This window comes from Streptomyces caeruleatus (assembly GCF_001514235.1).
In the GTDB taxonomy this organism is placed as follows: Bacteria; Actinomycetota; Actinomycetes; order Streptomycetales; family Streptomycetaceae; genus Streptomyces; species Streptomyces caeruleatus.
Genome location: NZ_KQ948937.1, coordinates 2199 through 59869, shown reverse-complemented (window position 1 = coordinate 59869; position 57671 = coordinate 2199). Strand labels below are relative to the sequence as shown.

General features: G+C 70.2%; 46 protein-coding genes and 5 pseudogenes (1 of these 51 only partly in view). 36 read left to right on the top strand and 15 right to left on the bottom strand.

The genetic code is table 11. The annotated features are described in order from the left end of the window. The 7 genes in view from AQJ67_RS34610 to AQJ67_RS34580 are tightly spaced (at most 48 nt apart) and all read left to right on the top strand, a layout consistent with a single transcriptional unit that may run on beyond the window. Nucleotides 1–17: the 3' end of an acyl carrier protein gene (locus AQJ67_RS34610; protein WP_062723306.1), read on the top strand. 247 nt of this gene lie to the left of the window's left edge; the window shows 17 of its 264 coding nt (coding positions 248–264); its start codon lies off the left edge, out of view; the stop codon is at nucleotides 15–17. Nucleotides 18–38: 21 nt separating this feature from the next. Continuing rightward, nucleotides 39–1127 (top strand): LLM class flavin-dependent oxidoreductase, encoded by a 1089-nt coding sequence (locus tag AQJ67_RS34605; RefSeq protein WP_062723305.1) that lies wholly within the window; start codon nucleotides 39–41, stop codon nucleotides 1125–1127. Beyond that, nucleotides 1124–2521 (top strand): condensation domain-containing protein, encoded by a 1398-nt coding sequence (locus AQJ67_RS34600; RefSeq protein WP_062723304.1) that lies wholly within the window; start codon nucleotides 1124–1126, stop codon nucleotides 2519–2521. The genes AQJ67_RS34605 and AQJ67_RS34600 overlap by 4 nt, the downstream gene beginning before the upstream one ends. Before the next feature lie 16 nt (nucleotides 2522–2537). Continuing rightward, the gene (locus tag AQJ67_RS34595; RefSeq protein ID WP_079056335.1) at nucleotides 2538–4469 is read left to right on the top strand and encodes a condensation domain-containing protein; all 1932 of its coding nucleotides are present in this window, start codon (nucleotides 2538–2540) and stop codon (nucleotides 4467–4469) included. A gap of 48 nt (nucleotides 4470–4517) precedes the next feature. Beyond that, a complete protein-coding gene (locus tag AQJ67_RS34590; RefSeq protein ID WP_062723396.1) occupies nucleotides 4518–5711 on the top strand; it encodes a cytochrome P450 in 1194 nt (397 codons plus the stop codon). A 23-nt stretch (nucleotides 5712–5734) separates the two neighbouring features. Further along, nucleotides 5735–5938, top strand: a complete 204-nt coding sequence (locus AQJ67_RS34585; RefSeq protein WP_062723302.1) for a ferredoxin — start codon at nucleotides 5735–5737, stop codon at nucleotides 5936–5938. Nucleotides 5939–5944: 6 nt separating this feature from the next. Beyond that, nucleotides 5945–6838, top strand: coding sequence for a beta-ketoacyl-[acyl-carrier-protein] synthase family protein (locus AQJ67_RS34580; RefSeq protein ID WP_062723301.1), 894 nt, complete (start codon nucleotides 5945–5947; stop codon nucleotides 6836–6838). A gap of 214 nt (nucleotides 6839–7052) precedes the next feature. Here the strand turns inward: AQJ67_RS34580 and AQJ67_RS34575 are convergent, their stop codons facing one another. Continuing rightward, the gene (locus AQJ67_RS34575) at nucleotides 7053–9986 is read right to left on the bottom strand and encodes an AfsR/SARP family transcriptional regulator (RefSeq protein WP_079056356.1); all 2934 of its coding nucleotides are present in this window, start codon (nucleotides 9984–9986) and stop codon (nucleotides 7053–7055) included. 282 nt (nucleotides 9987–10268) lie between these two features. Here AQJ67_RS34575 and AQJ67_RS34570 point away from each other — a divergent pair, with 282 nt between their 5' ends. The 4 genes from AQJ67_RS34570 to AQJ67_RS34555 all read left to right on the top strand — a co-directional run bounded on the left by AQJ67_RS34570 (nucleotide 10269) and on the right by AQJ67_RS34555 (nucleotide 17112). Next, the gene (locus tag AQJ67_RS34570) at nucleotides 10269–11318 is read left to right on the top strand and encodes a tryptophan dimethylallyltransferase family protein (RefSeq protein WP_244190670.1); all 1050 of its coding nucleotides are present in this window, start codon (nucleotides 10269–10271) and stop codon (nucleotides 11316–11318) included. 65 nt (nucleotides 11319–11383) lie between these two features. After that, nucleotides 11384–12751, top strand: coding sequence for a tryptophanase (locus tag AQJ67_RS34565; RefSeq protein ID WP_062723298.1), 1368 nt, complete (start codon nucleotides 11384–11386; stop codon nucleotides 12749–12751). A 207-nt stretch (nucleotides 12752–12958) separates the two neighbouring features. Then, complete coding sequence (locus tag AQJ67_RS34560) at nucleotides 12959–13522, top strand: Mu transposase domain-containing protein (protein WP_159058881.1); 564 nt, start codon at nucleotides 12959–12961, stop codon at nucleotides 13520–13522. 752 nt (nucleotides 13523–14274) lie between these two features. Beyond that, entirely contained in the window at nucleotides 14275–17112 is a 2838-nt protein-coding gene (locus tag AQJ67_RS34555; protein WP_062723296.1) for a SpoIIE family protein phosphatase, read from the top strand. Here AQJ67_RS34555 and AQJ67_RS47905 read toward each other — a convergent pair. Then, entirely contained in the window at nucleotides 17109–17273 is a 165-nt protein-coding gene (locus tag AQJ67_RS47905) for a hypothetical protein (protein ID WP_159058880.1), read from the bottom strand. The genes AQJ67_RS34555 and AQJ67_RS47905 overlap by 4 nt on opposite strands. Nucleotides 17274–17278: 5 nt before the next feature. On the opposite strand from AQJ67_RS47905, the gene AQJ67_RS34550 reads away from it, so the two are divergent. From AQJ67_RS34550 to AQJ67_RS34535, 4 genes are all read left to right on the top strand, one after another. After that, nucleotides 17279–17575, top strand: a complete 297-nt coding sequence (locus AQJ67_RS34550) for a transposase family protein (protein WP_062723295.1) — start codon at nucleotides 17279–17281, stop codon at nucleotides 17573–17575. Between the two features lie 521 nt (nucleotides 17576–18096). Beyond that, complete coding sequence (locus AQJ67_RS34545) at nucleotides 18097–18735, top strand: hypothetical protein (RefSeq protein WP_062723294.1); 639 nt, start codon at nucleotides 18097–18099, stop codon at nucleotides 18733–18735. A gap of 118 nt (nucleotides 18736–18853) precedes the next feature. After that, nucleotides 18854–19726: a glycine betaine ABC transporter substrate-binding protein gene (locus tag AQJ67_RS34540; protein ID WP_062723293.1), complete on the top strand. Its 873-nt coding sequence runs from the start codon at nucleotides 18854–18856 to the stop codon at nucleotides 19724–19726. Nucleotides 19727–19801: 75 nt separating this feature from the next. After that, entirely contained in the window at nucleotides 19802–20167 is a 366-nt protein-coding gene (locus AQJ67_RS34535; protein ID WP_062723292.1) for a hypothetical protein, read from the top strand. An 81-nt stretch (nucleotides 20168–20248) separates the two neighbouring features. On the opposite strand, the gene AQJ67_RS34530 is transcribed toward AQJ67_RS34535, so the two are convergent. Further along, complete coding sequence (locus AQJ67_RS34530; RefSeq protein WP_079056333.1) at nucleotides 20249–20992, bottom strand: response regulator transcription factor; 744 nt, start codon at nucleotides 20990–20992, stop codon at nucleotides 20249–20251. Between the two features lie 156 nt (nucleotides 20993–21148). Continuing rightward, nucleotides 21149–24937, bottom strand: a complete 3789-nt coding sequence (locus tag AQJ67_RS34525) for an nSTAND1 domain-containing NTPase (protein WP_062723291.1) — start codon at nucleotides 24935–24937, stop codon at nucleotides 21149–21151. 192 nt (nucleotides 24938–25129) lie between these two features. Between AQJ67_RS34525 and AQJ67_RS49750 the strand changes: the two are divergent. After that, a pseudogene (locus AQJ67_RS49750) lies at nucleotides 25130–25299 on the top strand (IS5 family transposase); the annotation flags it as partial. A gap of 225 nt (nucleotides 25300–25524) precedes the next feature. Here the strand turns inward: AQJ67_RS49750 and AQJ67_RS50825 are convergent. Next, nucleotides 25525–25830 (bottom strand): annotated as a pseudogene (locus AQJ67_RS50825) (IS701 family transposase); the annotation flags it as partial. Nucleotides 25831–25850: 20 nt separating this feature from the next. On the opposite strand from AQJ67_RS50825, the pseudogene AQJ67_RS34515 reads away from it, so the two are divergent. From AQJ67_RS34515 to AQJ67_RS49745, 5 genes and pseudogenes are all read left to right on the top strand, one after another. Beyond that, a pseudogene (locus AQJ67_RS34515) lies at nucleotides 25851–26624 on the top strand (IS256 family transposase); the annotation flags it as partial. A gap of 10 nt (nucleotides 26625–26634) precedes the next feature. After that, nucleotides 26635–26970, top strand: a pseudogene (locus AQJ67_RS34510) (DUF1062 domain-containing protein); the annotation flags it as partial. A gap of 333 nt (nucleotides 26971–27303) precedes the next feature. Further along, complete coding sequence (locus tag AQJ67_RS34505) at nucleotides 27304–28881, top strand: alpha/beta hydrolase domain-containing protein (RefSeq protein WP_062723289.1); 1578 nt, start codon at nucleotides 27304–27306, stop codon at nucleotides 28879–28881. 36 nt (nucleotides 28882–28917) lie between these two features. Further along, nucleotides 28918–30804 (top strand): alpha/beta hydrolase family protein, encoded by a 1887-nt coding sequence (locus tag AQJ67_RS34500; protein WP_062723288.1) that lies wholly within the window; start codon nucleotides 28918–28920, stop codon nucleotides 30802–30804. Nucleotides 30805–32031: 1227 nt separating this feature from the next. Continuing rightward, the gene (locus AQJ67_RS49745; RefSeq protein WP_244190669.1) at nucleotides 32032–32202 is read left to right on the top strand and encodes a hypothetical protein; all 171 of its coding nucleotides are present in this window, start codon (nucleotides 32032–32034) and stop codon (nucleotides 32200–32202) included. A gap of 232 nt (nucleotides 32203–32434) precedes the next feature. Here AQJ67_RS49745 and AQJ67_RS47140 read toward each other — a convergent pair whose 3' ends face one another. The 3 genes from AQJ67_RS47140 to AQJ67_RS34480 form a co-directional block, all read right to left on the bottom strand. Beyond that, nucleotides 32435–32614: a hypothetical protein gene (locus tag AQJ67_RS47140; RefSeq protein WP_107123056.1), complete on the bottom strand. Its 180-nt coding sequence runs from the start codon at nucleotides 32612–32614 to the stop codon at nucleotides 32435–32437. Between the two features lie 63 nt (nucleotides 32615–32677). Then, nucleotides 32678–33793 carry a 4-hydroxy-3-methylbut-2-enyl diphosphate reductase gene (locus tag AQJ67_RS34485; RefSeq protein ID WP_107123055.1) on the bottom strand — a complete coding sequence of 372 codons (1116 nt, stop codon included), beginning with the start codon at nucleotides 33791–33793 and terminating at the stop codon, nucleotides 32678–32680. Nucleotides 33794–33880: 87 nt separating this feature from the next. After that, nucleotides 33881–35248, bottom strand: coding sequence for a tetratricopeptide repeat protein (locus AQJ67_RS34480; protein ID WP_062723286.1), 1368 nt, complete (start codon nucleotides 35246–35248; stop codon nucleotides 33881–33883). 225 nt (nucleotides 35249–35473) lie between these two features. On the opposite strand from AQJ67_RS34480, the gene AQJ67_RS34475 reads away from it, so the two are divergent. Genes AQJ67_RS34475 through AQJ67_RS34445 form a run of 7 tightly spaced genes read left to right on the top strand, consistent with a single transcriptional unit; the run spans nucleotide 35474 to nucleotide 42925 of the window. Next, nucleotides 35474–36481 (top strand): acyltransferase domain-containing protein, encoded by a 1008-nt coding sequence (locus AQJ67_RS34475; RefSeq protein WP_062723285.1) that lies wholly within the window; start codon nucleotides 35474–35476, stop codon nucleotides 36479–36481. A 26-nt stretch (nucleotides 36482–36507) separates the two neighbouring features. Next, the gene (locus AQJ67_RS34470; protein WP_079056329.1) at nucleotides 36508–38361 is read left to right on the top strand and encodes an acyl-CoA dehydrogenase; all 1854 of its coding nucleotides are present in this window, start codon (nucleotides 36508–36510) and stop codon (nucleotides 38359–38361) included. After that, nucleotides 38358–39416, top strand: a complete 1059-nt coding sequence (locus AQJ67_RS34465) for a 3-oxoacyl-ACP synthase III family protein (RefSeq protein WP_062723284.1) — start codon at nucleotides 38358–38360, stop codon at nucleotides 39414–39416. Before AQJ67_RS34470 ends, AQJ67_RS34465 begins: the two co-directional genes overlap by 4 nt. Then, nucleotides 39413–40255, top strand: a complete 843-nt coding sequence (locus AQJ67_RS34460; RefSeq protein ID WP_062723283.1) for an SDR family NAD(P)-dependent oxidoreductase — start codon at nucleotides 39413–39415, stop codon at nucleotides 40253–40255. The genes AQJ67_RS34465 and AQJ67_RS34460 overlap by 4 nt, the downstream gene beginning before the upstream one ends. Further along, nucleotides 40252–41472, top strand: coding sequence for a beta-ketoacyl-ACP synthase 3 (locus tag AQJ67_RS34455; protein WP_079056328.1), 1221 nt, complete (start codon nucleotides 40252–40254; stop codon nucleotides 41470–41472). The genes AQJ67_RS34460 and AQJ67_RS34455 overlap by 4 nt, the downstream gene beginning before the upstream one ends. Further along, nucleotides 41445–41714 carry an acyl carrier protein gene (locus AQJ67_RS34450; protein ID WP_062723282.1) on the top strand — a complete coding sequence of 90 codons (270 nt, stop codon included), beginning with the start codon at nucleotides 41445–41447 and terminating at the stop codon, nucleotides 41712–41714. Before AQJ67_RS34455 ends, AQJ67_RS34450 begins: the two co-directional genes overlap by 28 nt. After that, entirely contained in the window at nucleotides 41711–42925 is a 1215-nt protein-coding gene (locus AQJ67_RS34445; protein WP_062723281.1) for a beta-ketoacyl-[acyl-carrier-protein] synthase family protein, read from the top strand. The genes AQJ67_RS34450 and AQJ67_RS34445 overlap by 4 nt, the downstream gene beginning before the upstream one ends. 952 nt (nucleotides 42926–43877) lie before the next feature. On the opposite strand, the gene AQJ67_RS34440 is transcribed toward AQJ67_RS34445, so the two are convergent. Then, nucleotides 43878–45302, bottom strand: a complete 1425-nt coding sequence (locus AQJ67_RS34440) for an MFS transporter (protein ID WP_062723280.1) — start codon at nucleotides 45300–45302, stop codon at nucleotides 43878–43880. Nucleotides 45303–45530: 228 nt separating this feature from the next. Here AQJ67_RS34440 and AQJ67_RS34435 point away from each other — a divergent pair, with 228 nt between their 5' ends. Next, on the top strand, nucleotides 45531–45890 hold the full coding sequence (locus AQJ67_RS34435) for an ArsR/SmtB family transcription factor (RefSeq protein ID WP_062723279.1): 360 nt from the start codon (nucleotides 45531–45533) through the stop codon (nucleotides 45888–45890). A gap of 25 nt (nucleotides 45891–45915) precedes the next feature. Here the strand turns inward: AQJ67_RS34435 and AQJ67_RS34430 are convergent, their stop codons facing one another. The 6 genes from AQJ67_RS34430 to AQJ67_RS34405 form a co-directional block, all read right to left on the bottom strand. Next, nucleotides 45916–47082 carry an NADH:flavin oxidoreductase gene (locus AQJ67_RS34430; protein ID WP_079056327.1) on the bottom strand — a complete coding sequence of 389 codons (1167 nt, stop codon included), beginning with the start codon at nucleotides 47080–47082 and terminating at the stop codon, nucleotides 45916–45918. A gap of 70 nt (nucleotides 47083–47152) precedes the next feature. Beyond that, on the bottom strand, nucleotides 47153–47812 hold the full coding sequence (locus AQJ67_RS34425) for an NADPH-dependent F420 reductase (protein ID WP_062723278.1): 660 nt from the start codon (nucleotides 47810–47812) through the stop codon (nucleotides 47153–47155). A gap of 90 nt (nucleotides 47813–47902) precedes the next feature. Next, the gene (locus tag AQJ67_RS34420; RefSeq protein WP_062723277.1) at nucleotides 47903–48622 is read right to left on the bottom strand and encodes an AAA family ATPase; all 720 of its coding nucleotides are present in this window, start codon (nucleotides 48620–48622) and stop codon (nucleotides 47903–47905) included. 345 nt (nucleotides 48623–48967) lie between these two features. Then, on the bottom strand, nucleotides 48968–49552 hold the full coding sequence (locus AQJ67_RS34415) for a TetR/AcrR family transcriptional regulator (protein ID WP_062723276.1): 585 nt from the start codon (nucleotides 49550–49552) through the stop codon (nucleotides 48968–48970). A gap of 142 nt (nucleotides 49553–49694) precedes the next feature. Then, nucleotides 49695–50813, bottom strand: coding sequence for an acyl-CoA dehydrogenase family protein (locus AQJ67_RS34410; RefSeq protein ID WP_062723275.1), 1119 nt, complete (start codon nucleotides 50811–50813; stop codon nucleotides 49695–49697). Further along, nucleotides 50810–51769, bottom strand: a complete 960-nt coding sequence (locus tag AQJ67_RS34405) for a ScbA/BarX family gamma-butyrolactone biosynthesis protein (protein ID WP_062723274.1) — start codon at nucleotides 51767–51769, stop codon at nucleotides 50810–50812. Before AQJ67_RS34405 ends, AQJ67_RS34410 begins: the two co-directional genes overlap by 4 nt. Before the next feature lie 214 nt (nucleotides 51770–51983). Between AQJ67_RS34405 and AQJ67_RS34400 the strand changes: the two genes are divergently transcribed. The 7 genes and pseudogenes from AQJ67_RS34400 to AQJ67_RS34370 form a co-directional block, all read left to right on the top strand. Then, nucleotides 51984–52658, top strand: a complete 675-nt coding sequence (locus AQJ67_RS34400) for a ScbR family autoregulator-binding transcription factor (protein ID WP_079056324.1) — start codon at nucleotides 51984–51986, stop codon at nucleotides 52656–52658. 202 nt (nucleotides 52659–52860) lie between these two features. Continuing rightward, nucleotides 52861–53553 carry an HAD family hydrolase gene (locus AQJ67_RS34395; RefSeq protein WP_079056323.1) on the top strand — a complete coding sequence of 231 codons (693 nt, stop codon included), beginning with the start codon at nucleotides 52861–52863 and terminating at the stop codon, nucleotides 53551–53553. A 167-nt stretch (nucleotides 53554–53720) separates the two neighbouring features. After that, nucleotides 53721–54929, top strand: a complete 1209-nt coding sequence (locus AQJ67_RS34390; protein ID WP_244190668.1) for a ParB/RepB/Spo0J family partition protein — start codon at nucleotides 53721–53723, stop codon at nucleotides 54927–54929. Next, on the top strand, nucleotides 54910–55746 hold the full coding sequence (locus AQJ67_RS34385; protein WP_062723272.1) for a thioesterase II family protein: 837 nt from the start codon (nucleotides 54910–54912) through the stop codon (nucleotides 55744–55746). Before AQJ67_RS34390 ends, AQJ67_RS34385 begins: the two co-directional genes overlap by 20 nt. Before the next feature lie 387 nt (nucleotides 55747–56133). After that, a complete protein-coding gene (locus tag AQJ67_RS34380; protein ID WP_062723271.1) occupies nucleotides 56134–56322 on the top strand; it encodes an acyl-CoA carboxylase epsilon subunit in 189 nt (62 codons plus the stop codon). Nucleotides 56323–56354: 32 nt separating this feature from the next. Then, entirely contained in the window at nucleotides 56355–57491 is a 1137-nt protein-coding gene (pdhA, locus tag AQJ67_RS34375) for a pyruvate dehydrogenase (acetyl-transferring) E1 component subunit alpha (RefSeq protein ID WP_079056321.1), read from the top strand. Between the two features lies 1 nt (nucleotide 57492). After that, nucleotides 57493–57671 (top strand): annotated as a pseudogene (locus AQJ67_RS34370) (alpha-ketoacid dehydrogenase subunit beta); the annotation flags it as partial.

The window sequence follows — 57671 nt, the reverse complement described above, 5'->3', positions numbered from 1 at the left end:
CGGGAGATCCGCAGTGAGCGGGCGACAACCACCCGACGGTGACCCGCAGAACGGAGATGTTCATGCACATCTACTCGGTGACCCCGCCGTCCACCGGTCCCGAAGACATGGCAGAGAGCTATCGGGCCAGGGTCACGGCCACCGCCGAGTCGTGCGAGAGCGCGGGCTGGCACGGCATCCTCGTCCCCCACAACCTGCACGAGGTGGACCCGTGGCTGATCGCGGGCCACCTCGGCTCCGTCACCAGCGACCTCGTGCCGCTGATCGCGGTGCAGCCCGCCTCGATGGCTCCGCACACGGCCGCCGCCATGGCCGCGGCGTACGCGACGCTCTACGGCCGTCCCCTGTATTTCAACCTCGTCGCGGGCGCACGCGACGACGAACTGCGCAGAACCGGGGATCTGCTGAGCCACGATCAGCGCTATGCCCGGATGCGCGAGTACGGGCGCACCCTGCGCGCCCTGCTGCGCGGTGAGCTCCTCGACGAGGAAGGCGAGTGGTACGCCTACCGGCAGTTCAGGCTGGAGCCGCGTCCCGAGGTGCTCTCCGACTGCAAGATCTTCGTCGCCGGCTCATCGGCGGCGGGCCTGAGCGTGGCCAAGGACATCGCCGACGTCGTGGTCACCCATCCCGCTCCCGTCGACGCCTGGCTGGACGACTTCCTCACCCCGCTGCGCGCCGGCGGCTACCGAGGTGACCTGGGCATCCGCATCGGCATCATCGCCAGGTCCGACAGCACCGCGGCCTGGGACGCGGCCAGGGAGCGCTTCCCCGAGTCCTGGCGGGGCCGGCAGGAGACCTTGCTCAAGACCGTGTCGCAGAACTCCTGGGCGCGGCAGCTCGCCGTCCGGGCGGTCGCCGAGGAGGAAGCGCCGGCCGACACCGCGGGGACGGACGTGTACTGGCTCGGAGCCTTCCGCAGCGGACAGGCCAGCGCCCCGTTCCTGGTGGGCAGTCACGAGGAAGTGGCGGACCGCCTCGCCGCCTACGTCGAGGCCGGCGTCGGCCATGTGCTCCTCAACGGGGAGGCAGCGGACGACCGGGGCGGCATCGAGGAGGTCTTGCGGCTGGTGCGCCGACAGGGCTGTGCACCGGACCGTCCAGGCAGCAGGGCGGCAGCACGATGACCGACGAGAAACGGACACTGGCCGGTTCGGGGAGGGAACACCGCGTGTTCGAAGCGGACAGCACCGTCGAGGCCCCGTTCACGGGAGCGCGCGGGGGCAGGGCCACCACCACCTGGGGGCAGCGCGACACCTGGCTGACGCTCGAGGCCAATCGGCCGCACACGGCCAGATTCCAGGTGCCGCTCCTGGTGGAGGTGCCGGCCGGCCGCAGCCTGAGGGACGTCCTGGGCGTCGTCAGCCAGGTCACCGAGCGCCACGAAGGGCTGCGGACGGTCTTCGTCGGCGGAGGGGACGGCGGGGTGCCGGACCAACAGGTCCTCCGGAGCGGGACGTTGCCGGTTCGAGTGGCCGAGGCCGGCCGGCCGACGGCCCCCGAGGTCACCCGCCTCGTGGCGGACCTGACCGCCCGGGCCGGGACACCGCCCGCGGACCGGGCGGTCGACTTCGCCGTACTCACCCGGGGCGGTGCCCCCGCCTGGCTCGTCGCGTCCCTCTCCCACCTCACCGTCGACGCGGTCGCGGCCGACCTCCTCGCGCAGGAGTGCGCCCACCTGCTCAAGGGCGGCGACGCGGCGGCACTGCCGCCGATCGTGAACCAGCCGCTCGACCACGCCGCGTTCGAGCAGTCCCCACGGGGCCGCGCCATCCTGGACACGGCGCTGGCCTCCTGGGAGAAGGGGCTGCGGGAAGTGCCGTGGTCGCTCTTCCGCACGCCTGTCGACGCCGAGGCCGAGGCCGACACCGAGCCCCGGTATCCCTGCGTGAGCCTGTATTCGAAGGGCACGGGCACCCGCGTGCGGAAAGCGGCGGGCGCACTCGGCGTGAGTCCGTCCGCCGTGTATCTCGCCGCTGCCGCGGCTGCCCTGGGCCGTGCCGCCGAGGTCGAGTCGTGCTCCCTCGTCATCACGTGTTCCAACCGCTGGCTGCCCCGTACGGTCGGTTACCTGGGCTGTGTGGCACAGCAAGGGCTGCTGACCCTGCCCGCACTGGGCCACTCGCTGCACGGCCTGGTGCGCGAGGTGTGGCCCCGGGTCCTGGGCCTCCCCCGTACGAGCATGTGGGACCCCGCGAGCCTGTACCGCCTGCTGTGCCCGTCGGGGCAGGGGACCCGCCCTGCGCTCGACCAGTACGTCAACGTGTTGCAGGAACCGGATCCGGTCTTCCCGGAGGACATCGCCGAGCCGGCGGACGGCGACTTCGTGTTGCGTGAGAATCCGCCCATCGCCTCGACCCTGCTCCGCTTCGGCCTCAACATCCGCACGGACGGCGGCGATGTCGCCATCAGGTTCTTCTCGGACCGCCGGTACGTCCCCGCTCACCTCCAGGAGCAGATAGTGCTGAACATCCACGCACTCCTCAGGGACTGCGCGGACCAGGACGTCCGCTCGCTGTGAAAGGAAAGACACCCTCGTGCTCCCGCCCCAGTCGGCTGTTCCGCCCGCCCGTTCACGGGTGCCCCTGCCCCTGCTCCCGGCCCAGCACTGGACATGGGTCGATCACCATGCGGAGCAATCACCGCCGTATCTCGTGAACCCGGTGTCGGCGCAGGTGCCCGAGGGCGTGACGCTCGACGACCTGTCCCGCGTGATCGCCGAACTGTCGGCCCGGCACGACGGACTGCGCATGACGTTCCACATCGGCCCCGACGGGGACCCGGTGCAGCAGGAACACCCGGACGCCCGGCCGACGGTCGCGCCGTTCGAGGCGGGCGCCGACACCCGTACCGCCATCGAGGCAGCCGAGGAGCGGCTGCTCGGCTGGCTGACGGCTCCTTTCGACCTCGGGACCCAACTGCCGGTGCGGGCAGCCGCACTGACGGTCCTGGGACAGCCCCGGCAGCTCTGGCTCGCGCTGCACCACATCATCGGTGACATCGTCGCCCTGCGCGTGGTCCGGCGGGAGGTCCAGCACTGTCTCGACCGGCTCGCCGACGGCCTTCCCCCGGCGCTGCCGCCCGTGCGGTGGAGCGTACGGGACCAGGTGGCCCACGAGACGTCGCCCGAGGGATCCGCCGCCGCCCACGCCGCTCTCGCGCACTGGCACGACGTGTTCCGCAGGCAGCCCTACGATCTGCCGCCCCGGCGGTTCGGCGACTGCCCGGCCGACGGCTTCTCCATGACGCTGCGCTCGCGTCCGCTCGCCCGCCTGGTACAGGACATCGCCACCAGCGAGGGCTCCACCCGCGCAGCCGTCGTCACCACCGCCCTCGCCCTGTGCCTCGCCAACGTCAAGGGCCGCGACACCACCCTGCTGCGACCGAACCTGGCCAACCGGTCCCACCCCCGGCTGAACGACCTGGTGTGCACGACGATCACCCAGGGCTGGCTGCTCGTCGACCTACAAGGCGATCCGGAGTTCCGCGACGTGCTCCGGGAGACCACCCGGGCCCTGTTCGTCTGCATGAAACACGGCCGCTGCGACAACGGCGCACTCTTCATGCACAAGATCGCCCGCGGAGCCGACCGCGCCATGGACGGCGCGCCCCAGATCAACCACACGGTCGGCGCCCCGGAGGAGGACGACCTCCCCTCCGGGGAACAGGAACGCCTGGAGCACCACGCGTACGACACGCTCGGCGGCTTCAAGTTCGCGGTCGAGGACCACGGCCGCTCCCTGCACCTGAACGTCCAGGCCAACCGGGGCCTGCTCGACCTCGATGAGGCCGAATCGATCGTCCGGGGCCTCACCCCGTTGCTGGAACAGGTGGCCGCCGACCCGCGAGTCCGGCGTACGCGGCTGCGGGGAGTGCCCGCGCGCTGGGTACCGCCCAATGAGCACTGGGTGGACCACCGGGGGAGCTGGATCCACCTGCCTGACCTGGTCAGGACGCTGGAGAGCTGCCCCGGCGTGCGGCTCGCCGCCGTCTTCCGGGGCGACGAGCGCGGTGCGGGCGAGGAGCTCCTCGCGGGCGTGGTAGCCGGCCCCGGGGTGAGTCCAGAAGCGCTGCGCCTGGCGCTGCTGGACGCCCGGCCGCTGCTCGGCATACCGGTCGTACCCGACTGGTTCGTGATCCGCGACGCTGCTCCCGACGTCCCGGACTCGCCCGCGGCCTGGCTCGCCCCCGGACCGGGCCTCACCGCGCAGGGCACCGGAACCGCCCTGCCGCAGCGGTCCCCCACCACGACGGCCGAGGCATCGCTGCTGAGCCGCTTCGCGGAGCTGCACCCCGACAGCCCCCCGGTCCTGGAGCGCAGCTACGCCGAGCTGGGCGGGGCCTTCGCCCGTATTCCGGCCATGCTGCGGGGCCTGCGGAAGGACGGTGTCGAGGGACTGACGATCGCCGACCTCATGAGCACCCTTCCCCTGAGCCGACTGGCCGAGCGTGTCACGGGATCCTGCTGACGCCGGTCGAACGCCCCACCGCATGTCGAGGAAGGAGATCCGATGACGATGTCGACCGAGCCCCCCGCACTGCCCACGCGACGGATGAACCCCTGGGATCCCCCCGCCGAACTCGCCGGGTTCCGGGCGAGGGAACCGATCCGCCGACTGCGCTACCCCGACGGCCATGTCGGATGGCTGGTGACCAGCCACAGCCTGGCCCGGAGCGTTCTCGCGGATCCGCGGTTCAGCGCACGGTCCGAACTGAAGCGGGCGCCGGTGGCCCGGCCCGGTGTCGACCTGTTCTTCGGGGTTCCCGCGCTGCCGGGCTGGCTCGTCGACATGGACGCGCCCGAGCACACCCGGATCCGCCGACAGCTGGCCGGCCGGTTCACGGCGCACCGGATGAGGGAACTGAAACCGCAGATCGAGCAGCTCGTCGAGGACCATCTCGCGGCCATGGCCCGGTCGAAGCCGCCGATCGATCTCGTCGAGGCGTTCGCGTTGCCGGTGCCCTCACTGACGATCTGCGAGCTGCTGGGTGTGCCCTACGGCGAGCGGGCCGACTTCCAGCGCAACAGCGCGACCCTGTTCCGTCTGGAAGCCTCCGTCGACGACGCCGCGAAGGCGATGGAGCACCTGAACGGCCTGCTGCGAGGGCTTGTCGAGCACAAGCGGGGCAGGCCGAGCGATGATCTGCTGAGCATGCTGGTCACCGACGGCACCCTGAGCACCGAGGAGATCGCCGGGGTCGGTGTCCTGCTGCTCACCGCCGGGCACGAGACGACCGCGAATTCGCTGAGTCTCGGCACCTTCGCCCTGCTGTCCCACCCTGACCAGCTGGCGAGGCTCAAGGCGGACCCGTCGCTCGTCGACAACACGGTGGAGGAACTGCTCAGGTACCTGACCATTTTCCACTTCGGGGTCCCCCGCACCCCCGTGGTGGACGTGGAGATCGCCGGGCAGCGGCTCAGGGCGGGTGAGTCGGTCACGGTGTCGCTGCCGGCGGCGAACCGGGACCCCGAGCACTTCGATGAGCCCGACCGACTGGACCTCTCCAGGAGGACCACAGGCCATCTCGCCTTCGGCTACGGAATTCACCAATGCATCGGCCAAAACCTCGCACGCATAGAAATGCGGATCGCTCTCCAGGCACTCTTCCGACGTTTCCCGGACCTGGCACTGGCCGTCCCGCCGACAGAGGTCCCGGTCTCCACCGACATGGGCATCTACGGGGTGCATCGGCTCCCCGTGACGTGGTGACCCCCAGCCGCCAGGAGGAATGCATGCGTATCGCCGTGGACGCCGAAGCCTGTGTCGGATCAGGGCTGTGTGCGCTGGCCACACCGGAGGTCTTCGACCAGGACGACACAGACGGCAGCGTCGTGCTGCTGGCCGCCGAGCCGCCCCCGGAATTCTTCGACGCCGTGCGGGACGCCATCGAGAGCTGCCCGGTGAAGGCGATCTCCATGGCCGGACACCAGGAGTAGGAAACAATGCGGGACACTTTTCTCTCGTTCATTCGATACACGTGCGGAGATCTGCGCAAGGTCTCGGAACTCGCCGGGACCACCACGGAGGACCTGTCCCCACTGGTGGCGGAGATCGTCCATTTCCGGGAGAGCTCGCAGGACATCTGGGAAATGGCGGCCGCCGCTGCCGAACAGACGCTCGCCGACGCTGCCGCCCCACCCGACTTCGTGGTCTACGTGAGCGAGAACGACCCGGACGTCGCCGGCTCGCTGGGCCGAATCCTGGACCGGCTCGGTCTGGTCTCGGTGGCACACCTGGCCGTTTCGGGTCAGGACTGCGGGAATCTGGCGCCTGCCGTGCAGGTCGCCTCCGACGCGATCCACTCGGGCCGGTGCGACCGCGTCCTGCTCGTACTGGCCGACCGCGCCGCGTCGGGACGCCGGGTCATGGCAAGCGGCCTGTCCGTGTTCAGCGACGGTGCCGCCGCGTGCGTCATCACACGCGACCCCGTGCGGGACGGCCCACAGTTCCGGGTGGTGGGTACGGGATCCCGGACGGCGATCCGCCTCGACGCCGGCGGCACGGCCGAACAGGGCATCCTCGCGACGGTCCGACTCGCCTCGGAGAGCATCGCCGACCTCCTCGGTGCACTCGGACGCGGCCGCGACGACTTCCCGTACGTCGTCATGCCCAACTACCGGCCCGACGCGCAGAAGTTCCTGATGGCGGCCATGAAGATGCCTGTGCAGAAGCTTCTGCTCGGCCCTGTCACCGATCTGGGGCACTGTTTCTCGGCGGACACCCTCATCACCCTGCACCAGCAGGCCGCTTCGGGCACCCTGACCACGGGCGACCGCCTCCTGGTCGCGACGAGCGGCCCGCACTCCTGGTCGACCATGGCGGTGGAGTGCCTGTAGCGACGTGCCCCCGGCCTCGACCGGAGAGGCAAGGAAGCAGAAATGACGTCGTCCGCGCCGCCGAGGGCCTGCATGCTGCTCGTCGTCATCCGCTTCTGGCCGTAGTGGACGAGGGGCTGAGGGAACGGACGGCCTGACACGGCCGCGTTCGATTCGAGGCGACCTTGGCATCGGCCTCGGCGTCGACGGCCTGCCTCTTCTCTCTCGGTGCCTGCTACAGCGAGTCGCCCCGAAGGGCTCCGTGATCCGGTGCGCCCAGGGCGAGCCGCACACCGTCCTGGGCGGATACACCCTGGGACCATGCCGCCTCGTATTCCCGGGTGCCCAGGGCCTGGCGTACCTGCTGTTCGGTGGCGGCGTGGGCGTCGTGGAACGGACGCAGTCCGATGAGAGCGACTCCTGTGTCCTGCCGCAGGCGATGGGCAGCGCCCAGAAGCCGTGCCGACTGTGCATGGTGGCCGGTGGCTGCCATGGCCCAAGCCAGCGTCTCGGCACCCCAGACCGGGCCCCAGCTGTCGCCGATGGCCCATTGCTGGCCCAGCGCTTCGCGCAGGTGGGCCGGGGACTGGTCTGCCGTGCCGTGTCGAAGCTCGAACAGTCCTGTGCACCACTGGGCCCAGGTGCGGGCCCACTCGGCACCGCTCTCCGCGGCCTCCACGACATACGCGTCGAGGGCCGCGCGGGCTGAGGCGCGGTCGCCGAGGAATGCCTCGGCCATGGCCCAGAGCATCGTGGCCATATGAGCGTCACCTCGCTGGCCCGCCGCGCGGAACTGGTCCCGCGCCTCGGTCAGAAGAGCGGCGGAGCACGGGTCGCCCCGGACGAGCATGGCGTGAGCGCCTTCGATGAAGGTCACCGGCGGAGCCACCGCACCGTCGGGGAGTTCGCTCGCCATGGTCCGGCATTCGATCAGAAACGCCTCGGCGGAGGGGTTGTCTCCCTGGCACAGTGCGATCCATGCCTTCATCGCCAGCCCTCCCGCGATCAGGGACTGCGGTGCGTCGGTGTTCAGGCCGAGGAGGCGCTCCAGCCAGTGCCGCCCCTCGCCCAACGTACTGTTGAAGAACCAGCACCGGGTGCGAGCGAGATTGACGGCGATCTCGAGACCCGCGTCCACGCGGTCACGGCGCGTGGTGCAGAAGTCCAGCGCGGTCCGGAAGTTGGGAAGTTCGGTCCGTAGCCGGATCAGCCAGTCAGCTTCCCTCGGTCCGCACCACTCGTCGCCGGCGCGCACGGCCATCATCCGGTAGTAGTCGCTGTGCTGGAGACGGAGCTTTGTTGCGCCGTCCTGTTCGCGGAGCCGTTGCTGACCGTACTGGCGAATGGTTTCGAGTAGGCCGTACCGGGCGCGGTCGCCCGAACTGTTCACCGCCACGATCGACTTGTTCACCAGCCCGGCAAGCAGGTTCAGCACATCCTCACGGGCGATGCCCTCTCCCCCGCACACCGCCTCGGCTGCCTCCAGATCGAAGCCGCCGGAGAACACCGACAGACGGCTCCAGAGCAACTGCTCCTGCTGTGTGCACAGGTCGTAGCTCCAGTCGACCACACCGCGCAGAGTGTGCTGGTAGCGGGTAACGGGGTGCCCGTACGGTACGGACAGCAGACGGAACCTGTCGTCGAGGCGTTCCAGGATCTCGTCGACCGTCATCGTGCTCAGACGTACCGCCGCCAGTTCGATGGCGAGCGGAATCCCGTCCAGCCGTCGGCACAACTGGGCGATCGCACCACGGTTGCGGGAGGCGATCCGGAACGCCGGGGCAGCGGCGACGGCACGATCCACGAACAGCCGGACGGCCTCGGAATGCTCCGCTGTGCCGTCCTCGACGGAGAGCGCACCGTCAGCCCTCTGGATCAGCGAGGGGGAGTCTGCGTCGGGGACGGTGAGTGAGGGCACCGTCAGGACGTGTTCGCCCGGAATCCCCAGTCGCTGTCTGCTGGTGGCCAGTACACGCAGTCCGGGGGCCACCCGTGCCATCCTCAGGACCAGGGTCGCGACGTCGTCGACCAGATGCTCACAGTTGTCGAGGACGACCAGGAGCCGCCGGTCGCGCAGGTGATCCAGGATGGTGTCCACGGCGGGCCGAGCGGAATGGTCACGCAGCCCGAGGGCTTCGGCGACGGCCCGGCCGAGAAGTTCGGGATCGGTCAGGGGCGCGAGGTCCGCGAGCCGGACACCGTCCGCAAACGCCGGCTCCAGCTCCGCCGCCGCCCGCAGCGCGAGCCGGGTCTTGCCGACGCCGCCGACACCGGTGAGTGTGACCACCCGGGCGGATGCCAGCAGGGCGCGCACCTCAGCCAGTTGTACTTCACGGCCGATGAACGTGGTCATTTCGATCGGCAGGTTCCCCGCTCCACGAGGACGCGCCACCGCGTTGTCAGGTGCTTCACTCAGATCCGGGCCGGCGGCAAGCAACCGCTGATGCAGTCTCCTGAGCTCCGTCCCCGGGGTGACCCCCAGTTCGTCGGCCAGCAGTCGGGCGACCTCGCGGTAACACTCCAGCGCTTCTCCCTGCCTCTCGCAGCGGGCGAGCGCAAGCATCCGCTGGGCCCAGAAACGTTCGCGCAGGGGGTGGGCCCCGATGAGTGCGCGCAGTTCCGGCAGGACGTCACAGGCCCGGCCCAGCACGAGGTCGGCGTCGATCCTCAGCTCCAGGGCGTCCAGACGCTGTTCATTCAACGCCGGCACGACGTCGTGGAGGAGGTCCGCGGGGAGATCGGAGAGCGGTTCGCCGCGCCACAGTGCCAGTGCCTCGCGCAACATCTGTGCCGCGCTCGCCGCCATCCCCTCCTTCAGCGCGGTGCGGCCCTGGAGGGCGAGGACGGTGAAACAGTGCAGGTCCAGTGCGTCCGGATCGACCTTGATCACATAGCCGCGAGGGTGGGTGCGCACCGGGGTGCCGTCTGCGGGGCAGTCGAGAACACGGCGCAGGCGCAGTACGTAGTTCTGGAGAGTGTTGCGGGCCCCCTTTGGAGGCTGGTCGCCCCACAGTCGGCTTGTCAGCCGTTCCACGGTGACCACTTGGTTGGCCTCGGCCAGCAACGCGGCGAGCAACAGCCGGAGTTTGGCCGCGCCGATGCCCACCGGGTGCCCGTCACGCCGGACTTCCAGCGGTCCCAGGATCTTGAATTCGTACCGTGCGCTCACTGCTCCCTCGGCGATCCATTCCCCGGGTTCCGCGAGCATACGACACGGCGTGACCAGGACGCGACTACACGTAATCGCCGCGCGACCGGGAGGTGACCGGGGCGACGGCGGAGCCTGGGAAGGTGAGGCCCGTCCCGACGGCGCAAGTCTCTGGAGCCCGCATTGTCGTCAACCGGTCCCTCACAGCTGAACTCCTCGTCCCGGGTAGCGGCCGTACTGTCTCGGCCGGCGGTCACCTTGGGCGAGCACCTGAGTCGCCAACTGTCCGGGGTGTGCGGCGCCGTGGGAATCAGCCCGCCCGACGGCGGTTCCACGCGATCACTGCTCGATCTGCTGGGCCCTTCGGCACAACGTCCGCTGGCCGCTGGCCCGCCGTCGCCGTCCTTCGTGTCCGACGACCACTCTCCGGCCGAGCTCTCCGTCTCGTTCCCCATAGGAGCCGCCCCGACCGTGCGAGTCGTGGTCGAGCCCGGGTGCGCCGCGGCCTCCTTCGCCGAGAGCGCACGCGTGGGCCGACGGGCTCTTGAGGCGATGGCCAAACGCTGGAGTTTCTCGACCGAGCCGGTGGACCGGGTGGACGACCTGTTCTTCCCAGCCAGCGCCCAGGGGCCGTTCGCCTTGTGGTGCGCGATGGATCTGCGCAAGGACCGGGCGCCCGGCATCAAGGTCTACGTCAACCCGGCGTGCCACGGCCGCGGTCTGTCCGCACAGGTCACCGAGGAGGCGTTGACCCGGTTCGGATTCGGCCGGGCCTGGCCGGCGCTGCTGGAGCATGCCACGTCCCGTGGGCCCGATAGCGACGAGCTTTTGTTCTTTGCCCTCGATGTGGGGGACTGGCAGACACGGCGGGTGAAGGTCTACATCGCCCACCACGGCTTCTCCGTGAGCGGCGCACAGGCCGTTTCCCGCCTGCTGCCAGGCGGCTGCACACAACAGTTGGGGGAGTTCTGCCGCACGGTCGGCGACACCGAGTTCTTCGACCTCCGGCCGCTGGTCTCCTGCCTGTCCTTCACGGAGTGGGACATGGAGCGTCCCAGTGGTTACACCTTGCACCTGCCGGTGCGTGACTACGCCAAGGACGACCGGGTGACCCGGAACCGGGCCGCAACCGTCCTGCGGCGCTACGGCATGGGCACCGGTGCCCTTGACCGTGCGTTGGCCGCCATGACGCACCGCAGCCCGACTGATGGGGTGGGACTGATCTCGTACGTCTCGCTCGTCCAGAGCATGCGGCTGCCGCCTCGGCTGACGGTCTATCTCTCACCCGAGGCCTACGAAGTCCGGCCACCCCACGAGCCGACGCCCCCGCTTGCCGATGCCGACCGGCGGTGACCGACCTGCCGTCGCGACACCGGATGCCTGGAACTCGCCCCGCGCCCACCAGGAGAACAGTCCTCATGGAGCCGTACAGGATCAAGGCCGTCGAGCCCCTTCCGATGACCACACGCGCACAGCGGGAAACAGCGTTGCAGCGCGTGCACTACAACCTCTTCGCCCTGCGCGCCGATGAGATCACGATCGACTTGCTCACCGACTCGGGGACAGGTGCTCTCTCAGCAGCGCAGTGGGCCGCGGGCATGGCCGGTGACGAGTCCTATGCCGGCTCACGGTCCTTCTACCGCTTCCAGGAGGTCGTGCGCGAGCTGACGTCCTATCCCCACATCCTCCCGGTCCACCAGGGCCGGGCGGCAGAACGCATCCTTTTCTCCACGCTGCTCGGCCCCGGTGGAATCACGCTCAGCAACACCCACTTCGACACCACCCGCGCGAATGTGGAATTGAGCGGCGGCCAGGCCGTGGACCTGCCCTGCTCGCAAGCGCAGGACCTCGACAGCGACGAGCCGTTCAAGGGCAACATCGACCTGCAGCGGCTCAAAGACGCCCTGTGCGGCCCGGACGCTTCCCGTATCGCCATGGTGATCATGACGCTGACGAACAACGGCGGAGGCGGCCAGCCCGTCTCCATGGACAACCTCGCCCGCGCCGCCGCGCTGTGCCGAGAACACGAAGTCCCCCTCTTCCTGGACGCCGCACGCTTTGCCGAAAACGCCTGGCTGGTCACCCGGCATGAGCCCGCTTACCAGGGGGTCAGCCCGCGCGAGGTCGCCGAAGAGGCCTTCCGTCTGGCCGACGGCTGCCTGATGAGCGCCAAGAAAGACGGAATCGTGCACATCGGCGGGTTCCTGGGCCTGCGCGACCCCGCGCTCACCGAACGATGCCGGCTGCTACTCGTCGCCACCGAGGGATTCCCCACGTACGGCGGACTTGCCGGCCGAGACCTGGACATGATCGCCCAGGGCCTGGCCGAGGTGACCGATCCCCACTACCTCCGGTCCCGAGCCGAGGCAGCCCGTCACCTCGCCTGCCTGGCCCGCAACGCAGGCATCAGCATCCTCGAACCACCCGGCCTGCACGCGATCTATCTCAACGCCGGCCGTCTCCTGCCCCACATCGCGCCGCACCGCTTTCCCGGCCACGCCCTCGCCTGCCAGCTGTACTTGGAGGGCGGCATCCGCTCCGTCGAACTGGGCTCCCTCTACCTCGGCAAGGAAGACGAGAACGGAGACCCGGTCACCACAGCCCCCTTTGAGCTCCTGCGACTGGCCCTCCCCCGCAGGACGTACACGCTCAGCCACTTGAATCATGTCGGCGAAGTCCTGGCGAGGACCGCGAAGAACAGGGACAAGATCCCCGGCTATCGCCTGGTCCGGTCGAGCCCGGTCCTCCGCCACTTCCACTCCGAACTCGAACCGTTACCCCTATGACGGCACGCCTGGAGCAGCACCGCATTGATGCGCCGGGTGTACCGGTGGCCTCCGGAGGGCCGGTGGCCGACGGAGCAAGGACCGACTCGGTCCAAGCGTCCCGCTCGCCCCCGCACGCCACCATCACGCCAAATAAGTTTCTTCCAAGGCCGCGTACGTGTCGTTGGATGCGTTACGGGCCAGAGCGGGCGCCCGCCGGTGCTGCTCGTGTCCGGTTACTCGCGGGTGATCACGGCTCGGATGCTGCCCTCACGGCAGGCGGGCGATCTGATCGACGCCCACTGTCGACTGCTGACCGCCTGGGGAGCCGTGCCGAAGACGCTTCTCGCCATCCGGGTGCACCTCTGCGGGCCCCGGGACCCGGAAGCGAAGGGCTTGGTCGAGCGCGCGAACGGCTACCTGGAGACCGGCTTCCTGCCCGGCCGTCTCTTCACCGGACCTGACGACTTCAACGCCCAGCTGACCGCCTGGCTGCAGATCGCCAACCGGCGGCATCACCGCTCGATCGACGCCCGCCCTGTCGACCGCTGGGAGAGCGACCGGGCGTCGATGCTCGCCATCCCACCCGTCGGGCCGCCCCACTGGTGGCCGCTTCGCACCCGCCTGGGCCGCGACCACTACATCCGGGTCGACGCCAACGACTACTCCGTCCACCCCCGCGCGATCGGCCACATCGTCACGGTCAACGCCGACACTGAGGAGATCACCGTGACCTGCGGCGACGACCTGGTGGCCCTCACACACACTGCTGGGCCAGGCATCAGGGCCTGACCGACCCCGAGCACGCCGCGGCGGCCCGGAAACTGCGCGGTGAGGTGATCCACCAGCAGACAGCCCGAGCGGCCGGCGCCGAAGCCGCCGCCCTGGCCCTCCGACAGCCTCGGCATCGAGGTCGAACAACGCGAGCTGGGCGCCTACGACCGCATGTTCACCCTCATCGAGGGCGGCGGCGGGAAGGAGGACACGTGATGGCCCGCACCACCGCTCCCGCCCATACGCACCCCACGGCCGACGCGGGCAAGCCCGACGGCCACAGCGCCCGCACCGGTCAGCAGACCGCCGCTGACCTGGCCGTCCTCGCCCGCGCCATGAAGGCCCCGGCCCTGCTGGACGCCGCCGAGCGCCTGGCCGAACGCGCCCGCACCGAATCATGGACCCACACCGAGTACCTGGTCGCCTGCCTGCAGCGCGAGGTCTCCGCCCGCGAAGCCCACGGCGGCGAGGGACGCATCCGCGCCGCCCGCTTCCCCGCCATCAAGACCCTCGATCGAGGAGCGCGATCTCGCTCATCTGCTTGGTCTGACGCGCCAACAACTCGCGCACCTCGGAACATTGGACTTCATAGCGGCGAAAGAGAGAACGCCCCAAATTCAGCCGTTGCCGACAGGGAGAGCTGGGCGGGGTTCTCTGCCGCGGACCACACCGCATGTCAGCCTTGCCACCCGCGCCCGGGTCCGGGTCGCACGAGACGGTGGCCTTTTCATGTGAAAGGCATCACAACTACGCGGCCGTAGAATTGTGCTATGGACAGCCGGCTGAGTCTGCTCGCAACTGTGGACAAGGGCGTCACCGAGAGTGAAACGCTGCAACTGGGACTGCACCAAGCTCTGGCTGAGCTGAGCGGCCTCGGCGGGATGGTGCACCTCTCTGTGCCGGTCTCGGCCCTGAGTCTTGTGTCGGCGGCTGGGCTGCCACCGGCTCTCACCCGGTCCTGGGAGACGCTCGACCTACAGGGGAACACGGCCCCGGCCCGCGCGGTCCGAACGAGCCGGGCGGTCTGGGGGCTCGCTGATTCCCCCGGGGAACTGTGGCCGGACACGGCCTTCGCGACTGTGCCCATTTTCAGCAGCGGCCGCGTGGTCGGCGCACTCAGCATCGTGCGGAATGCCCAGGGGGAGCCGTCCGCGGAACAGTGGGATTTCCTGAAGGCCGTGGGGGCCTGGGCCGGGGAGCGGATGGGCCAGGCACTACCGCTTGCCCAGCCGCTTGAGGAAGGCCGGCGTGGCAAGCAGCTCGACCAGGCTCTGCGAGAGGCCCAGGTCGGCTCTTGGGACTGGAACGTCCGCACCGGCGAGCTGACCTACGACGAGGCGGCCATGGCTATCTCCAGCGTGGAGGCGGCCGACTTCGTACCTCGGATCGAAAGCTGGGTGCAGGTCGTCCACCCCGACGACCTGCCGCGGACGCTGGCCGCGGCCCGCAAAGCGATCCGTGATCGGGGGGTGTACGACGCCGAATACCGGGTTCTGCGCCCGGACGGCACCTACGACTGGACGCATGCCCGCGGCGCGTGTGTGCTCGATGACGAGGGTGAGCCGGTCCGGCTGGTCGGCATGTGGTGGGACATCAGCGCGTCCGGCTCCGTCCGGGACGCGCTGATCCGCGCCCTGCGCCACATGAGCGACGGCTTTCTGTCGGTGACTGATGACTGGCGGATCGCCTTCGTCAACCTTGAAGGGGAGCGCATCCTTGGCTCCCCCGAGGAGGAGCTGATCGGGCGGGTCCTGTGGGACCTGCCCGCCGTACGACACATGCCCGGCCTCAAGGACCGCTATCAGAAGGCCGCGGCGGTGTCCGAGCCGACGGGCTTCGATATTCGGGCTCACGACACCGATCGCTGTTACCACCTCAGGGTCGTCCCGGTCCCCGACGGCACCACCTGCTATTTCACCGACGTGACCGAGAAGCGGCAGCGCGAGTCCGAAAGCCAGGCCGCCGAGCGGGCCGCTGCGGAGCGGTCCGCCCGGATGACGGATCTGACCGCGGCTCTGGCGAAGGCAGTCACCTCACGGGACGTGGTTGCCGCGGTCGCCCGGCGGGTGCTGCCGCCGTTCGGCGCCACCGGGCTGCTGGTGCAGGCCGTCAAGGGCAACCGGGCGCACATAGTCGGATCCGTCGGATATTCGCGGTCGTTCCTCGACCAGCTGGAAATGCTCCCGATCTCGGAACAGACGCCGATCGCTGAGACGCTGCTCTCGGGCACGCCTTTGTTCATCTCGTCCCCGGAGGAATACGCCGCACGCTACCCGAAGCTGGCTGACAGGCCCGCCGAAGCGGGCAAGCAGTCCTGGGCCTTCCTGCCCCTGACCATGTCCGGACGCTCGTACGGCGTCTGCGTGATCAGCTTCGACCACACCCGTCGGCTGACCGCCGAGGACCGCATCCTTCTCGACGCGGTCAGCAGTCTCGTCTCCCAGGCTCTGGACCGCGCCCGGCTCTACGACGCCGAGCACACCCGGGCCCAGGAACTGCAGCGCGGACTTCTCCCACGCGAGCTGCCCTCGCTGCCTGCGTGCACCGCCGCCGCCCGGTACCTGCCCGCCGGACAGAGCATGGACGTGGGCGGCGACTGGTACGACATCATCCCGCTCTCGGCAGGCCGGGTCGCGCTCGTCATCGGTGACGTGATGGGACATGGCCTGTCCGAGGCGGCCACCATGGGACGGTTGCGTACCGCCGTCCACACTCTCGCTGACCTCGAACTGCCCCTTGAGGAGATCTTCGGCCACCTCAACGACGTCGTTGTTTCCCTGGGCGAGGACTCGTACGCCACCTGCTTGTACGCGCTGTACGACCCCGCCACGCGCGTCTGCTCCTTCGCCCGAGCGGGGCATCCACCACCAGCCGTGATGCACCCTGACGGCACTGTGTACTTTCCTCAGCTGCCCCCGAACCCGCCGCTGGGCGTGGCCGAACCGCCCTTCGAGACGGTCGAGCTGGCAGTGCCCGACGGCAGCCTCCTGGCCCTGTTCAGCGATGGTCTTGTGGAGTCGGCTGCCCGTGACATCGACCACGGCATGGCCCAGCTCGCCCAGTTGCTTCAGACGGCCAGTGACACCGCCGAGGACACAGACCAGGAGCGGCTCTGCGACACCCTCACCGCCGGCTTGCTCCCCGCTGGACACCGGACCGATGACGATGCCGCTCTTCTGGTCGGCCGCCTGCACGCCCTGGACACCGACGCGGTCGCCGTCTGGCCGCTCCCGGCGGACCCGCAAGCCGCGGGCCTGGCCCGGGTGCACGTCCGGGAGCAGCTCTCCGCCTGGGACCTGGACGACCTTGCGATGACCACGGAACTGCTGGCCAGCGAACTGGTGGGGAATGTCGTACGTCACGCAAAGGGCCCAGCGCGGCTGCGGCTGCTACGCACCGATTGCCTGATCTGCGAAGTCTCCGATGGCAGCCAGACTACGCCCCGGATCCGCCGCGCCCTGGAAACGGACGAGGGCGGCCGGGGCCTGCAACTCGTCGCTGCTCTCTCCCAGCGATGGGGAACCCGCTACACGACGACCGGAAAAGTCATCTGGACCGAGCAGCCGCTGAACTCTTTCGGCGTGGTCACCGACGGAGTGACTGTTTAGGGCTTCCAACTGGCTGCCGGCAGCATCCATGGCCGTCCGGCGAAGAGTTCGCGTAGGGCGGTCAGGGGATTGATGCCGTGTTTGCGCACGGTGGAGATGTAGGAGCGGACCCGGGCGAAGCGCCTGGCGCCGGGCAGAGTCCGCCAGGATCCGGAGGTCATCTGTTGTGCCCGCGCTGGTCAAGAGGTTGCGGGAGGTGCCGGACCGGCGGGCGAAGCGGGGCCGACGGCATGTGCTGGCGGTGATTCTGGTGCTGACCGCGTGCGCGACGCCGGTGGTCGGCGGTGACTCGGTGGCGGCGATCTGGCAATGGGCCGCCCGCGCCCCGCAAGGCAGGCTGGCGCGGATCGGCGCCCGCCGCGACCCGCTGACCGGCAGGTTCCTGGTGCCCAGTGAGCGCACCTTCCGACGGGTCCTGGCCGACCTGGAGGCCGACGCCCTGGACACGGCGACCTGCGGGTAGGTCGCCGACGTCGCGGGTCGCATCCGTTGCGGCGCCCGAGATTCCCTGCACCCCGGGTCCGTCCGAGCGTGAACAGCGACGCCGCGGCCAGCGGGCCGCCGAGCACCCTGCCCCCGTCGGGCTGCTGCCTGCCACAGCCCTGGACGGCAAGGCCCTGCGGGTGGATGACTCTGATGCGGCTCTGATGCGGCTCTGATGGAATTCTGAAGCATTTCTGACCTGAACCCTGATGGAACATTGACCATTTGCTCCCGCGGTGTGCCGTCTAATGGGTGCAACGATTGGCGAAACGCTTCCAGAGGGAAATCTTCCTGGGTGTTACGCATATGCAGCGCTGCCCGGATTCAACGAGAGCTGAATCCGGGCAGCGCTGCTCAGCCGTTCCCAGAAACGACGGATACAGGTTAACCCTGAATTAACCTTTCAGTCTTCTTTCGGTCGTTGACCGGCGCGAGATTACCGGCCGATAGTTGCAGTCAGCACCTGGTGATTCCACCGGTCCCCTCTCGATGGAGAATTCAATGGCATTCGCCCTGCGTAAGCGGAATTCTGGAAAGCGTGTCTCCGCCCGCACCGCCGGCATGGTCGCCGCTCTTACCGTGGGCGCCTCGTTGCTGACCGCCCCCCAGGCGCTCGCGGACAGTGACCCCGGCCCCGTCAATCTCCTGAAGGCCTGCGACTGGGCCAGCCTCTGCAAGTTCCACCCGCAGAGCTACTGGACGTACACCGGCCCGAGGCACAAGGTCGGCGACGTCTTGTTCAACTGCGGGAGCCAGACCAACTCGACTGCGGTCACCTGGGAAGACACCACTTCTTCCAGCAACTCGGCCGGCATCTCGACCTCGCTGGAGTACAAGTTCCTGGATGCCTTCGAGGCCGAGATCCAGACCAGCTACAGCCACACGTGGTCGAGGTCCCACACCGACCGGCAGATGACCACGGTCAACGTCCCGCGCAGGGGCGTCGGGTGGATCGAGCGTGGCGTCGGCAAGCAGCAGGCCACGGGGTGGTGGGAAATCCAGTTCAAGAAGCGCTACTACGGTCATTTCGACTGGTACGTCTACAACTACAAGGAGTCCGGCTGGCGCTCCACGTATGGCTACATCAACACCAAGGACCGGGCAATGACCTCGGGCGAGTGGAACCAGCACTGCCGTTGAAAGTCCCAGACGTGCGGCTCGACGCGCTGAGCCACATGCCTCCAGCAGGCGGCTCAGGTCCGCGCTCAGGAAGACGCGCGGCGGGCCAACATCTCTCACAGCAAAGTGGTATCGCGTGATGTCAGGCATTCGCCGCTCGCTCAGAACCATCCTCTGCGCCGTCTGCTCGCTCGTCGTCGTTTCCGGTTGCGCGAACAAGGTGACGGGCACGTACAGCGATCACGCGGACGGGGCGGGGCCGACGGTGATCGGCAGCGACAGTTCCACGGAGAGCAGGGTCGTGGCGGCGCTCTACGGTGAGCTCCTCACGGCCGCCGGCGAAGAGGTGAAGACGGCGCCCACCGGCTACAGGTCCCCAGCCGACACCGTCCAAGCCGTGCTGGGAGGCAGAATCGACCTCACGCCCGCCTACGAGAGCACCATGCTGCGCGCACTTCCGGGCGGCCAGGTGGTGCCGGGCGACATGTCCGCGACACTGAGCATGGCGCTGCCCCCGGGGGTCGTCGCGCTACCGCCGGCCGCGGCGCAGCGGGGGGTCGTCCTCGCGGTCACCAGGGCCACCGCCCGACGCCACGAACCGAGCATCGCCGACCTCGGCGAGACCGACCGCCATCTGACCCTCGGCGGCCCTGCGTCCGGCGACCCCGACGCCCCGACGACTGCCGCCCTGAAGAAGGCGTACGGCGTCGCTCTCGCCCGGGCCGGGACATCGGGGACGGCGGATGTGCTGGTCCTGCGCAGCACCGATCCCGCCATCACCCGAAACGGCCTGGTCGTGCTGACGGATCCCCAGGTCGTGATTCCGCCCGAGCACGTGTTCCCTCTGATCAGCTCCCCCGCAGTGGACGCAACCGGCAGAGCGGCCCTGGCCCGTGTCAACACCCTGTTGACAACCGAACAACTGGCCGGGCTCACCTCGTCCGTCAAGGCGGGCCGCACACCCGCTATGGCGGCCAGGGACTGGCTGCGTTCCAAGGGGCTGCTGCGCTGAGCCCGATTCGGGCACACACAGCAGCCCGCACACAAGAACCGTTACCCGAGAAATCAGAGAATGGTGGTAGTTCACATGCGTGGTCTCACGCGCAAGGCCGTCGTGGCGGCGCTTGCAGCAGCCGCCGTGTTCGGCGGTCTGGCGGTTCCCGGCACGGCCTTCGCCGGGGACAAGAACGCCTCACTCAGGGTCTGCAGCCGGTCCACCGAGCCGGTGAGGTTCTTCCTCGTCGGCGAGAACCAGTACGGCGACTGGGTCGGCTCAAGATTCTGGGACATCCCTCCGAAGGGGTGCACCTCGGCGAAGGACTACTGGTGGCACGCCGGGCGGTCTGTGGAGTTCCACCACCGCAAGCCCAGCACCGGATGGCGGTGGGAGGCCAGGATCATCTCGGCGAACGATGTCAGGGACGGGGGCGAATACACCATCTGGATCGGCTGAGAGCTGCCCGGACACCGGCCTGAGCAGGACCGGGGCGTGACCGCGGGCCTGCTCAGGCCGACCTGCTCAGGCCTGCTTCTGTCAGCTCTCCGTGCCGTCGGCGCTCACCATGTAGCCCGCCCCGCGAACGGTGCGGATCAGCGACTGGTCGGGATCGCCCAGCTTCCGCCGCAGGTAGTAGACGTAGGTCTCCACAACCCCGGACTCGCCATGGAAGTCGTACTTCCACACGCTGTCCAGGATTCTCCCCTTGGAGATCACCTGGCCTGCGTTCTCCATGAGGACCTTCAGCAAGGCGAACTCGGTGGCCGACAGTTTCACCGGCTGCCCATGCCGCCACGCCTCCCGGGTACCCATGTCCAGTTCGACCCCGGCCACGTGCAGCCGCCGGGAGGGCGCGGGCGCGGTGTGGCCGACGCGTCGGGCGTGGCCGGTGACCTGGGAACGGCGGATCAGCGCACGGATCCGGGCGCTGACCTCGGCGATGTCGAAGGGCTTGGTGACATAGTCGTCACCCCCCATGGCCAGGGCGCGGCACTTGTCCTCCACCGCATGGCGGGCGCTGAGGAAGAGCACCGGGGTGTTGTCCCCGTCGGCACGGAGCCGCCGGCAGACTTCGGTGCCGTCCAGGTCGGGGAGCTGCGTGTTCAGCAGGACCGCGTCGGGCCGCCGCCGCTGGACGGCGCTGATCGCCTCGGCGCCCGTGGCCACGGTGAACACGTCGAAGCCGAGGAAGTCCAGAGCCGTCTGGAGCATCCCGGAGTTGCTCGCTTCGTCCTCCGCCACGAGTACGGACGGATGGTGGGGGGAACGATCTCGGATCATGTCCGACGCACCTTTGGTCAAGTGGATTCGTCAGGTTTGACAGCCGCCCGCGGCGGCTCTGCCGCCGGGCCTCGACCAAAGGCTGGCAACCAGAACGTTGTCCATACAGCCCCTTTCATCGCTCCAGACAATCCGCGCAGGGCGGTACCCAACACATCAGTGCTGGTCACAGGTGCCGCGGTAGGGCGCGTCGGGGATCTGTGTGTGCCACTGGGCACGGGTCAGTGCGGTGCCGACGCGGGCACACACCCGGGTGAGGACGGAGGGCGAGGTGATCGTGTACCGCTGCAACGGGACATGGTCGCCGGCGGCGTACAAGGTAGCGCTGTCGGGGCTGAAGGCGAGGGAGCGGATGCCATCGCCGGGGGTCGCCAGGGTGCCGCCCAGAGGCTGCAGGGTGGAGGTGTCCCAGAGCTGGATGCTCCCCGAGTCACCGGCGACGGCGAGGGTACGGCCGTCGGGGCTGAAGGCGAGGGCGCTGACAGCCTCGGAGGTGTCCGCGACCGGGCCGGGGAAGACGTCGGGAAGGGTCCCTGCACGGTGCCTGAGATCTCCGTCCCACAGGCTGACGCGGCCGGTCAGGTCGCCGGCCGCCATCCGCGAGCCGTCGGAGCTGAAGGCAAGAGCGCCGGTCTCCGTGCCCTGGCCGAGTGTGCGCCGGGTGACCCGACCCGAGGGCAGTTCGGCCGTGTGGCTGCCGCCGGCCAGCAGAAGGCCGTCGGGCCGGACGGCCAGGGTGCTGCTGTCGAAGTCCTTGAGCACGGCCGTTCTGCGGTGGCGGGAGATGTCCCAGACCTCGTTGCTGACGTCACCCGTGTCGTCGGAGTCGAGAGCGGCGGAGATGTCTGGTGTGTGGGAGGTGCCGGGAATGTCCGGGAAGCGGGCGGCCAGCAAGGTGCGTCCGCCCGGGCCGAGGGCGACCGTGAACACTGCCCCCGCGGCGGAGGACGGGGCGAGGTCCAGCGCGGTGCGTTCGCGGTTGCGGGGGAGGTCCCAGATGATCAGCTGCTGGGGGGAGGCGTCCCGGCCCGGCGTGGACACGCCGTAGGCGAAGGCCTTGCTGTCGGGGCTGAAGGCCATGAGGGGCCGGGTGTACTCCGGTACGACGGGGTCACTGCGGTCGCGGGACACCGGAAACGGCGGGGACGGCAGCTCGCGGACCCGATGCCCGTCACCTGTGTCGCGCAGCTGGAACCGGTAGTGGGTGCCGGACAGCTCGGCGGTGACGAGCGTGCGGCCGTCGGGGCTGAGCAGCGCGCCTTTCAGCGGGTGACGGCGCCACTGTGCGGTGAGGGCCGCCGTGACGTCGAGGGTGTGGACGGTGCCCCCTTCGAGATACCGCAGGACCGGCCGGCCAGGATCCCAGGCGAGGCCGCCGTAGAGGTGCTGGCCGTCCAGCGTGTAGCGGAAGACGGGGGCCTCCGGCGCCGACAGCCGCCACACCCTGATCTCGTTGTGACCCGAGGCCGCGAGGAACGCCCCGTCCTTGCTCAAGGCCGCGTACTCGACGTCCGGGAAGGAGATGTCGGCGAGCTGCCGGCCCGAGGCTGTGTCCCAGACGCGGATGCCGGTGCTGGACAAGGCCGTGAACCGGTTGCCGCCGTCGAATCCAAGCAGCTCGTAGTCGTCGTCGCAGATGTCATGCGCCTGCTCCCACGCGCCGTGAAGCGTGCGGTGGCCGACGATGTCCCGCACGGCGGGCGCATGCCCCTTGGAGCAGACGGCGACCTGGCGGTCGTCCGGGCTCGGGGCCACGTCCGCACCGCCTTCCCCCGAGGCTTCGTACAGCACTCGGTCGTCCGGGAGGGAACGCAGTCGCGTCCGGTTGCCGTCCGGGTCCTCCGCCACGTAACTGCGGCCACTGGGCCCCGGGCCGAGAAGGTATGACGGCGGCAGGGCCCGTGCAGGGCCGGTCCACTCCCCCGTGGAGACGTCCCACAGCCGCATGCCGTCGGGCACTTGAAGGACGAGGACCCGCGCGCCCTGATCCGCGGCGATCACCCTGCCCTCCGGCAACGGCCCGGACGCCGTACGGCGGTGCGTGGCGACGTTCCATCTTCGCCAGGTCCGGCCGTCCGTGCTGAGTACGGTACGACCGGAGTCGGCGAGAAAGTCCAAGGTGTCGCCGCCTGCTCCGGGCACGGTGAAAGCGTCCAGCTGTGGCTGGGTGAGAGCACCGAGCAGGGCCGAGCGTGTCTCGGTGAGCGGGGCGGTACGCCAGGCCGCGACGCTGAGCAGCATGGCGGTCCTGGGGTCGGTCCTCCGCATCGAGGCAGCGACCGAGGCCACCCGGCGGGCGGCCGTCTCGGTCTGCTCCCGCACACCGGTGCGGTGCTGCTGCCAGGCGAGCAGGCCGGTGACCAGCGACACCGCGAGGGCAATGGCGAGCGAGGTGATCAGACGACGTACCCGGCGGGTGGCCCTGGTGGCGGTCCGGTGTTCGCTCGCCCGGGCGCCCAGGGCGGCGACGAGGAAGGCTCGCTCCGACCTGTTGAGTTCGGCGGACCGCCCGGATGCGAAAAGCTCCTCGGCATGGGCCAGGCGTGTGCCCCGATAGAGCGTGCCGGTGTCACGGCCGAGCTCCTCCCAGGTACGGGCGGCCTCGGTGAGGCGCCGGTGGTGGCGCAGCCGCTCACGATCCTCCTCGACCCAGTCGCGCAGCCGGGGCCAGCTGTTGAGCAGGGCCTCGTGGGCCAGCTCCACGCACTCGGCGTCCACAGCCAGCAGCCGGGCGCGGGCCAACCGCTCGACGACCACGGGCACCTCGGGGTCGGCCGACGACTCCAGTTCGGCGCGCCGGACCGGTCGCCGGGTGTCCGAGGTCCCCTGGCCGGGTTCGATCAGACGGAGCAGCACACGCCTGGCTGTGCGGGCCTGGGCGGGCGAGAGCTGGCCGTACAGGTGCTCGGCGGTAGCGGCGATCGCGCCGCCGGCCCCGCCGACCGCCTCGTAGGCGGCCATCGTCAGTGTCCGGCCGCGGCGTCGGCGCCAGGTCTCCAGCAGGGCGTGGGAAAGCATCGGCAGTGCGCCGGGCTGGTCGCCGACCTCGTCGATGATCCTGGCGGTCAGCTCCCGCTCGACCAGGAGTCCGGCCGCCGCGGCCGGCCTGACGACGGCCTCCCGCAGCTCTGCCGCGTTCATCGGCCCGACCAGCAGATGGGCCTCGCTCAGCGCGTCCGCGAGCCCTCGGTGCCCAGCGCACCGTTCGTAGAAGTCCGCCCGCACCGCGATGACCACGCGCAGCCGGGTCTCGTCCTCCCGGGCGGCGAGCAGCAGGTCTATGAAGCGCTCCCGCTCCGCAGCGTCCCGGCACAGGGTGAAGATCTCCTCGAACTGGTCGACCACCACCCAGCTTTCCGGCTCGCCCTCCTCCGGAACGAGCAGCCGGCCGTGGGTCGCCGCCGGCGTGGCCCCCGGGGTGAGCACGCGCAGCACCGCCGCATGCCCTTCTTCCTGGATGCGCTGTTGCAGCCGGGGTATCAGCCCGGCCCGCAGCAGCGAGGACTTCCCACTGCCGGATGCTCCGAACACCACCGCCAACCGGTGCTCGCACACCAGCTCCAGCAACTCCCCGACCAGCCGGTCCCGCCCGAAGAACAGCCCGTGGTCACCCGGTTCGAACCGCATGAGTCCCCGGTAGGGCGGCTCGCCCTCCCCGGCCTCCACGGCCGGTCGCGCGGACAGTTCCTCGGCGGCGGACTTCCAGCGAGCCTCCCAGTCCGCCGGGTCGGCTCCGCATGCCTGTGCGTACGCCAGTACCACGGCCAGCGACGGCAGCCGCTCACCACTGGCGGCCTGGGCCAGCGTGGCCGGCGAGAAGTGCGCCCGATGAGCCATGGTCCGGTAGGACGGTCTGCCGCAGGAGGCGCGCAGCATACGCAACTCATGAGCAAGGCGCGGCACCGCTCCGGCCTCGGGATCCACCGGCCGTTCAGGACGTCCCATCGGACCACCGTTCGCACGCGTCGCCTTGTTCAACCATGTTTTTTTAAGGGCAAAAAGTGACGAAGAGGTTACGGCGGCGAGCTCGGCCCTCGAATTCCCGCGGACGCCGTCCTGCCGGGGCGAGCGCAGCGACGATTCCGGGGGCTGCGGGGCTGCGTACCTCCGGGGTGATCGCGGCTACAGCTTCGACGCTCCAGGGGCTTCACCCCGATCCCGAAGCGGCGCGCGGTCGAGGCGGACCTACGGCTGGCTGATGCTGCACCGGCGCCTGGCGCGCGACTACGAAACCCATCCCCACCGCTCCGAGGCACCTCATGGCCCGCCGGCTCACCGGCGAGAACACCATCTCCTGGCGCGACCCGACATCAGCACATCCGCGGTGCTCAAACCAGCTCCATTCACGCGCCACCTCCGAGTACAGCTTCGCTTCCAAACCATCGGGCATAGACAAACCGGCCCGAGCACGGCATCGCCCCGGCCGCCCGGCACCCCCCGCTCGTCCGCTCGCCACCCCTGCCGATCGACTGGACATCAAGGCCGCCGCCACTGACCACTCCAGCCGTTGTTCGTGATCTTGATGTGAGGGATGCGGTTCGCCTCCGGTAGTGACTGGTGCGTGATCGTGCCTGGTGGGCGGCCGCGCCAGTCGGACCAGGCAAGTGAGTGGGCCGTGTCGGCGGACGGGCCGGACGACGAGCGCGATGAACAAGCGGCAGATCTCGTTGCAGGACAAACGGGATCACGTCGTTCGGCGTGGGCCGGTGTGCGTGTTCGTCGGCGCGGACGACGGCGAGAAAGGCGTGGGCCGGCATCGCGAGGGTGACCCGGCGGGCCCAGGCGGGACAGCGGCGGACCTCGTGCTCATCCAGCCCGCCCGGCCCTGGTGACGACTGATGCCGCCAGACGCCGTTGTGTCTTCATCGATGCCATCCACGTGAAGATCCGCGACGGTGCGGTGGCCAACCGGCCCGTCTACGTGGCTCTGGCCGTGACCACCGAGGGCCGGCGGGAGATCTTGGGGCTGTGGGCCGGTGACGGCGGCGAAGGCGCCAAGCACTGGCTGCATGTCCTCACCGAGATCAAGAACCGCGGCGTGAGCGATGTGCTGATACTGGTCTGTGCCGGGCTCAAGGGCCTGCCCGAGGCGGTGGAGGCGGTCTGGCCGCGGACGATCGTGCAGACCTGTGTGGTGCATCTGCTGCGGAACTCCTTCCGCTATGCCGCCCGCCAGGACTGGGACAAGATCGCCGAGCTTGTGAAGCCCGTCTATACGGCGCCGACCGAGGAGGCCGCCCTGGACAGGTTCGCCGAGTTCGCCGAGTTCGCCGACGCCTGGGGCCGGAAGTATCCGGCGATCGTGAAGCAGTGGGAGAACGCGTGGGAGGAGTTCACTCCATTCCTGCGGTTCGACACCGAGATCCGCCGCATCGTCTGCACGACGAACGCGATCGAGTCGGTCAACGCCCGTATCCGCCGGGCGGTCAAGGCCCGCGGGCACTTCCCGAACGAGCAGGCCGCGTTGAAGTGCGTCTACATGGCGATCATGTCGCTCGATCCCACGGGCAAGGGCCAGTCCCGCTGGATCATGCGCTGGAAGACCGCGCTGAACGCCTTCGACATCACCTTCGACGGCCGCCTCTCCGCAGCCCGTCAGCAACCGTCAACCCCGGTTACACCGCTCGTTTGACAGACCCCCGGACCGGTCGCATGACAACGACCACGCTCTGGCAGCCGAGTTGCTCCAGGATCCGGTCGTGCGGCACCGAAATCGCATCGCCCTCGACTGGGCGGGCGCCTGGCGCCCCGGCACGGGCGGAACGGATCACCTGGACGACCGCGAGGTGATCGACATCGCGGTCCGCTTCACGGCGCGCATCCCGGTCCGGCCGGTCCGGCTGCTCGCTGAAGGCTGCCGTCTTTCACGGACCGAGGTCGAGAGGCTGATCACGGAGGGCAAGCTCGTCTCGGCGGTCCGGCTGACCGGAAAGCCCTCCGGCGACTTCACCACCGGGACCAGCCACGTCCTCAATTAACCGTCTGGTACAGGCACTGTGGCTGATGGGACCGGTCGGTCACGCCGCCCGTCAGGCGCCAACACGCCGCAAATCCACGGGTTTTCGCCACGACGGTGGGCTCGTCGACCAGCTGATCGGCTTGCCTCCGACCCCTTGACAAGGGAAGCGTGCAGGATCAGTAATTAACTAACTGGTTACATACGTGCGTGACGGTCCTCGTCGGTGTCTCCCTGGTTGTGTCTCCTTGGCCGTGATCCCGCACTCGGCCAGGGAGCGACGACGGGACGAGCGACGAAAACCGTCAACGGGCCCTCGCCCCGGCAGGGGTTCCCCTCACGGACAAGGAGCACGATGACCCGCAGACGGCTCGCATCCCCGCGTCGTGGCCGGGTTCTCCTGCTGACCCTGCTGCTGTCATCGAGCAGCGTGGCGGTCCATCAGCCCGCGGCGACCGCCTCGGCTCACACCGCGCCGCCGGCCGCGGCGAGATCCGGCCCGGCCACCCCTGCCTCGGCCACCCCTGCCCCGGCCGCACCCGGCGAACGGGCCCCGATCCCGTCGCTGACCGGTCCCGTCCCCGTCACCGCGACCTCCCGCCCGTTCGACGCGACCCCCGTGGACCTGGCCGCGCACGGCTATGTGGAGCAGGAGTTCTTCCTGAAGGGCACGGCGAACCTGTACGACTACGACGCGAACGGCAAGGTCGTGGTCACGGCGTCGAACGCGCCGTACGTGAACCGGATCATCGTGCGCCGCCCCGCCGATCCGAAGAAGTTCAGCGGCAGCGTCGTCACCGAGATCCTCAACATGTCCAGCGGCTGGGACCTGAACCGCATGTGGTTCACCTCCCACGACCAGTACATGCGCGACGGCGACGCCTACGTCGGCGTCACCAGCGCCCCCAACACCGTGGAGGCGCTGAAGCGTTACGACCCGAAGCGCTACGCCGACCTCTCCTGGGCCGACCCCCGCCCCGCCGCCGAGCGCTGCACCGGCACCGCGCTGAACTCCTCGGCGGCCACCGACGGCGGCCTGGTCTGGGACATCTTCAGCCAGGTCGGCGCCGCCCTGAAGAGCCACGGCCGCGACAACCCCCTGCGCGGCCTGGACGTCGAGAAGGTGTACGCCACCGGCTATTCGCAGTCCGGCAGCTACCTCGTGCGCTACCTCAACGCGATCCACCCGAGGGCGAAGGTCTACGACGGCTTCCTCATCGCCGCCGTCATCCCGCCGCGCCCGCTCGGCAAGTGCTCCGCCGAGATCCCGCTCGCCGACCCCCGCAACATCCCTCGGGCGACCCCGCAGCCGGTGATCCGGGTCCAGACGGAGACCGACTTCCACTGGGACGGCGGCTACTCCCGACGACCCGACGCGGACACGCGCGGGGACAGGTACCGGCTCTACGAGATCCCCGGCAGCGCGCACTCCTACTCGTACACGGCGAGCTTCCAGCCCTCACCCGAGGACCTGAAGAAGGCTGGATTCACCTCCAACTACTACAACAGCTGCACCAGCCCCGGTCTGAGCACGGACTTCCCCGAGCACTACCTCTTCAACGCCGTGCAGGTGAACCTCGACGCCTGGGCCCGCAACGGCACCCCGCCACCGCACGCTCCGCGCATCCAGGTGGACGGTGACGGCAGGACGGTCGTCGACGAGCACGGCAACGCCCTCGGCGGAGTCCGGACGCCCTGGCTGGACGTGCCGATCGCGACGTACCACCCCACCACCACCCCGGACTCCTGCCGACTGCAGGGCCACCGAGTGCCGTTCAGCATTCAGCAGTTGACCACCCTGTACCCCGACCACGGGTACTACGCCCGGGCGTTCATGCAGGAGACCCAGCGCCTCGTCCGTGAGCGATGGCTGACGCCGGAAGACGGCGACGCGGCCGTCAACACGGCGGCGAACTCCAGCATCCCCCGCTGACCTGCCGGCACATGGGCAGGCAAGGAGGCCTCCTTCATGACCCCTACCAGACGCCAAATCCTGTGCGGCGCGGCCGCGGCCGCGGCCACATCCGCGGTGGCCTTGGGCGCGGCGGCACCCGCCGCGGCCCGACCGGAACAGGCGCAGCCGCTCGACGGCCGCCCGTTCCCCGCGTACGACTACACCCGCGCCAACAAGCTCCCCCGGGAGATGACCGGTTACTGGGAGAAGACCTTCGACATCGGCGGCACACCGCGCACCGCCAAGGTCTACATCTCGCCCGAGACCCCGATCCGCTCCTACTTCACGGTGATCGCCGTCCCCGACGGCGTCGACACCGCCGAGTTCCTGCGGCGTTCGGGCTGGCGCGACACCGCCGACGAACGCGAGGAGGCCCTGTACCTCCTCGAACCGGGCGCCGGCGGCTGGTCGGACGCGGAGTCCGAACTCGCCTACGTGGAGGCCGCGATGGCCTTCTTCGAGTCCAACCGCTACTTCTCGGTCTTCGGCGAGCACTACTTCGTCGGCCACGGCAGCGGCGCCCCCGCCCTCGAAGCCTGGGCGGTCGCCCACCCCCTGCGGGTCATCGCCCAGGTGTACCTGAACTCCCGTGGCCTGCCCGGGACGTACCTGGACTCCTACGCCGGTGTCGAGTTCGACGGCACGACCGCGCCCACCTACACCCCTGTGGTCTTCCCCGAGGGCTTCCGGCTGATCCGCCACGACGAGGTGGTGCTGCCGACCTGGTACATCACCCCCGACGAGAGATCCGTCGGCGCGAGCCTGTCGTACTGGAAGCACGCGAACGACACCGTGGCCACCGGCGCGCGGGAGGGCACACTCGGCACGGTCTACCGCCAACGCCACGGCTCCGCCCGCTGGATGACCTCCCACGCGGGCCCGATCTCGAAGGTCGCCGTCCGGCAACGCCCGGTCACGACCGACCGGATCGTCGACTTCCTCACCCGCTACACCCGCTACGAGAACTTCTTCGCGTACGGCAACCAGCTCTACCACCGCGCCGACTACCGCCGCCTCGGAGTCGAGGTCCGCACGATGACGGTCGAGGGACACCTCCGCGAGTACCTCGTCCACGTCCCCCGCTGCGCCCACCGCATCTGGCACGGCAAGGCCCCCGTCGTCTTCGTCTGGCCCGGCAACAGCCAGACGGACAAGGTCTTCATGAACGCGGCCCAGTGGTGGGACGTGGCCGAACGCGAGGGCTTCGTCGTCGTCATCGTCTGCGAGCAGTACAGCAACACGTCGGTCTCGGTGAGCCATCGGGACTCCCGCACCTTCTTCCAGCAGCTCCGCGAGGTGCTGATCGCCGACTACCCCGTCGACCCCGCCCGCTTCTACTCCACCGGCCAGTCCGCCGGCAGCGCGGTGACCCAGACCTTCGCCATCGCCTTCCCGGAGTACTTCGCCGCGGTCGCCTCGACGTCGTTCACCGTGGCCCCCGGCGCGGCGGACACGGTGACCTTGGACGGAGTCGCCCATCCCGCCGGCCACGCCTCCATCCCCACCTACCAGATCTACGGCTACGGCGACCTCGCCTTCCTCGAAGGCACCCTCTGGGACGGCATCGACAATCAGCTCGGCGCCTGGGCGCGCTACCACTTGGGGGTCAACGGCCTCACCCTCGGCGACGCCGGCGACGCCGTGCTCAGCGGCTGGCACGACCGCTTCCGGACCTGGACCTGGGACGTCCCCGGCACGGACATCCCCGTCGTCAAACTCACCAAGAACATTTACCGTTCGCACAACACCACGCCCGAGGAGACGCCCCTGCTGTGGGACTTCCTCCGGCACTACAGCCGGGAGACCGGCACTGACGGCACCGTCGTGCGCTACTACAGCGAGTCGGGCTTCCGCCGCCCCGGCGACAGGATCCGGGTCCGGCCCGCGTCGCCGGGTGCGTAGCGCCGGCCCGTCCGACGGTCCGGGCCGACACGCTGTCAGTCGGAGCGGGCCGGCGTGTGCAGGACCCGGTCGCGGCCGGCCCCGCGGACCGGGCCGGTGAGGCGAAGGGTGTCGGAGGTGATGCTCCGGGCCAGCGTCCGGGCCCGTCCCCGCACTCACATGCATTGCCAGTAATGGCGGGGAGGCAGCGGCCGGCAGCCGCGCCGCTGATCTTGCCGACCTGGCTCTGATCGAGGTATTGGGTCCACTGCGGCTCCGCGCGCCCCATCGTCGACGCTTCCCTTGTCGTACGGCCACAAAGCCGAAGCCAGCCCCCAGGGGTCGTTCAACACGCCCCGGACGCCGCACTTTCGAACATTCCGGCGGCACTTCCCACAGCTCCTCCGAACCCCTTCTGCACCGATGCGCTCCCCTCGCGCACCCCACACTCGCCCGAGGCATGACGCGCCGCGAGTCAATGACTGAAGAAGATGCAGATCAGAACCTACTTTCTCACCAGCCGAGCCCTCTCCACTCCCGCCCTGTTGAACCTCAGACCTACGTATTCGAATACGTAGGTCATCAAGCTCCCAGGACCCGCATTCCCATGGCCGGAAAACGAGAAAACCGCAGGTCAGAAGGCTGACCTGCGGTTTCCCATGGAGCCGCCTTCGGGATGGTTGCGGCGGAAGGCGTCCGCCTCATTCCCCCGGCTGGCGCATGGCTGTTCCCCGTGGCGCGCGCCACGGGGAACAGCCGCTGCCTGACACCTGTGCGTCACGCGGCGGTCGGCACGGCCGACGCCGCAGGCACGCCCGGTTCTCGGCCCGTATGGCGAACCTCCGCACCTGTCTGAGCGATCAGTTTCGCGTCCTTCTCGTGGAGGCTGGCCGGCAAGGACGTCACCGGGTCTTCCAGTCGGGCTCCAGCCGTGTCCCTGGGGCACGGTCACCCAGACCGGTCCGCCCTGCGCCGTGTCGCTCACGGCATGCCCCCCAGAAGCGCTTCGCGTCGAATTCGCTCTCAAGCATCCGCACCCCGCAGTAGTCGATCAACTCCTGCAGCGACGCGACCGTCTCGGGCTGCGCGTACTCCCGCCCCAGTGCGATGAACTCGTTCAGCCTGGCGCGCAGCTCATCGGCTTCCTCGAACGTGAGCGCGACGTGCTTCGAGCCCCACAGGGGTTTCGGGGTCGGGCTCGTCCTTGGTGCGGGCGACGGGCTGGAGGTCGAGTTCCATGGTGTGCTCGTGCGTGGCGTGGAAGTGACCGACCAGACTCCCTTCGACTACGCCGTCTCCCGTGTCGACAGCGCCACGCCCACCGAGGCCATCGCCCGCCACGCCGGCAGACTCCTCGCCGCCCCGGGCGATGGCTTCGATCATCCGGTCCGCCGTGGTACGGGAAGCTGCGGACAGTAGCCCTCCTCGGCCAGCCAGGCCCTGGCCCGGCCACGCTGCCGCTCATCGCTGAGCCGGTGATACCGGCGCCAGGCACGCTCGTCACGGGCGAGGACGTCCTTGAAGCGCCGGAAGGCGCCCCGCCCACCGACGGCGATCCGCAGTCGGTCGGCGAGGGCCGCATCGTCGAGCCCTCCGATGAAAGCTCCATGTCTCGGCAGCCGGCACGGGAACCCAAAGCCGGTACATGCACCTATCGCTCGGGATCATCCACCTCCTCGACCTCGGACCCGGCGTCCAGGCCCTCGGTGAACGTCGGCCAGCAGTCTCCGGTGGACAGATCGAGCCGCCCACCGGACTCGGCCGGATCTCCCTCCAGCAGCATGGCAAGCATCTCCGGATCGACCGCCAGCGGGCGCAGGAGAGGGATCACGGCGTGTCCCGTGACTGTGCACAACCGGTCTGCCAGTTCCTCGTCGCCCTGGAAGCCGCGCTCCTAAAGGGGGTGGTAGGCAGGGTGTGAGGTTTCCTTGAACGTGTGTACCTGACGCCAGACATGGCTTGCGGGGCCCAGGCCGTCCAGGGCCCGACCCACCTCCCTGAGGGCCCGCCCGTCGACCGTCGCATCCAGGACCGTGATCGTCGCGGCGTCGACGTCGTCCGGACTCAGGTGGTCCAGCGTCGTCACGGCGCGGACTCGGAGGGCGGTGCGGGCCGCCTGGGTGATCGCCGTTCTGGTTACGGGGCTGGTGTCCTGGCCGACGACCAGGAGCCGGTCGGACTGGGCCAGTGCCGCAGCGACCGCTGTGTGCAGATCGTCCATGGTGTAGCACCACTCGCGTGGATGCTGGCCCCGCAGGCGCGGATGGCGACGGCGCAGCACCCTGAGGATGTCCGCCACCTCGGAGACGACGGCACCGGGGGCGACGACGAACGCGAGACGGTCAGGGTCCGCGACGGCGAGGGTCTCCGCCTGTCGTGGAGTGCTCACCACTCTGAGGTCCCCCTGGAGGGTCCGACCCACCCAGGCGCCTGATCCTGCGAGCGGTGTGCCCACGACGACCACCTCGTCCCCCCGTTCCAGGAACCGGTGCAGCGCACGTTCCGCGTTCTCGGCCGACGGGCACGCGGCGGCGGCAGGGCAGCCGCAGATGCGCCACCGATCGCGGAAGCCTCCAGGAGCCTGCGGCGGCACCGAGGCGCTCAACGGCCGCGGGCCAAGGGGGTCCTGTGCGGCCACGTAGAGCACTCGCCGGGTACGCAGCACGGCTCGCCAGGAGTCGATCTGCCGGCGGGCGAAGCAGAGGGCGGGGGGGTCGTCACTGCGGGCGGCGAGAGCGAGGCCGCGGTGTCCGCCTTCGGGGCGCTCGTAGGAGACAGTGAAGACGGTCGTCGGCGCCGTCGTGAGGCCGTCTCGGAGTTCCTCGTCCGGTAAGGGGCGGGAGTCGGCGGCGAGACCGGACTGCCGGGCGGGTGCGGCAAGCAGGCGATGGGCCGGACAGTCGACCGGGCCGCGCGTGGGATGCCGCCAGGACGTGGCCACCGTGAGGCTGCCGGGGGTGACATGGAGGCTGGTGGAGTGGAGCACTTCCGCGAGGACGCTTCGGTTCATGTTCCTGGTGGGGTTCGAAGGAGGGCGGGAACTGCAACGTCATCCAACAGGTCCGCGCTGCTTCGGCCCTCCCCGTGCCCGCGTTTGTCACTCCAACGGTCCCCTCCGGCGTCCGCGCGTGCGCATCCCACGTGCTCGTCCGAGGAGTGCCGCGGCAGCGGGGTTCTTGGCGTTCGGGCGGAGTAAGGCGATCAGCGTGCGAAGGCGGTCGTCGGCGCGGGCGCTGCGTATGTCCGGAAGGATGTCGAGGAACTCGTGCCAGGTCCGGCACGCCTGTTCCAGGTGGCCGGACGCCAGCTGGGTCTCGGCCAGTTCGGCGAGGCAGAGGGCACGGGAGCGGCGCTCGCCGGCGGGCCGGTCGCGCAGCGAGAGGGCGAGCGTCCGGGCGGCCGTACGGTGGTCTCCCTGGCTCTTGGCCACGGTCGCCCGCTGGAGCGCGAGTGAGCCGGAGTGGAAGGCGCCGACGGCGGAGGCGCCTTCGGTCGACCTTTCCAGGCAACGCTCGGCCGCCATGAGGTGGCGGGTGTACCGGCGGTCGCCCCGGCGGGCCTGAGTTACGGCCAACTGGCCGTGGAGGAACGCTTGTTGGTGCGGCGGTGCGTGCCGCACGCCGGTCCGTACGGCATGTTCGGCCAGGTGATCGGCCTCAGCGAAGTGCCCCAGTCCGTGGGCCTGCACGCTGAGTCCCCGCAGGGCGAGCGCGTAACCGATGATGTCGCCCGCCTCACGGGCGAGTTCGACGCTCGTGAGATAGAGACGCTGGGCCGCTGCGTGGTGGTTCATGTCGAAGTGAGCGAACGCGCAGAGATAGGTGAGCTGTGCGGCCACCGTGAACAGATCGCGCCGGACGGCGGGTTTCAAGTCGCCTCGGAGCCAGGGAAGCAACGTGGTGGACAGGTACTGGCGCAGGGGCTCGCACACCGATCCGGCTCCGAGCACGATGTCACCGCGCGAGAACACCATGAGCAGTTCCCGGGCCGAACGCACGTGCGCCAGACCGACGGAACTCGGCGGGTCCCAAGCGGCGGGCCGACCTTCTTCGGCGGCCGGCGGACCGGAGGGAATCACCAGTTCCGCCAGCGAGTAGGCGCCGACGAGGGCGATGCGGCGGCGGTCGGTGTCACGCAGTATCCGGTCGAGGCGTTCCACGGCGTTCCCTTCACCGGGCGGCGTCCCGGCGCCGTATCCCGGCAGCGTGGTGTCGAGCAGCCCAGTGTGCTGCACCAGGACCGGTCTGCTGAGACGGCGGGAGAGGGCTTCCGCCACGAGGGCGGGAACGGGCGGTCGGGGGCGACTGCCGGCCAGCCAGTGGGCGACCGTGGTGCGGTCGTAGTGCAGCGGGGTGCCGCGCTCGGCGCCGAGCGAGTTGACCTGGCGCGCTAGTTGGGCCCCGCTCCACCCGGCCTCGGCCAGGAGGAGTCGCAGGGCCTGGTTCGGCGTACGGGGCGATCGCACACTCCTCTCCCTGTCCCTCTCTTCCGGTCGCGAGCACTTCCGTTCAACGTCCGCATGTGTTCAACACGTTTGCCTCCCCGCATAGGCGGTGGAAGCGCTTTCGACGAGTCAGGCTCAGGGTGTGGCGCCCCTCTCGGCCGCAAGCAGTGCGCACTGGAGGCGCACCCGTGACGGTCGTACGCCCCTCGTGCACCGACTACCTGCCCGACAGGGCGGAAGGACGAGATGTCCACAAGTCCCTCGCGCGGACCGAAGCGTCCGGCTTCCTGGCACGGGCCCGTCCACCTGTTCCCGGGCCAGGGAGACTTCTCCGTCGGAGCCCTGACCCGCGCCGCACGCGCCGCCCATGCCGCCCGCGCCACCCGTTCCGACCGCCTGAACCCGGCCCTCCGCGAGGTCTTCGAGCAGGTCGACGAGGTCGCGGTCGAGCGCGGCCTGCGACCGCTCGGTCCCTGGCTACTGGGACGACAGCCGCCCACCGGAGGCGAGTTGGCGCAGGCGGCCACGGGCTCCTCCCAACTGGCCCTGTTCGGTGTCTCGATGGCGGTGCACCGGGCACTGAGCGCGTCCGTCGGAGCCCCCACGGCGGTCGTCGGGGTGAGCTTCGGGGAGATCGCCGCGCTGACCGCCGCCGGGGTCCTCACCGTCGGCGACGGGGCACGCGCGGCCCATGACCTCGCTGTCGTGCTGTCCTCCTGCCCCGGCGGACTGACCCTGCTCGGCTGCTCGGAGCAATCCGCCCGCCGGCTGCTGGACCGGACCGGGGCGCCGGACGCCGTGGTGGCGGTGGTCAACGACGACCGGTCCGTGGTGATCGCGGGCCCCGTGCCGGCCCTGGCCCGGATCGAGAAGGTGGCCGACGACACGAACGTGGCCGCCGTACGGCTGCGACTGCCGTTCTCCGCCCACCACCCGGCGCTGGCCGCCCAGTCGGAGGTGTTCGCGTCGTCGGTGCGCGCCTACGCCCTGTCGCCGGCGCGCGCACCCGTCTACTCGGCCGTGGCCGGACGTCGCTACCGCCCCGACGACGACCTGCCCCGGCGCCTGGCGGACTGCCTGGTACTGCCGGCCGTGGTGCCCACCGCGCTGCGCCAGGCGGCCGCGCACCGGCCGGATGTCTTCTTCGAAGCGGGCACGGGCGACGCCCTGGCCTCCAGTGCCCGCAGGGTCCTTGGCACAAGTCCCGCACCACCCGTCCACGCCCCGCTCGCCGAACCCCACTTCCCCTGGTGACGCGCGCTCCCCCTGGAGGACCAGCGATGCCCCTCGCACACCGGCCCACGGCCACCCGCGACGAGATGCGGCGGCTCGTCCACGGCCCCTGCGACCCCGCCTTCCTCTCCGAACTGCACAAGGCACTCGCCACCGACGCCCCGGCCGGCAGCGGAGGCGGACAACTCCTGGACCGTCTACGACGGTTGGGCGAGCCACTGCCGTACGACCTCTTCGACGACCCGGCACGGCTGACCGCGGCGCATGCCTGGGCGGCGGTCGCCGACCCCTCCCTCTGCCTGGCGGCACTCGTCCACCATCTGCTCTGCCTGGGGTCCATGGTCCAACTGGGCGGCGATTCGGCCGACTTGACGTCCCGCATGGCGGCCCTGCGGTCCGGCCGGGCCAAGGGCGTCTACCTGATCACCGAGGCAGGGCAGGCCAACAGCCACCTCGCGACCCGCACCCGGGCCGAACTCGAGCCGTCCACCGGCGAGTTCGTCCTGCACACCCCGGACGAAGCGGCCGCCAAGTTCGGCAGCGCGGGCACCCTGGACATACCGCAGACGGCGGTGGTGCTGGCACGACTGATCACGGGCGGCACCGACCACGGGGTCTTCGCCTTCGTGGCCGACCTGACCGGCGACGGCGGACCGCTGCCCGGCGTCGAGATCTCCTCGCCCATCGGACTGGGCGCGCTGCCCCTCGACTACGTCCAGGTGCGCTTCCACCATGCCCGGCTCCCGCACGCCCACTGGCTCGCCGACGGCGCCCGCATCGCGCCCGACGGCACCTTCCACGATCCCGCCGGGTCCGCCGCGGAACGCCTGCAGCGCACCCTGCGAGTCGGCCAGGGGCTGTGGGCGGCCATGCCGGCGGTCGCCGCCGCTACCAGCCGGCACGCCGCAGTCCAGGCCGTCTCCTACGCGCAGGGGCGCCGCACAGAGGGGCGGCTGGCCCTCGGCGTCCCCCTGCTCACGTACCGCACCCAGCAACGCGCCGTGCTGGGCGCGCTGGCCGACGCGTTTGCCCTGTCCTGTGCCGCCCATGGAGCACGCGCGCTGTGGGAGGAGTCCCGCAATGCCCCCGCGGAGGGAAGCGTCACGGAGATGGGGTTCAGTCCGTGGACCGCCGTCAGCCGTCCGCTGGCCGCGTACAAGGCCGCCGCGGTCCGGCTGGCCGCCCGCATCACCGCTGAGTGCCAGCGCCGCTGCGGCCTCTCGGGACACCTGGACGCCAACCGGCTGGCCGGGTACCACGGCTTCCACCACGCCTTCGACACGGCCGGCGGGGACAGCCAGCTCATCTTCTACGACATCGGGAGCGCCCTGGCCGAAGCGGCCGACCGCGAAGCCTCCGACGGGCACGCGGCCGGCCGGAAAGCGGACGACAGGAAAACGGACGCCGGGACTTCGCCCTCGCCCCTGTCCCCGGGGTGGTGGCCGATGGTCGTACGCCGTCATCGGCACGACCTGACCCGGCACCTGGCAAAGCGGCTGGGCGACACCGAGGCGGCCGCCCCCTTCGAGGCGTGGAACCCGCTGCTGGAGGACGCCGGTGTGCTCGGCGAGGTCTACTCGGACTCGCTCATCGCCGAGGACGTCGTCCGCACCCTCGCCGGGACACAGGACCGCGACCTGGCCCGCGCGCTGCGGCCGCTGGCGGCACTGCACGGCGTCATGGCGGCCCGCCGCCGGTCGGGCTCCCTCCTCGCGCTCGAAACGCTGCGGCCGGCGGACATCCAGGCACTGTCCGACGCCGCCGACCGGCTCTGCGACGAGGTCCGGCCCCACCTGCCGCTGCTCATCGAGGCGTTCGCGTATCCCGCCGACCTCGCGCCCACGGACTGCGACACCGCCCTGCGGACCACGCTCACCTGGACACGAGGAGGCACGGCATGACGGGTGAGCGCCGTATCGGCGTCCTCGGTATGGGCACCCACCTGCCGCCCACCGTGCGCACCAACGCCGAGGTGGCGCTCGGTGCGGGCGTGACGGCGGAGTGGATCATCGAGCGAACCGGAGTCCTCAAACGCCATGTGGCCGCCGACGACGAGGCCGCCTCGGACCTCGCGGCACACGCGGTGCGGGCGGCGGCCGACGCCGCGGGCGTCGACGTGTCCGACATCGGCCTGCTGGTGTGCGGCACCTCCACACCCGACGAACTGGGACCCTCTACCGCCTGCCGCATCCAGACCGCGGTGGGAGCCCGTGCCGCCGTCGCCCTCGACGTCAGCGCGGCCTGCTCGGGCTGGCTATTCGCGGCCAAGGTGGCCCACGACTGGCTGCGCGGCAGCCCGGAGATCCGGTACGCGGCCGTCGTCGGCGTCGAGGCCTACTCGAAGTTCCTCGACCCCACCGACCGGGGCACCGCCGTCCTGTTCGCCGACGGGGCCGCCGCCGCGATCCTGGGACCGGTGCCGGGTGGCCAGGGGTTCACCCATTTCGGCCTCGGCTCCGACGGCGCCCTCGCCGACCGAGTCCTGATCCCGGCCGGCGGCAGCCGCAGCCCGGCCAGCGCGTCCACCCTCGACGACCGAGCCCACTGCATCCGGATGGACGGCCGCACCATCGGCCGGTTCATCACCGACACCTTCCCCCGGCTCATCACCGACGCCCTCGACCGGAGTGGGCTGAGCATCGAGGACATCGACTGCTTCGTCGCCCATCAGCCCAATCCCGTACTGCTCCGGCGCATGGGTGCCGAACTCGGCATCCCCGCCGACCGCCTGGTGGTCGTCGGCGACGAGGTCGGCAACATCGGCGCCGCCAGCGCGCCCTACGCACTCGCCCGCGCCGTCTCCGCACACCCGCTGCGGCCCGGCGACCGCGTCCTGGTGGCCGTCTTCGGCGCCGGCATGACCTGGGGCAGCGCGCTCCTCACCTGGAGCGGCGCACCCGCCGTCACCTCTGTGGCCACCGACCGTCCGTCCGAGTCAGAAGGAGCCCCGCAATGAACGCCATCGACCTGTTCCGCCTGGACGGCGCCCGCGCGCTGGTGACGGGCGCGTCCCGTGGCATCGGCAAGACCGTCGCCGAGGGCCTGGCCGACGCGGGCTGCGACCTGGCGGTCACCGCACGGGCACTGCCCGCGCTCGACGCAACCCTCCGCGCGGTGGAGGAGCGGGGGCACAAGGCCGTGGCCCTCGACGGGGACCTGACCGAACCCGGCGCGGCGGCCGGCCTGGTCGACCGGGCTGCCGCCGCCCTCGGCGGCCTCGACATCGTCGTCCACAACGCGGGCACCCTGCCCACCGCCGAGGACGGCAGCCCCCTGCTGGCGCCGCTGCAGCACGCCCGCCAGCAGGACTGGGAAACCGTGGTCACCGTAAACCTCAACGCCACGGCCGCCCTGTGCCGGGCCGCCCACCCCCATCTGGCCGGCTCAGGCCGCGCCAGCCTCATCCTGATGTCCTCCGTCGCCGGCCTGGTCGGCACGCCCATGATGGAGGCGTACGCCGCCACCAAGGCCGCGCAGCTCTCCCTCACCCGCAGCCTCGCGGTCGGCTGGGCCCGGCAGGGCATCCGCGTCAACGCTCTGTGCCCCGGCTGGACCCGCACCGACATGACCGCGTTCGCCAGCGAGACCGGCCCCCTGTCGGACTGGCTCACCAGCCACGTCCCGATGGGCCGGTGGGCCACCGCGGACGAGGTCGTCGGCGCCGCGCTCTTCCTCGCCTCCCCGGCCTCGTCGTTCGTCACCGGGCACGCCCTGGTCGTCGACGGCGGACTCGCCGTACCGGACGGCGGCCTGGCCGGCCACCCCAAGCCCGCCTCGCCTTTCGCCAGCGCATGAACAGCGGGGAATCCCAAGGCAGTTCGAGCGCACCGCGCTCCACCACGGGCGGGGCGGGAGCGGAGGCCGCCACGGGGGCCGAGGGCATCGTAGGCACCAGGGACGGGACTCGGGCCGTCGCGGGAACCGCGGTCGTCACCGGAATCGGAGCCTGCCTCCCGCACCCGGTCGTCGACAACGACACGGTCGTCGCACGCGGCGCGCTGCGCACCGACGACACCTGGATCCGGGACCGCACCGGCATCGCCCGCCGCCGTCACGCCGAGCCCGGCACCAGCACCGGCGACCTGGCCGTCGGCGCGGGACGGGCCGCGCTCGCCTCTGCCGGAAACCACAGACCCGACATGCTGCTGCTCGCCACCACCACACCCGACCACCCGTGCCCCGCCACGGCTCCCGCCGTCGCCCACCGGCTGGGCCTGGGCACCGTCCCGGCCTTCGACCTCTCCGCCGTCTGCTCGGGTTTCCTGTACGCGCTGGCCACGGCGACGGCATTCGTCCGCGCCGGCACCTGCGCCATGCCCCTGGTGATCGGCGCCGACACCTACACCACCATCGTCGACCCCGCCGACCGCGAGACCGCGCCGATCTTCGGCGACGGCGCCGGAGCGGTGGTGCTGCGTGCGGGCACCACGGACGAACCCGGGGCGGTGATCGCCACCGACCTCGGTACCGACGGCGGTGGCGACGACCTGATCACCGTCCCGCACGGCGGCTCCCGCCACCCGCGGCACCTCCCGCCCGCCGCCCCCGCGGACCGGTACTTCCGGATGCAGGGCCGGACGGTCTACGCCCACGCGGTACGCCGTATGACCCAGTCCGCCAACTCGGCTCTCAACCAGGCCCATTGGCCCCCGGAGACGGTACAGGCGTTCGTCGGCCACCAAGCCAACCAGCGCATCCTGGACTCGGTCGCGGACCGCCTGGGCATCGCGCCCGCCCACCGGTACGGCAACATCCGCGACCTCGGCAACACCGCGGCCGCCTCCATCCCCCTGGTCCTGGCGGACCCCGCCGTACACCAAGCGGTCCCGCCCGGCGAGCGCGCGCTGCTGACCGCCTTCGGCGGCGGTCTCACCTGGGCCTCCGTCGCCCTGCGCTGGCCCAGCGCCGTCCCCCGTACCGAAGCATCGTCCACCGACCTGGACACCACGCCCCTGTGCCCGCCCGACCTCACAAGGAGCCACCCGTGGACCGCGTCTACGACCGCCTCGTAACCCTGCTCAGCGACAAGTTCGAGGTCGATCCCGGCCAGATCGGCCCGGACGTCACCCTCGACGAGCTGGCACTGGACTCCCTCGCCGTGGTGGAGCTCTACGTCACCCTCCAGGAGGAGTGGCAGGTCCCGCTGGACGACTCCGCCGCCGCAGCCGACCTCACCGTCACCGACGTGGCCCGCGCGGTGACCGCGCTCCTGGACACGACCGGACCCTCCACCGGGCACGAGGCCGTGCAGTGAACGACGAGGTGGCCGTCACCGGCATCGGCCTGGTGACGCCCGGCGGCACCGGCGTCCCGGCCACCTGGGAGACGGTGTGCGCGGGCAGGGCCACCGCGCGCCCCGATCCCGTCCTGAGCGAGATGCCGGTGACCATGTCCTGCCGGGTACCGGCTCTCCCGTCCGGCCGGGGCCGCCTGTGGCGCTACGACCGCGGCACACGGTTCCTGCTGACCGCGGCCCGGGAAGCTCTCGACCATGCCGGCCTGCACCCTGCCGACTGGGATCCCGCCCGCGTGGCCGTGGTCATCGGCACCGCGGCCGGCGGCATCGACACCCTCGAAAGGCAGCACCACAAGCTCCTCGCCACAGGCCCAGCCGTTGTCTCACCGCTCACCATGCCCGCATTCCTCCCCAACATGACGGCCGGCCACCTCGCCCTGGACCTCGGCGTCACCGGCCCCTCCCTGCAGACCTCCACGGCCTGCGCCTCCGGAGCCACGGCCCTCATCACGGCCTGCCTGCTCCTGAAGGCAGGAACCTGCGACATCGCGGTCGCGGGCGGCACCGACGCCATGGTCACCCCGCTGTGCACCGCGGCCTTCGCCAAGATGGGCGCCCTGTCCCGGCGCAGCCACGACCCCGCCCACGCCTCACGCCCCTTCGACAAGGACCGCGACGGTTTCGTCCTCGGCGAAGGTTGCGGCGTCCTCGTCCTCGAACGCGGACACCACGCCGACGCCCGCGGTGCCCACGTACTGGCCCGCCTCGCGGGCCACGGCGCCACCGGCGACGCCTATCACGCGACGGCCCCGCACCCCGAGGGCGCGGGCCTGCGAGCGGCGACCATGACGGCGCTCGCCCAGGCGGGAGCCACCCCCGACGACGTCGATCACATCAACGCCCATGGCACCAGCACCCCGCTCAACGACAGCGTAGAAGCCACGGTGATCCAGGACCTCTACCGCCGCCGACGTCCGTCCGTCACCTCGGCGAAAGGCGCCCTGGGCCACACCATGGGAGCCGCCGGCGCCGTCGAGGCCGCCCTCACCGTCCTGACCATCACCTACGCGACCATGCCCCCCACGGCGAACTTCACCGCACCCGACGACACCACCGCCGGCATCGACATCATCGCGTCGGCCGCCCGCCCCCGCTCCGTCCGTCTGGCCCTCAGCCACTCCCTGGGCTTCGGAGGCCACAACACGGTACTGGTCTTCGCGGCCCCGTGAACGCGATCGTACGATCGCTCAGCGGTCATTCGCCGTGTGAGAGGCATGCAGGTCGATCAGGTCGCCCGCGCCTCGCAACCTTGCCTCAGCCGGACATCAGCACACGGAACACACCTGTGCGGCTTGTGGACCCCCAACAGGATTCTGGATCTCCAGGACCGGGGACCAAGCTCCACACACCCGGGTGTCACGAAGTCCTGAGCGATGACCTGAGCACCGATGCAAAAGGCCCTGGTCAGAGTCTTAGCCCGCACATCCCGATGCGCACCCCTTGCGCTCCCCTCCCTCAGCAGCCGGACCCAAAGCTGACCAACCGTCAGGATTGCAGCACAAAAGACCAGGTCAGAACGCATCTGACCTGGTCTCAGGTGGAGCCGCCTTCGGGATTCGAACCCGAGACCTACGCATTACGAGGGCGCAAGCGATCACGCTGTCTCGTGACGACTCGTGCTGTGCGATGCTGTTGTGCCTGATCAGACCACATCCGCCATGCCTTGGTGCCGGTACCTCGTACTGCACCGTCCAAAGGCGTCCGGCCACCCATTGGCCACCCCCGGCCATGTGCGTTGCACATCAACACCGGCAACGAGCGGTTGTCAGGCCTCCACAGGCTACGCAAAGAGACAAGATCTGGCACACGGCCGGTCCGGGCCAGACCTTGTCGCGGACGCCTTCGCCGACCAAGGCAACGTAGTGCGGCTGCCGACCAGCCCACTGGTTCGAGCACGCCGACTCCTCAATGCCGTCGCGAACCACAGTGATCGAGCGGGCCCCGGCATGGCTGATTGGCTCTCGGCCGCGGCCCGGCCGAATCCGGAGGTTCGACCCGCGACGACTGCGGTCTTTCCCGCAAGGTTCATCGGTCCTCCTCGCTGTGTGCCCCGGCCGCACGGTGCCGGGGGAAGCAACGTGCGGCCGGGGCGGTCCAGTGGTCTTGTCAGACGCGAGCGGACTACGCGCTCGCCAGTTCGGACTCCCGGCGCTCGGAACGGGTGACGAGCCGCCAGGCGCACACCGACCCGAGCAGATACATCACGCCCACGAGCAGGAAGCAGATGGACACGCTCGCACCCCAGTCGGGCGTGGCGTGCAGCACAACCCCGATGACGGCGATACCGACCAGTGAGCCGATCTGACGGTTGGCGTTGAGGACGGAACCCGCGATGTTGGCGTGTGCGGGGCCGGCGGCGTCCACCAGGGCGGCGGTCATGCCGGGGGAGACGATCCCGGAGCCGATGTTCGCGATGCCGATTCCGAGGGCGATCACCCAGTAGGGCGTTGACGGCGAGATCGCGGTCATGGCGAGCGATGCTATGCCGGCCACGAGGAGGAACACGGTCAGCAGCGGGCCGTTGGCGTACCGGCCGGAGATCCGCGAGTACACGACATTCGCCAGGGGCGACAGGATCGTGATCGGGATGAGTTCCAGGCCCGCCACGAACGGGCTCGCCCCCTGGGCGTGCTGGAAGAACAGCCCCAGCATGAAGATGCTGCCGAAGAGCGCGAAGTTGAAGAAGAAGCCCACAAGGTTGGCCCCGGAGAAGCCGGAGTGGGTAAACAGGCTCCAGGGCATCACGAGGTTCTCGCTGCGGCGCTCCCGCAGGACCAGCGCTCCGGCAGCGACCGCGGCGACGGCGTAGGCGAGGACGACCGGGCCTGCCGTCCAGCCGAGCTGGGGGCCCTCGATGAGCGCGAAGCTCACGGCCGCGAGGGAGACGATCCAGATGATGTGGCCGGGAACCGCCAGCTTCAGCGAACGGCTCGCGGGTGCCGCGATGAACCTCCGCGTCATCAGCATGCCGATCACACCGATCGGAAGGTTGAGCAGGAAGATGCTCTGCCAGCCGAAGGCGCTCACCATCAGGCCGCCGAGGGTCGGGCCGACGCCCGAAGAGGTGGCCACGATCGCCGACCACAGGCCGAGCATGCGGGTGCGCTGCCGCTTCTCGGGGAATGAGGAGACGAGCAGGGACAGTGAGCTGGGCATGAAGAGCGCCGCGCCGGCTCCCTGGAACAGGCGGGCCGCGATCAGGGCCTCGGGCGAGGGGGACAGAGCGCAGGCCAGCGAGGCGACGAGGAACAGGCCCATGCCCCACATGTAGACGGTCTTCGGGCCTCTGCGGTTGGCAAGGCCGCCGGCGAGCATTAGCAGCGAGGCGAAGGTCAGGATGTAGCCGTCCACGATCCAGGTCAGCTGCGTGAGGCCGGCCTGCAGCTTCTCCTGCAACGTCGCTCCGGCGACGTTGATGATCGTCACGTCCAGCGTGGCCATCACGAAGCCGGTGGCCAACGCGGCGATCTTCAGACCGCTCGACGCATTCGGTGAACCCGCCTGGGTGCCGTTGGCCGGCGCCGCGCTGGTCTCGGCGGTTGTCATGGCTAATCGCTCTCCTTGTGGGGGGACGGGCCGACGGAACGGGCCGCCGTCGCGAATTCCGATCGCAGACGCGTGGGGGCCACCCGCGTCAAACCCTTGCCAGTAGGGCGAGTTGAAGCATCTGCGTGTCTCAACTGAAGACCATATGACGATGGCTGTCAAACTTTGACAGCCATCGTCATATGACCACCGTCGTACGATGGATCCAGCTGAACAGGGAGGCACGAAGTGACCGCACGGACCACCGTGGAACGCATCACCGACCACCCCGACGCGCAGGACATCACGCTGCAGGGCGTCCTTGAGGCCATCGCCGACCCGGTGCGGCGCAGCATCGTCCGCCAGATCGCGAACGCCCCCGGCGACATGGCGTGCGGCACCTTCGACATCTCCGTGACGCGGTCCACCGGTACGCACCACTTCCGCGTACTGCGCCAGTCAGGCATCATCCGGCAGTACTACGCCGGTACTTCGAAGATGAACATGCTGCGCAGGGACGACCTCGACCGTGCCTTTCCGGGGCTGCTGGACGCGATCGTCGAGGCGTCCGACCGGGAGGCCGTACGGGCCGCCGGCGCCCGGCGCTGACCAGGAGCCGGGCGGGCCGACGGGCTCAGTCGAGAGCCGTGAGCATCCCGGCCTCGAAGTTCCGCAGTTCGTCCGTGCGCCCGCGGCGGACCAGCTCCGGCCAATCCGGGTTCGCCACCAGTGCCCGGCCCACCGCGACCAGGTCGAACTCGCCCCGGGCAAGCCGCTCGGCGACCAGCGAGACGTCATCGGTCTGGGCGCCCTTGCCCTCGACGTAGCCCAGATAGTCGCTGTCCTTCAGCCCGACCGACCCGACCGTGATGGTGGGCCGGCCGGTGACCTTCTTCACCCAGCCCGCCAGATTCAGCGGCGAACCGTCGAACTCAGGCCGCCAGAACCGCCGGGTCGAGCAGTGGAAGGCATCGACTCCGGCCTCCACCAGCGGCGCGAGCAGTGACTCCAGCTCCCGCGGATCGTCCGCGATGCGCGCCGAGTAGTGCGCCACCTTCCACTGGGAGATGCGCAGGATGACGGGGAAGCCGGGCCCGGTGGCGGCACGGCAGGCCCGTACGACCTCGGCGGTGAAGCGCACCCGGCCTGCGGTGTCACCGCCGTAGCGGTCGGTGCGGCGGTTGGTGACGTTCCAGAAGAACTGGTCGAGGAGATAGCCGTGCGCGGCGTGCAGTTCGATGCCGTCGAAGCCGAGACGCTCGGCATCGGCCGCAGCCCGGGCGAAGGCGTCGACCACCTCCGCGATGTCCGACTGGGACATCTCCCGGCCGGCGGGACCGTCCGGATCCACGCCTGACGGGCTCATCAGCCCACCGGGTGGATCGAACACCTCGACTCCCTTCGGGAGTGAGAAGCGTGCCGCCTCCAGCGACTTCCCCCACACGAGGGGATCCTGGCCCACATGCCACAGCTGCGGGACGATCCTGCCCCCGGCGGCATGCACGGCCCGAACCACCTCCGCCCAGCCGGCCAAGGCGTCGACTCCGTGGAAGCGGGGCACTGCCGGCCGGTTACCGGCGGCCGGATGGCCGACGAACGTGCCCTCGGTGATGATCAGTCCGACCCCGTGCCGGGCCCGGCGTGCGTAGTAGCGGGCAACGTCCGCCCCTGGCACCCCGCCCGGGGAGAGGTCCCGGGACATGGGAGCCATGACGATGCGGTTCTCCAGGGCGAGCGAACCCATCTTGAACGGGCTGAAGAGGGGTTCCGTGTCGGTGGTCGCGCCCGTGGCACTGCTCACGTGAGGATGTCCTTCCAACGGGGAGTGCGCGCGAGGTGCCGACGGGCGCCGGCACCCGTGTGCGGCTGTGTCAGCCGGTGAGTCCGGCGGCCACCCGCAGGTCCGCCGGAGTGAACATGTGGGGGAAGACCGCGCCGCCCGGGTCGAGCGCGGCCGAGTCGTCGAGTCCACCCAGGTCGACCGGGACGAAGCCGGCGTCGTGGACCAACTGGGCCACGACGTCCTTCGCCTCGGCCTCGTCGCCGGCCAGGGCCATGCCCCAGAAATGCCGCTGCCGGGTGCCCCGCGACCACAGCAGTTCGTCCATCACATGGGTGAACGCCCGGATCACGGTGGCGTCCGGCAGCAGCTTGGCGGTGTGCCGGCCCTGGGTGAGCCCACTGCCGAGGGTGGAGACCACGCGGCCGTCCTCCGTGAGGACGACGGGGTTGGTGGCATCGATGACGGTCTTCCCGGCCAGCCGGTCACCGACCGTCTCCAGCAGTTCCTCCAGGGCGGGATGGGGGACGGACAGCAGGACGACGTCCGATGTCTCGGCGGCGTCGGCGTACGCCGCAGCGCGCGCGCCGCCGCCCAGCGAGGCGATGAAGCCGGAGAGGCGATCCGGCGAGCGAGAACCGAAGGTCACGGTGTGACCGGCGGACACCCAGTGGCGGCCGATCGGCTGCCCGACATTGCCCGCGCCCAGGACGCCGAGCCTGCGGGGCGAGGACGGGGTGGAATCAGTCATGACGGCGAGGTCCCTTTGCTGAGGTCGAGGGGAGGAGAGACGGACGCCCGGTACCGAGGCGGGCGTGCCGGCCCGGGGGTACGGCCGGGCTCAGGCCGCCGTCACCTGAGCCGCCGCCGCGTTGCGCTCGGCTTCGGTCCGGACGTCGAGCAGGTCGTAGTCCGCACGGGCCGCCGCGATGGCTTCCTCGATCGACATGACCTTCGGGAAGCCGAACAGCGCGGTGATGGCCTCCAGCCGCTCCGGGATCGAGCCGCCCACGATGTGCACAGGGATCTTCAGCTCCTCCTGGAGCACGCTCAGCAGAAGCTGGTCGGAAAGCCCCCGGAACCGCTCGTTGACCGGCCGGTGCCCGTTCGGGTCCAGCGGGAACTCGATAGGCAGGTGGACGAAGGCGTCGTACGTGTCCTTGGCGTACTGCTTCAGCGCCACGCCCAGCTGCGCGACCACCTGCTCGTAGAAGCGGATCTCGTCCGTCTTCTCGACGGAGTCGAGGCCGATGGACTCGTTGGGGTTGATGCCGACCGTGACGCGGACGGTGGCGTAGGTCCACTCGTGCAGGGACGAGCCGTCGGAGATATAGCCGTTCGGCAGGTGACTCTCGTGGACCGCGCGCTCGACGTAGCGCCGCATCACCAGCTGGATGAGCTCGGCGGCGTTGCACTCCTCCAGGGTCTTACCCGGCACCGCGTGCGGAAGGATCTCACGCATGGTCTTGGCGTGGGTGCGTGGAATGCCCGTCAGGTGGGCCAGTGCCATCGTCGTGAGGGTCTTGCCGGAGGAATAGGTCCCGGAAATGGCAAGCTTCATTCTGGGTTCGCCTTTCAGTGCGAAATGGAGAAACCGGCGCGTGGGGCACAGCGATTCTCAACCGGAAGCCGCGAGCAGGAGATCGAGGCCCACAGCACCGGGCGTAGCGAAGGGGGAGAAAGTCCCGCACCGTCAGGCCGACCGGAAATCGGGCTCTTTTTCGGTGGCGCCGTCATACGCGTTGCAGATTAGCGAACGGCAAAGCGGCGCCGCCAGCACGACGGATTGCACAGCGGAGCGACCCGGTAATCGGGCGCAACGGGCACGGGGCACCCGCCGCGTGTGCGACTGAGTCCCGCCCCCGGTTGCACAGCCGCGGTATGCCGGAGTGCGGCGACCGGCCGGCTAGCCGAGGTTCAGAGCGGTCCGCAGCATCTCCCAGGCCCGGTCCGGGTCGACCGTGCCACCCTCGACGGTCTCCCAGGGCGGCAGGTGCGAAGTGCCGTAGACAAGCGCCAGGAGGAGGTAGGCGACGGTCTCCGCGGGGTACGACTGCGTCAGCCCCTTCTCTTCCTGGGCCCGGCGCACGCTGTGCACCAATTCGCCGCGGATGCCCTCGAACAGGCCCGGCGAGCCACTCGACGAGAGTTCGCAGTCCGCGGCGAGGCGCAGTGCCGCCCGGAAGCGGACATTGGTCTCCAATTGGGCACGCATCTCACGGATCAGGCCGGCGAGGATCGCATCGGCCGGGACTCCGCACTGCGGGCCGGTGCCGCTGATCTGCCCCCACTGCTGGACGCTCTCGGCGACCAGGGCGGTCGCGAGATGACGCTTGGAAGGGAAATGGCCGTACAGAGCACCCTTGGTCATGCCCGTTCGCGCGACCACGGCCTGCAGCTTTGTCGCCGCGTACCCGTGGACGGCGAACTCCTCCGCCGCGGCGTCCAGCAGTCGTGCCCGCGTCTGCCGCGCCCTGATCTGTGTCACCACCGAAGCAGCCCCTCCGACTTCTCTTTGCGAGGACTTTTCTCGGAGCCAAAACATACCTGTGCGTAGGTATAATATGGAGGGTAGGAGGGGCGACGCACCCATCGGCGCACCGCCCCCCGTGCACTTCCTCTCAGCGGTGCCGTCAGGCGCCGAGGACCGCCGTGGCGTACTCGGCGGCCGCGCCCTGCGCTCCCAGGGCGGCATGCGAGGCCGCAGTGCTCACATCCCGCCAGCAGCGCTGGAGGACGGAGTCGGCCGCGTGCGCCCGCGAGCCCCCGGCCCGGAACAGCCGGTCGGTCGCAGCGGCACACATCCGGGCGGCCTCCACCGCGTCCCGCCGGTTCCGGGCGACCAGCAGATCGGTCACCGTACCGTGGTCGGCCAGGTCCGCGGCCCGCTCCAGCAACAGCTGGGCGGCGTCGATCTCGGCGGAGGAGCGGGCCAGCACCCGTTCCACCTCCGCCGACCGGCCGGCGGCGGACCCGTCGGCCCGCCCGGCCGCCTGGTCCACGCTCCACTCGTCCAGCGCCGCCCGCGCGGCCCCAAGGACCGGCGCGGCGAACATCAACGCCCCGACCAGCAGATAGGGGACGGCATGACACCGGTCGGCGTCAGGCCGCGGACGCGCCAGGTCGTCCAAGGTCAGCGTCAGATGCGTCGGCACGTCGCTTCCCGCCACCTCGACCGCATGGCTGCCCGTCGCCCGCATACCCAACGAGCGCCAGGTGTCCAGGACCTCCACCTCGCTACGCGGGACGGCGAGGATACGGTGCTCCGGGCGGCCCGCGTCCTGCGTGCGGCAGGCCAGCAGCAGCCAGGCGGCATGGTCGACGCCGCTGGCGAAGGCCCAGCGGCCCCGGATGCGCCAGCCCGTCGCCGTCCGCTCCGCCTCACCTTGCGGGGGCATGATGGAGGCGGCGATGGGCACGTCCGGCGAGTCGCCCCACAGCGCCCGCTGCCCGGCCGCAGGGAGGTGGGCGGCGAGTCGGCCGTGCGCGGCATAGAGGGTGGCGCACCAGGCGGTGGACGCACACGTCCGCGCCAGCTCCGCCGAGGCGGACACCAGGGACGAGAACCGGCCGGCCGTGCCCCCGAACTCCCGGGGCACGAAGTGCCGTGCGAACCCGGCCGCCACCACTGCCGTGGCCGTCTCCGTGCTCAGCCGGTGCTCGGCCTGCATCTCGTCGAGATCGCGGCCGGCGGCCTTCGCCGCATGCCGGACGAGCTCCGTGGGCAGTTCGTCGGTGCCGGCGGCGGTCAAGAGGCCACCTCGCCGGCCGACGTAAACCGGGACGCGCCCCCGAAGCGGGCCGTGGCCAGGACGGCGGCCCCCTGGACGGCGGTCACCTCCACGACCGCCGGTTGCTGCTCCCGCAGCCGGGCGCTGATCCTGACCGGCGAGTCCAGCTCGCCGAAGGCTCCGTAGCTTGCCGCCACGGAGCTGAGGGAGGGCCGGAAGGGCAACTCGGCGGCGCGGGCCGCCTGGCGGAACGCCTCCAGCAGCAGCATGCCCGGTATGTGGTCCGACTCGTGGTCGAAGAGCACCGGGTGCCGCCGGTTCAGATGCAGCCACCAGTCGCGACCGGTAGCCTCGCGCCCCTCGGCGAGCAGTACGTGCTCGGGTTGGGCGTAGCCCACGTCCCGCGGATCCAGCGGACGCGGGTTCTTCAGCGGCCCCTGTGTGCCCCGGTCGGCCGAGACGCGCATGGTGCGGGTGCGGATCAGGTCGTACCGGCGCGGGTCCAGGACCTCCCAGCGCATTCCCGCCCGGCCGAGCGCCAGGCCGTCGACGTACATCACGGCGTCGAGCGCCATGCTGAAGCGGCGTGGAGCGGTCGCGGTGGGGGTGCAGGTGACGTCCAGGGTGACCGGGAGCGGGCCACCCCGCCATCCGGGCAGGCCCTGCGAGTCGGTGTCGAAGTACAGTGTGGAGAGGACGAACGCGTGGCCCGGCGGTATGCCGTAATAGGTGTGCGAGAGATGTATGAGGGTCTGCCGCACTGTCTCCATGAGCAGCAGCGGGTCGCCGGGAGCGCCGCCACCCTGGTGGTGCAGGAATCGGTCGCGCGGCCACAGCGCCGCCACCGCGAACCGGTGCTCGCTCAGTCGCGAGGTGTCGCTCAGGAGTACTTCGCCGGCCGCCGCCTTGTGCACCTTGGCCGGCGGCAGCGGGCGCGCGAAGGAGAGACCCGGGCCGGATACTGCCGCGGTGATCATGGGAGACACGGATGTGGGGATTGGAGTGTCGATGAGCATGCGGAAAGTCGCCTCCAGAATGAGACGCCACGCAGGGCAGGACTCGTCACCCTCCCCCGTGTGACGCACGTGGCACGGTCTGACAGATCGTGCACAGCCGACAGAAATATACCTGAGGGAAGGTATATTGCTGGCAAACAATTGAGCCCCGAAGGAGTGGCAGCCTGTGGGAGACATGCAGCCGATCACGACGAGGAAACCGGTGGAGCCGATGCCCCCGGGGGAGAAGTCCCAGGTCCTTCGCGGTCCCGACCCCCGCCAGGACCGGGCAGTGCGAACCCGCGCGCACATCCTGCGGTGTGCCGCGGAGATCTTCGCCGTGCGCGGCTACCCCTATACGTCCATCACGGACGTCGCCCAGCGGGTCGGCATGACCAAGGGAGCGGTGTACTTCCACTTCCCCAACAAGGAGTCCCTGGCCGTCGCGGTGGTGGAGGAACTGTACTCGCGCTGGCCCCGCACCCTGGAGGAGGTGCGCGGCAAGGGCCTCTCCCCGCTCGACACCGCGGTCGAGATGTTCAACGATGCCGCCGACGCCTTCCAGAACGACCCGATCATGCAGGCCGGCACGCGGCTGCAGAACGAGCGGGCTTTCATCGACGCCGAACTCCCCGAGCCCTACGTCGACTGGACGAGCCTCATCTCCACGCTGCTGCGCGAGGCCCGCGACCTGGGGCAACTGCACGACGGCGTGGACCCCGACCAGGCGGCCCGCGTAACGATCGCGGCCTTCTTCGGCATGCAGCACATCTCGGAGAACCTGCACCGGCGCGCAGACCTCAAGGAGCGCTGGCTGGAGGTCCGTGAACTGATCTTCCCGCTGCTGCGCGCGCACGAGGGCCGCCGCTGACCCCCTCCCGAGACCGCACGCAAACCCGGACCCCCATGGCGCCCGAGCCCGTCCGCCCGACACGGCGTCCGGTCCGTCCCGCCGAGCCCGCCCGTCCGTACGGCGACCGGCCCGCTCTCCTCGCCCGGGCACCGAGCCCACCTCCGCCCGGCGGCCCCAGGCCCCCGCCACGCCCACCCAGCGACCTCTGAGAGAGGCCCCTGTGACCTTGCCCACCCACCTGGTGTTCAGCGATGTCGACGAGACGCTGATCCGCTGCAAGAGCATGTTCGACTTCCTCGACTTCCACTACGGCCGGACGTACGGGCGGCACGGCACCGAGCGGGCCCGCGAGGTACGGGAGACCCTCACCGCCCTGTCCGCCGGCGGCACGCCCCGCGAACACGCCAACCGTGTCTACTACCGCGCCTGGAGCGGGGAGTCCGCCCACCTGGTCGCCGCGTCCGGGGCCGAGTGGTTCAAGCGGCGTTCGGCAGCCGACTCCTTCTACGTTCCCGCGACTCGCGACGCCTTGCTCAGGCACCGGGCCGACGGCGCCGCCGTCGTCCTGGTCTCCGGCTCCTTCCCCGCGATCCTCGATCCGATCGCGGCGGACATCGGCGCGGCCCATCTGGTGTGCAGCCTGCCCGAGGTGCGCGACGGCGTGCTGACCGGCGAGTTGGTCGGCGAGCCGGTCATCGGCGAGGAGAAACGGGCCGCCGTCCGCCGGTTGCTGAGCGCCCATCCGCACATCGATGCGGCGGACTGCCACGCGTACGGCGACCACGTCTCCGATCTGCCCATGCTCACCGAGGTGGGACACCCGGTCGTCGTCGGCGACCGTGAGCTGGCGGGCCGACTCCCCGGCGGCCTGTTTCTGACCAGCGACGACGGCACTCTGCCCGCCGGCGCCTGACCGCCGCCGGAAGGTCTCGTTCCCCACTGGTAACGCAATTTTCATCCCCCAAAACAAAAAATACCTTCCTCAAGGTATGTTCTGTGTGGATGATGAGAATGGCGAGGACCGGCCGCCCAACCCACAGGCGAACGCCGGGTTCACACCGAGAATGGGGGAGTCATTCCGTGAAACATGAGCCCGCACTCGATCGCACCGTCCGACCGCCGTCGCCGGACCCAGGATCCGCGAAGGAGCCGACGACGCGGGAGCACTGGGAGCCGGTTCTCTCGGCGGCGGAGCTGGTCCCGGTCAGGGCGCTGCTGCCGGGGGACTCCCCGCGCATCGCCGGGGAGTCCCCCGAGCACCTCACACTGCTCGCGGAGACCACCGAGCCGCTCCCTCCGATCACGGTCCACCGCCCCACCATGCGAGTGATCGACGGCATGCACCGGCTGCGGGTGGCCGCCGAGCAGGGCAAGGACCTCATACCGGCACAGTTCTTCGACGGTTCCGAGCAGGACGCCTTCGCCCTGTCCGTGCAGCGCAACACACGGCACGGTCTTCCGTTGTCCACGGCCGACCGCACCGTGGCCGCCAAGCGCATCCTCGTCTCCCACCCCGAGTGGTCCGACCGGATGGTCGCCTCCATCGCCGGTCTGTCCACGAAGACGGTCCGGGCACTGCGGCGCAGCGAGACCGGCCGAATCCCCGAGGCCGCCGCCCGTCTGGGCCGGGACGGCAGACTCCGCCCGGTCGACAGTTCGGCTGGACGCCTGCGCGCGAGCGAGCTGATCAGGGCCAACCCGGAGGCGTCACTGCGTGCCATCGCCGGCGCGGCCGGCATCTCGCCCGGGACCGTCCGCGACGTCCGGGAACGGATGGCGCGCGGTGAGAACCCGCTGCCCGCCGGGCGCCGACCCGAGGCCGCGCCGAAACAGGCAGCCGCCCACCCGGTGCGCGGCGACGGCAGGCCCCGGCACAGGCCGCAGGATCCGGCCTCCGCACTGGAACGGCTGATGAACGATCCAGCGCTCCGGCTCACCGAGAGCGGCCGCCAGCTGCTGCGCCTACTGGCCACCAACATCACGGCCGGGGAACACTCCGACCGGCTGCTGCGCGACCTACCGCCGCACTGCGCCGACCGTGTCTCCCAGCTCGCCCTGGAATGCGCGGAAGGCTGGAGGCGCATCGCCCAGCAGGTCGGCGGTCTCCAAGAGGGCCGGCTCGCGGACGCCGCGGAAGCGGAACGGCCGCGGTCCCGGGCGACCGGCTCCGTCGCCCACCCCGCCGTCGTGCGGGACGTCACCGGGGGCTCCGCACGCAACGCCACCTCTGCCGCCGTGAGGAAGACCGCCACCAGCCCCGGGAGGAACATTGTCGTGGCAGCCGTCTGACGCAGGCGACGTCCGCACCCCACACACGTTCCCGGCGGGGGCGTGCAACCGGGGATCGGTCGCAGTCGCACACCGGCACGCCCCCTCCCCCGGCGTCGGCACCGGGCCGCTCACGCTGTTCGGCTTCCATCCTGCGGGCGGCGGCACCGCCTTCTTCTCCGGCTGGCAGCACGCCCTCGGCCCGAGTGTCCGGGTCGTCCCCGTACGGCTTCCGGGGCGGGACACGGCCACCGGATCCCATCGGCACCGTCGGTTGTCCTCCCTCGTGGCAGCCGTGGAGGAACACCTCGCGCCGGCTCTCGACAAGCCGTACGTGCTCTACGGCCACAGCATGGGCGCGCTGATCGCCCACCACCTCACGCGGCTCCGCGCGGCAGCCGGCCGCCGGCTGCCCGAGCGGCTGCTGGTCGGCGCCTACCCGGCGCCGCATCTGCCCCATCCACTGCGCGGCGCCAGACAGCTGACCGACTCCCAACTGACCGATCTCCTCCTGGACTCCTCCGCGCTGCCCGCCTCGCTGCACCGTGACCGGCGTTGGTTCGCCGACCGCCTCGCACTCGTACGGGCGGACATCGCCCTGTGCGACAGCGCGGGCGCCGTCGGACGGGATGAGCCACTGGCCTGTCCCGTCGAGGTTTTCACCGGTACCGGCGACCCCCTGGTCGCGGTCCCGGACGCGGCGGCCTGGCGAACGCACACCGACCGGTACTGCACTCTCCACACCGTGCCCGGCGGGCATTTCTTCACACGCGAGTCGAAGGAACAATTCTTCGACGCGCTCAACACGGTGCTCTCACCTTTGTCCATTCCCACCTGAACGAACGCCCAGCAGCAGCGCCGGCGAAATACCGGCGCTTTCTGCGTTTTCCGCCCCTCTCCCGGGCACGACGGTTTTCGCGCGTTCCCGCAACAACTCACTGGTGTGCACTGGTCCGCATGACAAAACCTTGCGGCAGTCCGGACACCGGGGCAGAGTTGTCCCGTATCCACCGGACCGAAGCCCGCATACCGCATCGTCATCCCGACCGGATCCAGGATCCGATTCCCGGCAGTGCTGGTTTCTCTTCGGCGGGGTACCGAGACGAATTCGGCCAGCCCGCCTTTCGATACCGGACCCGCGAAAGGCCGAGCACTTCTCCCGCTTTCACCTCCGGCTGTATGCCGGTGCTGCCGCCTGTGTGCCATCCCCTTGGAGACGACGACTGTGATCACTGCCCCCAGCGGCCCGATCCGTGTGATCAAGGGCCGGGCCACCACGGAGGAACTGGCCGCCCTCACCGCGATCCTCCTCGCCTACGCCGGCCGACGTCCCGCCCCACCAGCGGGCCGGGACCGGCGTCCCCGATCCGTCCCGCCGCGCGTCTTCCACGGCGCCCACAGCTGGCAGCGCTGACCCGCGCAAACCCGAGAAAGGAGGACGCCCTTATGGGACGCGCCGGAGTGACGAGCCGCTCCCGGACGAACGGCGACAGCGGCACGCGCCGACCGGAGGCAGAGGAGTTCGTGCAACTACTGAGTCCACAGGGCGAGTTGAAGGTTCATCCCGAACACACCGTCGAGGTGGAGCCCGGGGAACTGCGCGGCCTGTACGAGGACATGACCCTGGCCAGGGCCGTGGACGCCGAGGGCGTCCTGCTGCAACGCCAGGGCGAACTGGGGCTGTGGCCCTCGCTCCTGGGGCAGGAGGCGGCGCAGATCGGTTCGGGCCGGGCCCTGGCCGGCGACGACCATGTCTTCCCCAGCTACCGCGACCACGGTGTCGCCCTGTGCCGGGGCATGGATCCGGCGGACCTCTTCGCCCTGTTCCGGGGCGTCAACCACGGCGGCTGGGACCCGGCCGAACACAACTTCCACCTCTACACCCTGGTCATCGGCTCGCAGACGCTGCACGCCACCGGCTACGCCATGGGCCTTGCGAAGGACGCCACGGAGTCCGCCGCCATCGTGTACTTCGGCGACGGCGCGACCAGCCAGGGAGACGTCAGCGAAGCGTTCAACTTCGCCGCGTTGTGCGACGCCCCCGTGGTGTTCTTCTGCCAGAACAACCAGTGGGCGATCTCCGAGCCGACCGAGAAGCAGACTCGCGTGCCGCTCTACCAGCGGGCACGGGGCTTCGGCTTCCCCGGTGTCCGGGTCGACGGCAACGACGTCCTCGCCTGCCTCGCGGTCACCAGGTGGGCGCTGGAACGCGCGCGCAAGGGCCAGGGCCCGACGCTGATCGAAGCGTTCACCTACCGGATGGGTGCCCACACCACCTCCGACGACCCAACCCGATACCGGGACGCGGCGGAAGTCGACGCATGGCGTGCCAAGGACCCGATCGCCCGGCTCAAGGCGCTGCTGACCAGCCGGGGCTGGGCCGACGAAACGTACTTCGCGGAGGTCGACGACCAGTGCCGACAGGCGGCACGGGCCGTGCGTGAACGGGTACGGGCGATGTCCGTACCCCACCCGAGCGTGATGTTCCGGCACACGTACGCGGAAGGCCATGCCCTGGTGGACGAGGAACTCGCCCAATTCACCGCCTACAAGGCAGCGTTCGCCGACTCGGAGGGATGCTGAGATGGCGGGCACGAACCCGATACCGATGGTCAAGGCGATCAACGAGTCGCTGCGGCGCGCGCTGGAGGAGGACTTCAAGGTCCTCGTCATGGGCGAGGACGTCGGCAAGCTCGGCGGCGTCTTCCGTGTGACGGACGGCCTCCAGAAGGACTTCGGCGAGAGCCGTGTCATCGACACCCC

What these genes read in the sequence shown, in the direction of transcription:
- AQJ67_RS34600 (WP_062723304.1), top strand. Translation starts at nt 1,124, where the DNA reads ATGACCGACGAGAAACGGACACTGGCCGGTTCGGGGAGGGAACACCGC.
- AQJ67_RS34590 (WP_062723396.1), top strand. Translation starts at nt 4,518, where the DNA reads ATGTCGACCGAGCCCCCCGCACTGCCCACGCGACGGATGAACCCCTGG.
- AQJ67_RS34585 (WP_062723302.1), top strand. Translation starts at nt 5,735, where the DNA reads ATGCGTATCGCCGTGGACGCCGAAGCCTGTGTCGGATCAGGGCTGTGT.
- AQJ67_RS34580 (WP_062723301.1), top strand. Translation starts at nt 5,945, where the DNA reads ATGCGGGACACTTTTCTCTCGTTCATTCGATACACGTGCGGAGATCTG.
- AQJ67_RS34565 (WP_062723298.1), top strand. Translation starts at nt 11,384, where the DNA reads ATGGAGCCGTACAGGATCAAGGCCGTCGAGCCCCTTCCGATGACCACA.
- AQJ67_RS34555 (WP_062723296.1), top strand. Translation starts at nt 14,275, where the DNA reads ATGGACAGCCGGCTGAGTCTGCTCGCAACTGTGGACAAGGGCGTCACC.
- AQJ67_RS47905 (WP_159058880.1), bottom strand. Translation starts at nt 17,273, where the DNA reads ATGACCTCCGGATCCTGGCGGACTCTGCCCGGCGCCAGGCGCTTCGCC.
- AQJ67_RS34545 (WP_062723294.1), top strand. Translation starts at nt 18,097, where the DNA reads ATGGCATTCGCCCTGCGTAAGCGGAATTCTGGAAAGCGTGTCTCCGCC.
- AQJ67_RS34540 (WP_062723293.1), top strand. Translation starts at nt 18,854, where the DNA reads ATGTCAGGCATTCGCCGCTCGCTCAGAACCATCCTCTGCGCCGTCTGC.
- AQJ67_RS34535 (WP_062723292.1), top strand. Translation starts at nt 19,802, where the DNA reads ATGCGTGGTCTCACGCGCAAGGCCGTCGTGGCGGCGCTTGCAGCAGCC.
- AQJ67_RS34530 (WP_079056333.1), bottom strand. Translation starts at nt 20,992, where the DNA reads ATGATCCGAGATCGTTCCCCCCACCATCCGTCCGTACTCGTGGCGGAG.
- AQJ67_RS34525 (WP_062723291.1), bottom strand. Translation starts at nt 24,937, where the DNA reads ATGGGACGTCCTGAACGGCCGGTGGATCCCGAGGCCGGAGCGGTGCCG.
- AQJ67_RS34505 (WP_062723289.1), top strand. Translation starts at nt 27,304, where the DNA reads ATGACCCGCAGACGGCTCGCATCCCCGCGTCGTGGCCGGGTTCTCCTG.
- AQJ67_RS34500 (WP_062723288.1), top strand. Translation starts at nt 28,918, where the DNA reads ATGACCCCTACCAGACGCCAAATCCTGTGCGGCGCGGCCGCGGCCGCG.
- AQJ67_RS34485 (WP_107123055.1), bottom strand. Translation starts at nt 33,793, where the DNA reads ATGAACCGAAGCGTCCTCGCGGAAGTGCTCCACTCCACCAGCCTCCAT.
- AQJ67_RS34475 (WP_062723285.1), top strand. Translation starts at nt 35,474, where the DNA reads ATGTCCACAAGTCCCTCGCGCGGACCGAAGCGTCCGGCTTCCTGGCAC.
- AQJ67_RS34470 (WP_079056329.1), top strand. Translation starts at nt 36,508, where the DNA reads ATGCCCCTCGCACACCGGCCCACGGCCACCCGCGACGAGATGCGGCGG.
- AQJ67_RS34465 (WP_062723284.1), top strand. Translation starts at nt 38,358, where the DNA reads ATGACGGGTGAGCGCCGTATCGGCGTCCTCGGTATGGGCACCCACCTG.
- AQJ67_RS34460 (WP_062723283.1), top strand. Translation starts at nt 39,413, where the DNA reads ATGAACGCCATCGACCTGTTCCGCCTGGACGGCGCCCGCGCGCTGGTG.
- AQJ67_RS34455 (WP_079056328.1), top strand. Translation starts at nt 40,252, where the DNA reads ATGAACAGCGGGGAATCCCAAGGCAGTTCGAGCGCACCGCGCTCCACC.
- AQJ67_RS34440 (WP_062723280.1), bottom strand. Translation starts at nt 45,302, where the DNA reads ATGACAACCGCCGAGACCAGCGCGGCGCCGGCCAACGGCACCCAGGCG.
- AQJ67_RS34425 (WP_062723278.1), bottom strand. Translation starts at nt 47,812, where the DNA reads ATGACTGATTCCACCCCGTCCTCGCCCCGCAGGCTCGGCGTCCTGGGC.
- AQJ67_RS34420 (WP_062723277.1), bottom strand. Translation starts at nt 48,622, where the DNA reads ATGAAGCTTGCCATTTCCGGGACCTATTCCTCCGGCAAGACCCTCACG.
- AQJ67_RS34405 (WP_062723274.1), bottom strand. Translation starts at nt 51,769, where the DNA reads ATGATCACCGCGGCAGTATCCGGCCCGGGTCTCTCCTTCGCGCGCCCG.
- AQJ67_RS34400 (WP_079056324.1), top strand. Translation starts at nt 51,984, where the DNA reads ATGCAGCCGATCACGACGAGGAAACCGGTGGAGCCGATGCCCCCGGGG.
- pdhA (WP_079056321.1), top strand. Translation starts at nt 56,355, where the DNA reads ATGGGACGCGCCGGAGTGACGAGCCGCTCCCGGACGAACGGCGACAGC.